The organism is Pseudomonadota bacterium (genome assembly GCA_040752895.1).
Taxonomy (GTDB): domain Bacteria; phylum Pseudomonadota; class Alphaproteobacteria.
In genome coordinates, this window is the sequence record JBFMHN010000002.1 from 109,602 (window position 1) to 164,734 (window position 55,133).

The 55,133-nt window shown below is 64.8% G+C and carries 56 protein-coding genes and 4 tRNA genes (2 of these 60 cut by a window edge); 32 read left to right on the forward strand and 28 right to left on the reverse strand.

The window, feature by feature from the left end; translation table 11 throughout:
• The 9 genes from trpB to aroA all read right to left on the reverse strand — a co-directional run.
• Positions 1-874: the 5' portion of a tryptophan synthase subunit beta gene (trpB, locus tag AB1781_04310; protein ID MEW5703796.1), read on the reverse strand. The gene continues 353 nt to the left of window position 1, outside the view; the window shows 874 of its 1,227 coding nt (coding positions 1-874); it begins with the start codon at positions 872-874; the stop codon falls past the left edge of the window.
• Between the two features lie 25 nt (positions 875-899).
• On the reverse strand, positions 900-1,538 hold the full coding sequence (locus AB1781_04315; GenBank protein ID MEW5703797.1) for a phosphoribosylanthranilate isomerase: 639 nt from the start codon (positions 1,536-1,538) through the stop codon (positions 900-902).
• Positions 1,535-2,272 (reverse strand): orotidine-5'-phosphate decarboxylase, encoded by a 738-nt coding sequence (gene pyrF, locus AB1781_04320; protein ID MEW5703798.1) that lies wholly within the window; start codon positions 2,270-2,272, stop codon positions 1,535-1,537. The genes AB1781_04315 and pyrF overlap by 4 nt, the downstream gene beginning before the upstream one ends.
• Before the next feature lie 117 nt (positions 2,273-2,389).
• A complete protein-coding gene (locus AB1781_04325; GenBank protein ID MEW5703799.1) occupies positions 2,390-2,734 on the reverse strand; it encodes a LapA family protein in 345 nt (114 codons plus the stop codon).
• 53 nt (positions 2,735-2,787) lie between these two features.
• On the reverse strand, positions 2,788-3,072 hold the full coding sequence (locus AB1781_04330; GenBank protein ID MEW5703800.1) for an integration host factor subunit beta: 285 nt from the start codon (positions 3,070-3,072) through the stop codon (positions 2,788-2,790).
• Between the two features lie 61 nt (positions 3,073-3,133).
• The gene (gene sppA, locus AB1781_04335; protein MEW5703801.1) at positions 3,134-4,042 is read right to left on the reverse strand and encodes a signal peptide peptidase SppA; all 909 of its coding nucleotides are present in this window, start codon (positions 4,040-4,042) and stop codon (positions 3,134-3,136) included.
• A gap of 52 nt (positions 4,043-4,094) precedes the next feature.
• On the reverse strand, positions 4,095-5,936 hold the full coding sequence (rpsA, locus tag AB1781_04340) for a 30S ribosomal protein S1 (protein ID MEW5703802.1): 1,842 nt from the start codon (positions 5,934-5,936) through the stop codon (positions 4,095-4,097).
• Between the two features lie 53 nt (positions 5,937-5,989).
• Positions 5,990-6,661, reverse strand: a complete 672-nt coding sequence (cmk, locus tag AB1781_04345; protein ID MEW5703803.1) for a (d)CMP kinase — start codon at positions 6,659-6,661, stop codon at positions 5,990-5,992.
• A complete protein-coding gene (aroA, locus tag AB1781_04350) occupies positions 6,662-8,002 on the reverse strand; it encodes a 3-phosphoshikimate 1-carboxyvinyltransferase (GenBank protein ID MEW5703804.1) in 1,341 nt (446 codons plus the stop codon). It abuts the gene before it with no gap.
• Positions 8,003-8,182: 180 nt separating this feature from the next.
• Between aroA and AB1781_04355 the strand changes: the two genes are divergently transcribed.
• The 4 genes from AB1781_04355 (at position 8,183) to AB1781_04370 (ending at position 9,592) form a co-directional block, all read left to right on the forward strand.
• Positions 8,183-8,521 carry a TIGR02300 family protein gene (locus AB1781_04355; GenBank protein ID MEW5703805.1) on the forward strand — a complete coding sequence of 113 codons (339 nt, stop codon included), beginning with the start codon at positions 8,183-8,185 and terminating at the stop codon, positions 8,519-8,521.
• A 126-nt stretch (positions 8,522-8,647) separates the two neighbouring features.
• Positions 8,648-8,723: transfer RNA gene (locus AB1781_04360), tRNA-Ala, on the forward strand.
• A 166-nt stretch (positions 8,724-8,889) separates the two neighbouring features.
• Positions 8,890-9,354, forward strand: a complete 465-nt coding sequence (locus AB1781_04365) for an Hsp20 family protein (protein MEW5703806.1) — start codon at positions 8,890-8,892, stop codon at positions 9,352-9,354.
• 13 nt (positions 9,355-9,367) lie between these two features.
• Positions 9,368-9,592: a DUF1150 family protein gene (locus tag AB1781_04370; GenBank protein ID MEW5703807.1), complete on the forward strand. Its 225-nt coding sequence runs from the start codon at positions 9,368-9,370 to the stop codon at positions 9,590-9,592.
• A gap of 20 nt (positions 9,593-9,612) precedes the next feature.
• On the opposite strand, the gene ptsN is transcribed toward AB1781_04370, so the two are convergent.
• The 8 genes from ptsN to AB1781_04410 form a co-directional block, all read right to left on the reverse strand.
• Positions 9,613-10,074 (reverse strand): PTS IIA-like nitrogen regulatory protein PtsN, encoded by a 462-nt coding sequence (gene ptsN / locus AB1781_04375; GenBank protein ID MEW5703808.1) that lies wholly within the window; start codon positions 10,072-10,074, stop codon positions 9,613-9,615.
• Between the two features lie 159 nt (positions 10,075-10,233).
• Complete coding sequence (gene rpoN, locus AB1781_04380; GenBank protein MEW5703809.1) at positions 10,234-11,688, reverse strand: RNA polymerase factor sigma-54; 1,455 nt, start codon at positions 11,686-11,688, stop codon at positions 10,234-10,236.
• Between the two features lie 16 nt (positions 11,689-11,704).
• Positions 11,705-12,475, reverse strand: a complete 771-nt coding sequence (gene lptB / locus AB1781_04385; protein MEW5703810.1) for an LPS export ABC transporter ATP-binding protein — start codon at positions 12,473-12,475, stop codon at positions 11,705-11,707.
• Positions 12,476-12,522: 47 nt separating this feature from the next.
• Entirely contained in the window at positions 12,523-13,344 is an 822-nt protein-coding gene (locus tag AB1781_04390; GenBank protein ID MEW5703811.1) for an LptA/OstA family protein, read from the reverse strand.
• On the reverse strand, positions 13,341-14,027 hold the full coding sequence (lptC, locus tag AB1781_04395; protein ID MEW5703812.1) for an LPS export ABC transporter periplasmic protein LptC: 687 nt from the start codon (positions 14,025-14,027) through the stop codon (positions 13,341-13,343). Before lptC ends, AB1781_04390 begins: the two co-directional genes overlap by 4 nt.
• A gap of 34 nt (positions 14,028-14,061) precedes the next feature.
• Positions 14,062-15,039, reverse strand: coding sequence for a KpsF/GutQ family sugar-phosphate isomerase (locus AB1781_04400; GenBank protein MEW5703813.1), 978 nt, complete (start codon positions 15,037-15,039; stop codon positions 14,062-14,064).
• A gap of 72 nt (positions 15,040-15,111) precedes the next feature.
• Positions 15,112-15,723, reverse strand: coding sequence for a ribonuclease D (locus AB1781_04405; protein ID MEW5703814.1), 612 nt, complete (start codon positions 15,721-15,723; stop codon positions 15,112-15,114).
• Positions 15,724-15,839: 116 nt separating this feature from the next.
• Positions 15,840-15,926: transfer RNA gene (locus AB1781_04410), tRNA-Leu, on the reverse strand.
• A gap of 117 nt (positions 15,927-16,043) precedes the next feature.
• Between AB1781_04410 and AB1781_04415 the strand changes: the two genes are divergently transcribed.
• Positions 16,044-17,006: a complex I NDUFA9 subunit family protein gene (locus tag AB1781_04415; GenBank protein ID MEW5703815.1), complete on the forward strand. Its 963-nt coding sequence runs from the start codon at positions 16,044-16,046 to the stop codon at positions 17,004-17,006.
• Here the strand turns inward: AB1781_04415 and AB1781_04420 are convergent.
• The gene (locus AB1781_04420) at positions 17,003-17,821 is read right to left on the reverse strand and encodes an undecaprenyl-diphosphate phosphatase (protein ID MEW5703816.1); all 819 of its coding nucleotides are present in this window, start codon (positions 17,819-17,821) and stop codon (positions 17,003-17,005) included. The genes AB1781_04415 and AB1781_04420 overlap by 4 nt on opposite strands.
• A 308-nt stretch (positions 17,822-18,129) precedes the next feature.
• Between AB1781_04420 and AB1781_04425 the strand changes: the two genes are divergently transcribed.
• Genes AB1781_04425 through AB1781_04440 form a run of 4 tightly spaced genes read left to right on the forward strand, consistent with a single transcriptional unit; the run spans position 18,130 to position 25,775 of the window.
• On the forward strand, positions 18,130-19,584 hold the full coding sequence (locus tag AB1781_04425) for an NAD(P)-dependent oxidoreductase (protein ID MEW5703817.1): 1,455 nt from the start codon (positions 18,130-18,132) through the stop codon (positions 19,582-19,584).
• A 24-nt stretch (positions 19,585-19,608) separates the two neighbouring features.
• Positions 19,609-24,141 (forward strand): glutamate synthase large subunit, encoded by a 4,533-nt coding sequence (gltB, locus tag AB1781_04430; GenBank protein ID MEW5703818.1) that lies wholly within the window; start codon positions 19,609-19,611, stop codon positions 24,139-24,141.
• Positions 24,142-24,193: 52 nt separating this feature from the next.
• A complete protein-coding gene (locus AB1781_04435) occupies positions 24,194-24,862 on the forward strand; it encodes a glutathione S-transferase family protein (GenBank protein ID MEW5703819.1) in 669 nt (222 codons plus the stop codon).
• Positions 24,863-24,869: 7 nt separating this feature from the next.
• Complete coding sequence (locus tag AB1781_04440; protein MEW5703820.1) at positions 24,870-25,775, forward strand: SDR family oxidoreductase; 906 nt, start codon at positions 24,870-24,872, stop codon at positions 25,773-25,775.
• Here AB1781_04440 and AB1781_04445 read toward each other — a convergent pair.
• Positions 25,761-26,528, reverse strand: coding sequence for an alpha/beta hydrolase (locus tag AB1781_04445; protein MEW5703821.1), 768 nt, complete (start codon positions 26,526-26,528; stop codon positions 25,761-25,763). The two genes, AB1781_04440 and AB1781_04445, sit on opposite strands and share 15 nt — an antisense overlap.
• A 79-nt stretch (positions 26,529-26,607) precedes the next feature.
• Here AB1781_04445 and AB1781_04450 point away from each other — a divergent pair, with 79 nt between their 5' ends.
• From AB1781_04450 to queF, 12 genes are all read left to right on the forward strand, one after another.
• Positions 26,608-27,783, forward strand: a complete 1,176-nt coding sequence (locus tag AB1781_04450; GenBank protein ID MEW5703822.1) for a glycosyltransferase family 4 protein — start codon at positions 26,608-26,610, stop codon at positions 27,781-27,783.
• Positions 27,780-28,724: a glycosyltransferase family 9 protein gene (locus AB1781_04455; protein ID MEW5703823.1), complete on the forward strand. Its 945-nt coding sequence runs from the start codon at positions 27,780-27,782 to the stop codon at positions 28,722-28,724. The genes AB1781_04450 and AB1781_04455 overlap by 4 nt, the downstream gene beginning before the upstream one ends.
• Positions 28,725-28,801: 77 nt before the next feature.
• The gene (thrS, locus tag AB1781_04460; protein ID MEW5703824.1) at positions 28,802-30,715 is read left to right on the forward strand and encodes a threonine--tRNA ligase; all 1,914 of its coding nucleotides are present in this window, start codon (positions 28,802-28,804) and stop codon (positions 30,713-30,715) included.
• A 61-nt stretch (positions 30,716-30,776) separates the two neighbouring features.
• On the forward strand, positions 30,777-31,313 hold the full coding sequence (infC, locus tag AB1781_04465; GenBank protein MEW5703825.1) for a translation initiation factor IF-3: 537 nt from the start codon (positions 30,777-30,779) through the stop codon (positions 31,311-31,313).
• A 167-nt stretch (positions 31,314-31,480) separates the two neighbouring features.
• Positions 31,481-31,681, forward strand: coding sequence for a 50S ribosomal protein L35 (gene rpmI, locus AB1781_04470; GenBank protein MEW5703826.1), 201 nt, complete (start codon positions 31,481-31,483; stop codon positions 31,679-31,681).
• A 10-nt stretch (positions 31,682-31,691) separates the two neighbouring features.
• Positions 31,692-32,057 (forward strand): 50S ribosomal protein L20, encoded by a 366-nt coding sequence (gene rplT, locus AB1781_04475; GenBank protein MEW5703827.1) that lies wholly within the window; start codon positions 31,692-31,694, stop codon positions 32,055-32,057.
• 93 nt (positions 32,058-32,150) lie between these two features.
• A complete protein-coding gene (gene pheS / locus AB1781_04480) occupies positions 32,151-33,227 on the forward strand; it encodes a phenylalanine--tRNA ligase subunit alpha (protein ID MEW5703828.1) in 1,077 nt (358 codons plus the stop codon).
• The gene (gene pheT, locus AB1781_04485) at positions 33,224-35,626 is read left to right on the forward strand and encodes a phenylalanine--tRNA ligase subunit beta (protein MEW5703829.1); all 2,403 of its coding nucleotides are present in this window, start codon (positions 33,224-33,226) and stop codon (positions 35,624-35,626) included. Before pheS ends, pheT begins: the two co-directional genes overlap by 4 nt.
• 8 nt (positions 35,627-35,634) lie before the next feature.
• Positions 35,635-36,753 carry a tRNA epoxyqueuosine(34) reductase QueG gene (queG, locus tag AB1781_04490; GenBank protein ID MEW5703830.1) on the forward strand — a complete coding sequence of 373 codons (1,119 nt, stop codon included), beginning with the start codon at positions 35,635-35,637 and terminating at the stop codon, positions 36,751-36,753.
• Positions 36,750-37,796 carry a tRNA preQ1(34) S-adenosylmethionine ribosyltransferase-isomerase QueA gene (gene queA / locus AB1781_04495; protein ID MEW5703831.1) on the forward strand — a complete coding sequence of 349 codons (1,047 nt, stop codon included), beginning with the start codon at positions 36,750-36,752 and terminating at the stop codon, positions 37,794-37,796. Before queG ends, queA begins: the two co-directional genes overlap by 4 nt.
• The gene (tgt, locus tag AB1781_04500) at positions 37,793-38,914 is read left to right on the forward strand and encodes a tRNA guanosine(34) transglycosylase Tgt (GenBank protein ID MEW5703832.1); all 1,122 of its coding nucleotides are present in this window, start codon (positions 37,793-37,795) and stop codon (positions 38,912-38,914) included. Before queA ends, tgt begins: the two co-directional genes overlap by 4 nt.
• A 228-nt stretch (positions 38,915-39,142) precedes the next feature.
• Positions 39,143-39,607, forward strand: coding sequence for a preQ(1) synthase (gene queF, locus AB1781_04505; GenBank protein MEW5703833.1), 465 nt, complete (start codon positions 39,143-39,145; stop codon positions 39,605-39,607).
• Here the strand turns inward: queF and queD are convergent.
• The 6 genes from queD to AB1781_04535 all read right to left on the reverse strand — a co-directional run bounded on the left by queD (position 39,604) and on the right by AB1781_04535 (position 43,379).
• Positions 39,604-39,969, reverse strand: coding sequence for a 6-carboxytetrahydropterin synthase QueD (gene queD / locus AB1781_04510; protein ID MEW5703834.1), 366 nt, complete (start codon positions 39,967-39,969; stop codon positions 39,604-39,606). The two genes, queF and queD, sit on opposite strands and share 4 nt — an antisense overlap.
• A 23-nt stretch (positions 39,970-39,992) precedes the next feature.
• On the reverse strand, positions 39,993-40,631 hold the full coding sequence (queE, locus tag AB1781_04515; GenBank protein MEW5703835.1) for a 7-carboxy-7-deazaguanine synthase: 639 nt from the start codon (positions 40,629-40,631) through the stop codon (positions 39,993-39,995).
• Complete coding sequence (gene queC / locus AB1781_04520; GenBank protein ID MEW5703836.1) at positions 40,628-41,335, reverse strand: 7-cyano-7-deazaguanine synthase QueC; 708 nt, start codon at positions 41,333-41,335, stop codon at positions 40,628-40,630. The genes queE and queC overlap by 4 nt, the downstream gene beginning before the upstream one ends.
• A 137-nt stretch (positions 41,336-41,472) precedes the next feature.
• On the reverse strand, positions 41,473-42,186 hold the full coding sequence (locus AB1781_04525) for a Bax inhibitor-1/YccA family protein (GenBank protein ID MEW5703837.1): 714 nt from the start codon (positions 42,184-42,186) through the stop codon (positions 41,473-41,475).
• A 159-nt stretch (positions 42,187-42,345) separates the two neighbouring features.
• Positions 42,346-43,116, reverse strand: a complete 771-nt coding sequence (locus AB1781_04530) for a glucose 1-dehydrogenase (GenBank protein MEW5703838.1) — start codon at positions 43,114-43,116, stop codon at positions 42,346-42,348.
• Between the two features lie 186 nt (positions 43,117-43,302).
• Positions 43,303-43,379 (reverse strand) — tRNA-Arg (locus AB1781_04535).
• A gap of 264 nt (positions 43,380-43,643) precedes the next feature.
• Between AB1781_04535 and AB1781_04540 the strand changes: the two genes are divergently transcribed.
• Together AB1781_04540 and gpt are read left to right on the forward strand one after the other, a co-directional pair.
• Positions 43,644-44,885, forward strand: a complete 1,242-nt coding sequence (locus AB1781_04540; protein ID MEW5703839.1) for a hypothetical protein — start codon at positions 43,644-43,646, stop codon at positions 44,883-44,885.
• 119 nt (positions 44,886-45,004) lie between these two features.
• Positions 45,005-45,460, forward strand: coding sequence for a xanthine phosphoribosyltransferase (gpt, locus tag AB1781_04545; GenBank protein MEW5703840.1), 456 nt, complete (start codon positions 45,005-45,007; stop codon positions 45,458-45,460).
• Between the two features lie 5 nt (positions 45,461-45,465).
• On the opposite strand, the gene panC is transcribed toward gpt, so the two are convergent.
• Together panC and panB are read right to left on the reverse strand one after the other, a co-directional pair.
• Complete coding sequence (gene panC, locus AB1781_04550; protein ID MEW5703841.1) at positions 45,466-46,350, reverse strand: pantoate--beta-alanine ligase; 885 nt, start codon at positions 46,348-46,350, stop codon at positions 45,466-45,468.
• 18 nt (positions 46,351-46,368) lie between these two features.
• The gene (gene panB, locus AB1781_04555) at positions 46,369-47,193 is read right to left on the reverse strand and encodes a 3-methyl-2-oxobutanoate hydroxymethyltransferase (GenBank protein MEW5703842.1); all 825 of its coding nucleotides are present in this window, start codon (positions 47,191-47,193) and stop codon (positions 46,369-46,371) included.
• Positions 47,194-47,520: 327 nt separating this feature from the next.
• Between panB and ggt the strand changes: the two genes are divergently transcribed.
• The 4 genes from ggt (at position 47,521) to AB1781_04575 (ending at position 51,179) form a co-directional block, all read left to right on the forward strand.
• On the forward strand, positions 47,521-49,308 hold the full coding sequence (ggt, locus tag AB1781_04560; protein MEW5703843.1) for a gamma-glutamyltransferase: 1,788 nt from the start codon (positions 47,521-47,523) through the stop codon (positions 49,306-49,308).
• A gap of 57 nt (positions 49,309-49,365) precedes the next feature.
• Positions 49,366-49,845 (forward strand): TerB family tellurite resistance protein, encoded by a 480-nt coding sequence (locus AB1781_04565; protein MEW5703844.1) that lies wholly within the window; start codon positions 49,366-49,368, stop codon positions 49,843-49,845.
• Between the two features lie 53 nt (positions 49,846-49,898).
• On the forward strand, positions 49,899-50,237 hold the full coding sequence (gene fdxA, locus AB1781_04570) for a ferredoxin FdxA (GenBank protein ID MEW5703845.1): 339 nt from the start codon (positions 49,899-49,901) through the stop codon (positions 50,235-50,237).
• Between the two features lie 369 nt (positions 50,238-50,606).
• Positions 50,607-51,179, forward strand: coding sequence for a CarD family transcriptional regulator (locus AB1781_04575; protein MEW5703846.1), 573 nt, complete (start codon positions 50,607-50,609; stop codon positions 51,177-51,179).
• On the opposite strand, the gene AB1781_04580 is transcribed toward AB1781_04575, so the two are convergent.
• Positions 51,166-51,984, reverse strand: coding sequence for a thermonuclease family protein (locus tag AB1781_04580; GenBank protein ID MEW5703847.1), 819 nt, complete (start codon positions 51,982-51,984; stop codon positions 51,166-51,168). The two genes, AB1781_04575 and AB1781_04580, sit on opposite strands and share 14 nt — an antisense overlap.
• A 133-nt stretch (positions 51,985-52,117) precedes the next feature.
• On the opposite strand from AB1781_04580, the gene pip reads away from it, so the two are divergent.
• From pip to AB1781_04605, 5 genes are all read left to right on the forward strand, one after another.
• Complete coding sequence (gene pip, locus AB1781_04585) at positions 52,118-53,080, forward strand: prolyl aminopeptidase (GenBank protein ID MEW5703848.1); 963 nt, start codon at positions 52,118-52,120, stop codon at positions 53,078-53,080.
• A gap of 67 nt (positions 53,081-53,147) precedes the next feature.
• Entirely contained in the window at positions 53,148-53,696 is a 549-nt protein-coding gene (locus AB1781_04590; GenBank protein MEW5703849.1) for an acyloxyacyl hydrolase, read from the forward strand.
• 32 nt (positions 53,697-53,728) lie between these two features.
• Positions 53,729-53,805: transfer RNA gene (locus AB1781_04595), tRNA-Arg, on the forward strand.
• A gap of 40 nt (positions 53,806-53,845) precedes the next feature.
• Positions 53,846-54,841: a formate transporter FocA gene (locus AB1781_04600; GenBank protein ID MEW5703850.1), complete on the forward strand. Its 996-nt coding sequence runs from the start codon at positions 53,846-53,848 to the stop codon at positions 54,839-54,841.
• A gap of 202 nt (positions 54,842-55,043) precedes the next feature.
• Positions 55,044-55,133, forward strand: the 5' end (the start) of a protein-coding gene (locus AB1781_04605; protein MEW5703851.1) for a hypothetical protein. The gene runs 222 nt beyond the window's last position; the window shows 90 of its 312 coding nt (coding positions 1-90); the start codon lies at positions 55,044-55,046; the stop codon falls past the right edge of the window.

Here is a 55,133-nt window from a genome sequence, read left to right on the forward strand (position 1 = left end):
CGCCGGGCGAGCCGGCCGAGATGGAGGCGGCGTGGGCGCCGCTCTCCAGACCCTTGCCGGCCGCCTCGACCCCGATCATCCGCACGTCGCGGTCATCGAGGAAAGGATGGAAAAGGCCGATTGCGTTCGAACCGCCGCCGATGCAGGCAACCAGCGTATCCGGGCCGCGGCCTTCGGCTTCCTGAAGTTGCTTCTTCGTCTCGCCGCCGATCACGGACTGGAAATCACGCACCATCTCCGGGTACGGGTGCGGTCCGGCCGCCGTGCCGATCAGGTAGTAGGTGTCCTCGACGTTCGCCACCCAGTCGCGCAGCGCCTCGTTCATCGCGTCCTTGAGTGTCGCCGAACCGGACGTAACCGGCACCACCTCCGCACCCAAAAGTTTCATGCGGAAGACGTTCGGCGATTGCCGCTCGATGTCCACCTTTCCCATGTAGATGCGGCAGCGGAGACCGAACAGCGCGCAGACGGTCGCCGTCGCCACCCCGTGCTGGCCGGCGCCGGTCTCGGCGATGATGCGCGTCCTACCCATCCGGCGCGCCAGCAACGCCTGGCCGATGCAGTTGTTGATCTTGTGGGCGCCGGTGTGGTTGAGCTCGTCCCGCTTGAAATAAATCTTGGCGCCGCCGAGGTGACGGGTAAAGCCTTCCGCAAAGTAAAGCGGGCTCGGCCGGCCGGCGTAGTATTTTAGATAGTAGGCAAGCTCGCGGGCGAAGGCCGGGTCCTTCTTTGCCGCCGCGTAGGCCTTCTCCACTTCGAGGACAAGCGGCATCAGCGTTTCCGCGACGAAACGCCCGCCGAAGATTCCAAAATGCCCCGCCGTGTCCGGCCCGCCGCGGAAGGTGTTGATCTTCCGCTCTGCCCTGCTTGTCATGCGCGCCCTTATCCCCACTCCGACGTTAAAGGCTGGTAAGCACCGAGAGGAACTCGGCGATAAGCGCCGGGTCCTTGTGACCCGGCGTGTCCTCGACGCCGGAGGAAACATCGACCGACCGCGCCCCGCTCCGGCGGACGGCTTTCGCCACATTAGAGGCGTTGAGCCCCCCCGACAACACCCATGGAAGCCGCCCTTGATAGCCGGAAAGCCATTCCCATTCAAACGCTTGCCCCGTACCGCCCGGAAGGCTGCCGGGCGTTCCCTTGGCGTCGAAGAGAAGCCGGTCGGCAACTTCCTCATAGGGCTTCGCTTCGCCGACGTCGGCGGCCGCGCCGAGCCGGATCGCCTTCATGACCGGCAGATGGAAGCGTTTGCGGATGGCGGCGACGCGGGCCGGGCTTTCCGACCCGTGAAGCTGCAAGAGATCGAGCGGCACCCGCGTCACCACCTTGGCGATCGCCTCGTCCGCCGCGTCCACGAAAAGCCCCACCTTCCCGACCGGCGGAAGGGCGGCCTCGGTCAAAGCCAGCGCCGCCTCCGGCGTCAGATGGCGAGGCGAAGGCGCATAAAAAACGAAGCCGACGAAGCGGGCGCCGCCCTTGGCCGCGGCACGGAGCGCCTCCGGCGTCGTAACGCCGCAGATTTTCGCCTCGACCGTCATCGGACGCCGCCAATCTCGCCGTCAATCTCTAGGGCGATCTTGCGGACGGCCTCCCATGGGTCGGCGGCTTCGGTGATCGGCCGCCCGATGACGAGGATGTCGGCACCGGCGGCGATCGCCTCGGCCGGGGTCGTGACGCGTTTCTGGTCGTCAGCACCGGCGAAGGCGGGCCGGATGCCTGGCACGACGAGCGTGAAATCCTTGCCAAGCGTTTCCCGGATCCGCCTCACCTCATGGGCCGAGGCGACAACGCCGTCGAGGCCGGCGCGTTTGGCAAGTTCGGCCAGGCGAAGCGCGCGTTCCTCCGGCGGTCCCTTGAGGCCGACCGCCTCAAGATCGCCGACGTCGAGACTGGTCAGCACCGTCACCCCGAGAAGGCGGGGTGGCGCGACCTTCGCCGCCGCCGCCGCCTGCGCCGCCGCCGCGGCCGCCGCCCGCAGCATGGCCTCCCCGCCCGTCGTGTGCAGGGTCAGGAAAGCCGGTTGCAAGCCGACGGCGGCGCCGACCGCACCCGCCACCGTGTTCGGGATATCGTGGTATTTGAGGTCTAGGAAAAGCGGCGCGGACGAAACCAAGGCGCGCACACCTTCCGGCCCGAACTTGGTGAAGAATTCGAGGCCGAGCTTGATGCCGCCAACATGGCCGGCAAGCGCAAGGGCAAGCGCCTTCGCCTTGGCCAGATCGGCCGTGTCGATCGCACAGAAAATTCGCCGGGCGGGATCACCACCGTTCATGGGTCGAGGCCCTCGTGCAAAGCGGCTTCCGGAAAGGCGCCCTTGGCGGGCGGGCCGGAGTTTGTAGCAGCCAGGCGGTTATAGCAGATCGGCGCAAACCCCGCCCGGCGGAAGGTTCTAAGGATCGCCGTCCCCCGACAGAAACCGCCGGAAGCCCGAACGCGGCGGCGCATCCGCTTCCCCGAAACGGGTCCGCAGCCGCGCCGCCTCCTCTTCGAGGCCGGCCAGCGCCCGGGCCTCCCGCCGAAAATCCCGCCGGGCGCGGTGGAGAGCAGGCCAGATGGCGAGGAGACCGACAAGGAACCCGAGGGCGGCAGAACCCAGCACCGCCGCGTAGACGGGCAGTGTCACGACATAAGGGAAAGGCCATAGCCGAAGCGTGAGTCCGCCGTGATTGGTAACCGCAAAGAGGACGGCAAAAAGGGCAAAGGCGAAGGCGAAAAACCGAGCCAAAAATCGCATGCTTTGGTCCCGTTCCGGCGGAAAATGTGAGATTCGGACGAAGCTGCCGCCGATCAGGCCTTGCCGTTCAGCCGTTCCCGAAGTTCTTTGCCGGTCTTGAAGAAGGGGATGTATTTTTCAGCCACTTTGACGGTCTCGCCGGTTCGCGGGTTCCGCCCTACCCGGGCGTCCCGGCGTTTCACGGAAAACGCCCCGAAGCCGCGCAACTCCACCCGCTCGCCGTTGGCGAGGGCGGACGTGATCTCGTCGAAGATGGTGGCCACCACGCGTTCGATATCGCGCTGGTAGAGATGGGGGCTTTGCTCAGCGAGGTGCTGAATCAATTCCGATTTTGTCATGGCTGATAGGCTCCTCGCTTCTTGAGTCCCTCTCCGCCTCCCGATCGGCACGGCCAGCGAGTTACGGCAATTGAGGGTGCCAGAGCGCAACTAGGCCGTCAAGGGTAAGCCGTTCAGAAAAAACCGTTTTTCCAAGGAATCCCTCAACCGCCCAGCGCCACAACGGCGACTCAGGGGGGGCGATGTCGCGGATGGGAAGGCCTGCATCGAGGCCGCGTTCCCGGCCGAGCCAGGCAAGACCCTCCTCTTCGCCGCCCAAGGCGTCAACCAGCCGGTTGGCAAGCGCCTGGCGGCCGGTGAACACCCGCCCATCGGCCAGCGCGCGGGCCTCCTCCCGGCCCATACCGCGGCGCTCGGCCACCATGTCGATGAAAAGCGCGAACATGTCATCGACCAGAACCTGGGTGGCTTCCCGCACCTCCGGAGTAAGTTTTTCAAGGGGCGAGGGGGCGGCTTTCAAGGGCGCGCTTTTGATCGCCGCCGTCTCGATGCCGAGCCTTTCCAGCAGCGTCGTGATCTCGGCGGTCTGGAAAATAACGCCGATCGAACCGGTAACCGTACCTTCGCGGGCAACGATATGGTCGGTGGCGATCGCCACCATGTAGCCGCCGGAAGCCGCGACCGTATCTAGGACGGCGACGACGGGCTTGCGCACAGCGACCCGGCGCAGGGCCCGATAGAGCGCCTCGCCGCCAACCATCGTGCCGCCGGGGCTGTCGATATGGACGAGGAGTGCGCGGATGCGATCGTCTTGCGCGATTTTCCGCAAGGTTTCCTCGCGGTCGCGGTCATTGACGATGACGCCGGAAATATCGAGTCTGGCGATGTAGGGGCCGCGCACCGGCGCCCACAGCCGGCCGGCCGCCCCAAGAAGGAGGAGGGCCAAGGCGAGCACGGCGAGAACCTGCCAGAAGGCAAGCCGCCGCTTCAGGCTTTGACGGTCAATCCGGGCATCCGAATCCAGGGACATGAGCCTCCCGCGAAACATGGGCCGCCCGGGCAGCGCGCCGCCGCGGCGGACGTCACCGAGTGGAGGTTTCTTCCTCCGTCTCCTCGGCGGAATCCAATTCTTCCAGGGCTTTCTTCGCGGCCTTTTTCTCGGTCTTCTCCGGCTTCTTTGCCGCCACCTTCTTTTCGGCCCCTTCCTTCGCCTTCTCGGCGGACCTCTTGTTGAAGGCGGCCCCCAGAATGTCGCCAAGGCTGGCGCCGCTGTCGGAGGAACCGTACTGGGCCATCGCGTGCTTTTCTTCCTGCACCTCGAGTGCCTTGATCGAGAGCGAGAGCTTGCGGCTATTCGCGTCGAAGGCCGTCACCAGCGCGTCCACCTTATCGCCAGCGGCAAAACGGTCCGGCCGTTGCTCGCTGCGATCCCGCGAAAGGTCGCCCTTGCGGATAAACGTCGTGATCTGGTCTCCGACCCGAACCTCGATTCCTTTGTCCTGAACGGCCGTCACCGTGCAGGTGACCCGGCTGCCCTTCTTCAGTTCCCCGGCATCGGCGCGGTAGGGGTCTTCGGTCAGCTGCTTGATACCGAGACTGACACGTTCCTTTTCGGCATCCACTTCCAGGATCTTCACCTTGACGCGATCCCCCTTCTTGTATTCGGCAAGCACCTCCTCGCCCGGCCGCGCCCAATCCAAATCGGAAAGATGCGCCATGCCGTCGATATCCTCGGTCAAGCCGATGAACATGCCGAACTCGGTGATGTTCTTGATCTCACCCTCGATGACCGAGCCTTGCGGACAGGCCTCGCGGAACGCCTCCCACGGATTCGGCATACACTGTTTGAGGCCGAGGCTGATGCGGCGGCGCTCGCGGTCAACGTCTAGCACCTTGACCTCGACTTCCTGGCTCGTGGAAACGATTTTGCCGGGGTGCACGTTTTTCTTCGTCCAGCTCATCTCCGAAACGTGGACGAGCCCTTCGACGCCCGGCTCCAATTCGACGAAGGCGCCGTAGTCGGTGATGTTCGTCACACGGCCCTTGAGGACGCTGCCGATCTGGTATTTCGACTCGACGCCCCCCCAGGGGTCCGCCTCCAGCTGTTTCATGCCGAGGCTGATACGCTGGGTTTCCGCGTTGAAGCGGATGACCTTCACCTTGATGGTTTCGCCGATACCCAACACCTCGGAGGGGTGATTAACCCGCCGCCAGGCGATGTCCGTCACGTGGAGAAGCCCGTCCACGCCGCCCAGATCGACGAAGGCGCCGTAGTCGGTGATGTTTTTCACGACGCCCTCGCGAACTTGCCCTTCTTGCAGGCTCGAGATGAGGTCGGAGCGCGCCTCGGCGCGGGATTCTTCGAGCACGGCCCGGCGCGAAACGACGATATTGCTGCGGCGGCGGTCCATCTTCAGAATCTGGAAGGTCTGCGAATTGCCCATCAGGTGGTTGACGTCGCGGATCGGACGTAGGTCCACCTGGCTGCCCGGCAGGAAGGCAACGGCCCCAGTCAGGTCCACCGTGAAGCCGCCTTTCACCCGACCGAAAATCGTGCCCGTCACGTGGCGGCCCTCCTTGAAGGCCTTCTCCAGGTGATTCCAGGCTTCCTCGCGGCGGGCTTTCTCGCGGCTTAAAATCGCCTCGCCGTTCTTGTTCTCCATACGAACAAGATAGACGTCGATGATGTCGCCGATCTTGACCTCCGGCGGCTGACCCGGCTCGGCGAATTCCCGGAGCGACACATAGCCTTCCGCCTTAAGCCCGACGTCGATGAGAACGAGGTCGTTTTCAATGCCCAGAATGGTACCCTGGACGACGCTGCCTTCGAGGCGTTCGTGAACGCCCAGAGACTCGTCCAGCAGGGCGGCAAAGCTTTCCTTGGTGGCCGGAGAATGCTCTCCGGATAGCAAATGTTCCGACACGTATTTTCTTCCTCTTCCCGTCGCAACGGCGGCTCCGATACTGTAGCCGCCCGTCAAGGCCTATCCTTGTCGGCACGCTGCCGCTGCGATCGAATGATTTTCATCGCGGCTTCGAAGGCGGCATCCGCATCAAGTTCGGTCGTATCGAGCGTTACCGCGTCCTCGGCGGGACGAAGGGGGGCGATGGCACGGGTTGCATCCCGCTGGTCGCGCTCCCGCATCTCCCGCAAAATCCGGCTACGTATACCCTTCACACCCCGTTCCCGCAACTCCTTAAGACGCCGTTCCGCCCGGATTTCCAAGCTTGCCGTCAGAAAAAGCTTGGCGTTCGCGGCGGGCAGGACGACGGTTCCGATGTCCCGCCCCTCGACGACGACCCCCTTTTTACCCACCGGCGGGCAGGCGGCAAAGGCCCGCTGCAAGGGCAAAAGACAGGCCCGGACCGCCGGAAGCGCGGCCACCTTGGTCGCCGCCTCGGCAACGTGGTCCTGGCGAAGTTCGGGGTCCTCGAGGGCTTCCGGCGCAAGCCCTTGGGCGGCGGCAACCGCCGCCGCCTCGTCGGAGGGCGCCTGGCCGGCGCGGAGGATGGCCAGGCCGATCGCCCGGTAAAAGAGGCCGGTGTCGAGATGGGCAAGATCGAGGGCGGCGGCAAGGCGGCGGGCAAGCGTTCCCTTGCCCGAGGCCGCCGGCCCGTCAATGGCGACCACGAAGGGGCGTTCCGTCACCTAAGCTTCCTTTCCGTCGTCCTCGGTGAGACGCCCACCGATCCGATTGATGAGCGCGACGAAGCCTGGAAAGCTCGTCTCGATGGGGCTGGCGTCGTCCACCCGCACGGGGCGCTCGGAAACCATGCCGAGGACGAGAAACGCCATCGCGATCCGGTGATCGAGGCGGGTGGAGACGGTACCGCCGCCGCGCGGCCTTCCCCCGCACCCGTGAACGACAAGCCGGTCCCGGCCCACCTCGACATCAACCCCGCAAAGACGCAAACCTTCGGCGATGGTGGTGAGCCGGTCGCTTTCCTTCACGCGCAGTTCGGCCAAGCCGTTCAGGACCGTCACCCCCTTCGCGGCGGCGGCGGCCACGGCCAGGATCGGGTATTCGTCGATCATGGAAGGCGCGCGCGCGGCCGGCACCTCGACGCCGACCAGCAAGGACGCCCGGATGAGAAGATCGGCGACGGGCTCGCCGCACGCTTCGCGAAGGTTCCGCCACTCGAGCGCGGCGCCCATCTCCTGAAGTGTCGTATAGAGACCGGTGCGCAAGGGGTTGGCGCCAATTCCTTCGAGGGTGACGTGCGAACCCGGGACGAGCAGCGCCGCCACGGCGAGAAAGGCGGCCGAGGACGGGTCCGCCGGCACCGTGACGTCGCGCGCCACCAGTTCCGGCTGGCCGTCGAGCTCGATCACCCGTCGGCCGTCCGGCATGTCCGAGACGCGAAGGGTGGCGCCGAAATGGCGCAGCAGGCGCTCGGTATGATCGCGGGTCGGTTGTGGCTCGACGACCGTCGTGCGGCCCGGCGCGTTGAGGCCGGCCAACAAAATGGCCGATTTCACCTGGGCCGAGGCGACGGGCAGGGTGTAGGCGATTGGCAGCGCCGCCCTTGCCCCCACCACCGCCATCGGCAGCCGCTCGCCGGAACGGCAGACGAAATTGGCCCCCATTTGCATGAGCGGCGCGACGACCCGGCCCATCGGCCGCCGGCAAAGCGACGCGTCCCCGGTGAGAAAACTCGCAAAAGGGTGGGTGGCGAGCACGCCCGCCAGCAACCGGACGCCGGTGCCGGAATTGCCGAGATCGAGAACGGCATCGGGTTCGGCGAGGCCGCCGATGCCAACCCCCTCCACGCGCCAAACGCCGGGAGCGCTTTCCACCACCCCGACGCCAAGCTGGCGGAGCGCCGCCGCCGTCCGCTGCACGTCTTCTCCGGCCAGCAAGCCCGCGATCGTGGTGTCGCCGACGGCGAGGGCGGCCAGCAGGAGCGCCCGGTGCGAAATGGATTTGTCTCCCGGCACGGGCACCACGCCCTGCAGCGGAGCGGCGGCCAGGGATTGAAGCGGACGCATGCAGAACTCCCGATCGAGAGAGGGCTCTCGCCCGTGTCTCTAACACAATCCCCGGCCACCGCGCCATGCGTCGCGAGATGTCGCAAGATAGAACGCCCAACCTTCAAATTCGTTTTGACAGACGCGGTTGATCATGGCAAAGGGCGTGGGCAATTGTACTTAATTTAGGATGAGCATCACGTGGGAAAGCCGGAGTGGGGCGCCAAGCATCTCTGCTTGAGCTGCGGAATACGATATTACGACATGAGCGCCGCGCCGGTCGTCTGCCCGAAGTGCGGGACGGAAGCGCCAAGCGAGACGGCCGCGAAGCCGCGTCGCAGCCGCAAGGCAAAGAAACCGGCGGCGGACCCGGTGCAGAAAGCCCCTCCCGCCAAGGCGGAGCTTGAAGAAGATGATCTCGAAAACGTCGAGACGGATGACGAAGAGGACGAGATCATCGAGGACGCTTCCGAGTTGGACGACGAATCGGAGGACGTGACAAAGGTCCTCGACACGGCCATCGAAATCGAAGAGGTCTGAAGGCCTTTTCCTTTTTCGCTTGCCCTGCCGCCTTGCGGCTCACTACTTTCCCTTAGTTCCGCCGCCACCCCCCCGGCCTTCGACCAAGGGTTCGAGGCTGGGACCGGAGAGGCGGCAACCGGACCTGGGGCCATAGCTCAGTTGGGAGAGCGCTACAATGGCATTGTAGAGGTCGGGGGTTCGACTCCCCCTGGCTCCACCACCCCGCCGCCGAGGCGCCAAAGCACCGAAACTACGATCCCGTCCCTTGAATTTCGGCTCTTCTTCCCTAAATCCTTAAGCGTGGCGGCGCCCCAAGGGGGCCGCCCGGCCGGGCGCCGGAAGACCGGGCCCATCCTGCAACTTGCTCACCCGTGAGGAGACTGCACATGCCGCGCATTTCCCTCTTCAACAGCCCTTTTCTGCTCGGCTTCGACGCCGTCGAGCGCACCCTCGACCGGGTGGCGAAGACGGCGCAGGACGGCTATCCGCCCTACAACATAGAACAGCGCGACGCGGACACGCTTCGCATCACGGTTGCCGTTGCCGGCTTTCGCCCGGATGAGCTCGACGTCACGATCGAAAACAACGAGATGGTCCTCCGGGGCAAGCACAAGGACGAAAACGAAGACCGCGTCTTCCTGCACCGGGGCATTGCGACCCGGAAGTTCCAGCGCCGCTTCGTGCTGGCCGATGGAATCGAGATACTCGATGCGGCTTACGACAACGGCCTTCTGCACATAGACCTGGCGCGACCGCAGGCCGAAAGCCGGGTCCGCAAGGTTGCCATTCGCGAGAATCGCGCCACCCCGTCGCAGACAGTCAACGTGAAGGCCGAGAAGACAGATGCCTAGCGAGAGCAACGCCATGACGAACACCAACGAAAGGTTGCGCCATCTTTCCGGCGAGGACTTCGCTTCGCTGGGGTTGCAGCATATCGCTTATGTGCGGCCGATCCCGATCGACGAGGTGGGGGCGCTGGGCTATGCGATCCACGCCGCCGACGGAACGCGGCTGGCCGTGCTGGAAGATCTCAAGGGCGCCTATGCCGCCATCCTTGAACACGACATGCGCCCGGTCGGCGTGCACTGATCGAAGAAAGCCTTGCCCGCCTAGCCGCCGCTCTCGTCGGTGCCGAGGAGGATGGCGTAGATGGCTTCGGCCGTATCGGAACCGCGGAGTTTTTCGCACGTCGCATCGTCCCGCAGCAGGCGTGAAATTCGCGCCAGCGCCTTCAGGTGATCAGCGCCGGCGGACGCCGGGGCCAGCAGCATGAAGATCAGGTCGACGGGACGCTCGTCGATCGCCTCGAAGTCGATCGGCTTTTCCAGCTTGGCGAAAACCCCGCACAGCTTGTCAAGTTCGGCGAGCTTGCCGTGGGGAATCGCGACGCCCGAACCGACGCCCGTCGTTCCCAGCTTTTCGCGCTCGAGCAGGACGTCGAAGATAGCCCGCTCATGCAGCCCGGTGACCCGTGCCGCCCTTTGCGCGAGCTCCTGAAGAGCCTGCTTCTTGCTGGTTGCCCGCAGATTCAAGATCACGCTTTCCGGCGTGATCAGATCCGTGATTTCCATGATCGGCACATAGTGTTTCGCGGCGTTTCGCGGCACCAGCCCCTGCGACGGTTTGATCGGATGACGAAGCCTGTGGTGCGATTGGACTTAAGGTGAGGCGATAAGGGGCCGGACGATAGGGCTAGCCGCCCCCTCAAGTCAACCGATCAATAGGCGCGGCTAGAGGACGGTGTTCTTCCACCGGCGGCGCTGGACGGAGGATGGAATCCCAAGGGCTTCGCGGTATTTCGCGACGGTCCGCCGGGCGATGGCGACGTGTTCGGCCTTCAAAAGCTCGACCAGCTTGTCATCGGACAGGATATGGCCCGGGTTTTCCTCCTCCACCAGCGCCTTGATTCGCTGGCGGACGGCCTCCGCGGAATGGGAGTCCCCTTCCCCGGTGCCGGCGATCGCGGCGGTGAAGAAATACTTCAATTCGTGAATGCCCCGCGGGGTGAGGATGAATTTGTTCGTCGTCACGCGGCTGACCGTGCTTTCGTGCATGTCGATGGCACTTGCGATGTCGCGCAGGACAAGGGGTTTCAGGTGCTGCACGCCGTTGCGGAAGAACGCGTCCTGCTGGCGAACGATCTCGCTCGCCACGCGGAGGATGGTCGTCGCCCGCTGGTGCAGCGACTTCACCAGCCAGTTGGCGGATTGGAACTGCTCGGAGATGTAACGCTTCTCGTCCTTTTTTCTCGCCTCGCGGTTGACCTGCTCGTAGTAGCTGTTGTTGACGAGAACCCGCGGCAGCGATTCCGCGTTTAATTCGACGATCCAGCCGCCGTTCCGCTGGGAACGCATGAGAACGTCCGGAATAATCGGCTGGGCGACCGCCGAATCGAAGGCGAGCCCCGGCTTCGGATCGAGCGAGCGGATTTCCGCGATCATGTCGGCGAGATCCTCCTTGCCGATCCCGCAACGCTTCAGCAGCAGCCCGGTTTCGTGCCGTGCCAGCAGATCGAGGTTGTCCAGCAGGGCCTGCATGGCCGGATCCAGCCGATTCCGCTCACCGAGTTGAAGGGCCAAGCACTCCTTCAAATCGCGCGCAAACACGCCCGGGGGGTCGAAGCGCTGCAGAAGCTTGAGCGTTTCCTCGACGCGCGAACACGCGCAACCCAAAAGTTCGGCGGCGCTTTCGAGGTCCCCGGTCAGGTAGCCGGCCTCGTCCAAAAGATTGATCAGATGCCGCCCGATCACCCGGTCGACGGGGTCGTGCACGTCCACGTTCAACTGACCAAGAAGATGCTCCCTTAAATTGATTTCTTTCGAGAGCGTCTGTTCCAGGTTCGGCGCTTCCCGGCTGGTGCCCGCGCCGGAGGCGGTGCCCCACGACCCGCCGAGATCGGGGCCATCCTCGTATGTCGTATCGGAACCGCCTTCGCCTTCCCAATGGTCGGCAAGCTCGCCGTCCAACGCCGCCGTCTCCGTCGGCGCCGCTTCATCGGGCGCCTCCAGACTCGGCTCCGGGCTGGCCTCGGCAAGTTCCAGCAGCGGGTTCTGTTCGATTTCCTGTTCGAGAAACGCCGTAAGCTCGAAGTTCGATAGCTGCAGCAGCTTGATCGCCTGCTGAAGCTGCGGCGTCATCACCAGGGACTGGGACTGTCGCAGGTCCAGACGTTGACCGAGTGCCATTACGTTTGCCTATGGGTTAAAGGCTGAATCGCTCTCCGAGATAGACGCGCCGGACATCCTCGTGGGCGACGATCTCGGAAGGCGAGCCTTCCATCAGAACCATCCCGTCGTGAAGAATGTAGGCTCGGTCGACGATTTCGAGCGTCTCGCGAACGTTGTGATCGGTGATAAAGACGCCGAGCCCGCGATCCTTCAAATGCGCAACCAGATTGCGAATGTCGCCGACCGCGATCGGGTCGATCCCGGCCAGCGGTTCATCGAGAAGAATGAAGTGCGGCTGGGAAGCGAGCGCGCGGGCGATCTCGACGCGGCGGCGTTCGCCCCCGGAAAGCGCCAGCGCCGGCGTGCGCCGCAAATGCGTAATCGAAAATTCCGCCAGCAGATCCTCGAGCAGGGTTTCGCGCGCCTCGTGGATCGGCTCCACGACCTCAAGGACGGCGCGGATGTTGTCCTCAACGGAAAGCCCCCGGAAGATCGACATCTCTTGCGGCAGGTAGCCGACCCCAAGCCGCGCCCGCCGGTACATCGGAAGTCCGCCGATGCTTTCGCCATCGAGCAGAATTTGCCCATAGTCCGGTGCGATGAGCCCGATGACCATGTGGAAACAGGTCGTCTTGCCGGCACCGTTCGGACCCAGAAGCCCAACCACCTCGCCGCGCTGAACGCCAAAACTGACCTCCCGCACGACCGGCCGCTTCTTGAAGCGCTTGCCAAGCTTGACCGCCTGCAGCCCGGCGTTGTCCGAAACCAGGCGCGGCGTGGAGGACGGTTCGATCGTCTGGCCCATAGGCTTGGTTTTCGTCATTTTGCCTTAAGAACTTCCTAACGCTGGGTTCACTTCGGGCTTTTTTCCTTTTCCTTCGAGGGTGTTATGATCGCCTTCACCCGGCCACCGCCGGCCGGGGCGGTGAGCAGCCGGCTGACGCCGCTTTTCATGTCAACCTCGGCGCGCTCGCCGTTCATCTGGTCCTTGCCGCGGGTGATTTTAACCGACCCCGTGACCGTAGCAATACCGCTTTCCACCTCATAAACGCCACGGTCCCCGCGCACGATCTCGGTCGGCGTCGAGACGTGAACGTCGGTATAGGCCTCGAGGCGGCGAAGCTTGCGCTTGCCTGCCGCGTCCGGCGCGTGGAAATAGGCCACCAAAACGTCCGCGCTCAACCGGCGGTCCTCGCGGATCGCGATGGCCTCGCCGCGCGCGACGGCCATGTTCTCGTTCGTCCAGTATTCGAGGCTGCGGTTTGCCGTGACACGCTCTTCGGGCGTGTCGAGCCGCACCTTCCCGGTCAGCACGAGAATGCCCCGGTCAACGTCGTAGGCGCCCACCTCGCCGGTCGCTTCTTCGCTGGGAGATTTGATGCGAACGTTGCCGACCGCGTCGAGCCGCCATATCTCCCGATCGCCGGCCTTGTCCGTCCGATAGTGCGCCGTCAGCTCATCTCCGAAAAGGTCAACCTCGCCGCGCGAAGCCTTCGCGTTGCCGCGGGCGATATAGAGCTGTTTCGGTTCCCACCATTCGATCCCGTTCTCGGCCGTGATCTCGATCGGGCCGTCTTCCGCGCCGCCACCTAGGTTCAAGCCCTGGGCGGCGACGGGCAATGCCAGCAAGAGGGCCGAAAGAAGCGCGGCCGAGAAGTGGAATGCGCGTGTCATCGGCTGGCCCTTCCCTTCCCGTCGTACAGAACGAGGCGGGCCTTGCCGGTGAAAAGAACCCGCTCGCCCCGATCGAACACGCGGAAGCCGTCCGATTGAATGTGGCCGATCGGCCCCTGCCCGGTGGTCGCCACGTCGCCGGCGGCGGTGCCTTTGCCGAGATCGATACTGGCCTGCTCGGTGGAAAATTCGTAACCGGCATCATGGTAGAGATTCACGTTGCCGGCCAGGTCGAGAATCCGGCGATCCCGGTAATAGGCGCCGGTGTTGGCCGAAAGCACAACCCACGATCCGTTCTCCAGCGCCATGTCACCCTTCGGGTTTTCGAGATTGATCCGCCCCTCTTCGACCTGCGTCGCCCGGCCGGCCGTAATCGTATAGCGCCGGTCGGCCACGTCTACGCCCAGGAAACGCGGGTTGATCATCTGGACAACATCGGCTTCCTGCGAACCCAGCGTTTCGAAGCGCAGGCGGAATTCGCCCGTACGTTCCTGCAATTGCGGCCAGAAGGCGATGAGCCCGACCAACACCGCCGCCAGCACCGGCAGCAAGAACTTAAGGACGCCCACGTAACGGCTCCGCCGCGCGTGGGGGTGGTCTGTCGGCGGCCTTCGGAAACGGCGAAAGACGCCTCGAAACCAGCCCAGGCTTGGGCGCAGCGCGGGCTTGCCCGAGGACGCCACGCCCTCACCCTCCATCGATGCCGGTGCCTCGCGTTTAGGCAATGCCTGCGCGAAGGCAGTCGTGAATGTGCAGGATGCCAACCGGCCGATTGTCCTCGACGACGAAAAGGCTCGTGATCTTGTTCGCGTTCATGCAACCGAGCGCTTCGGCGGCCAAGGCGTTCGGCCGGATCGTCTTCGGGTTTTTTGTCATCACGTCTTTGACCTTCTTCTCGAGAAGACCCTTCATGTGCCGGCGCAAATCCCCGTCGGTGACGATGCCAACCAGCTTGGTCTTGCCGCGCAGAACGCCGACGCAGCCGAAACTTTTCGTCGTCATGGCAAGGAGGACGTCCGACATCGAAGCGCCTTCGTCAGTCAGCGGGATTGCCTCGCCGGCGTGCATGATGTCGGAGACCCGGAGCAGCTTGCGCCCAAGTTGTCCCCCGGGGTGCAGGACTTGAAATTCGTCGGCCGTAAACCCTTTCCGCTGTAGCAACGCCACCGCCAGGGCATCGCCCAGCGCCAGCATCACCGTCGTCGACGTGGTCGGCGCCAACCCCAGCGGACACGCCTCCGGCGCCGCCGGCAACAGCAAGATCACGTCCGCCGCTTCGGCCAGGGCGCTTTTTAACCTGCCCGTCACCGCGATCAACGGAATCTTGTGCCGGCGCGTATAGGCGACGAGGGAATCAAGCTCAGGCGTTTCGCCGGAATTCGACAGCGCGAGCACGGCATCCCCGCGCGTGATCATGCCAAGGTCGCCGTGGCTGGCTTCCGCCGGATGGACGAAGAAGGCGGGCGTGCCGGTCGAGGCGAAGGTGGCGGCGATCTTGCGGGCGACGTGGCCGCTTTTTCCCATCCCGGTGACGATGACGCGCCCGGTCACCGACTCGAGATGGGTCAGCGCGGCCGTGAATTCCTCGCCGAGGGAGGCTGCGAACCGCGCAATGCCCTCGGCTTCCATCTCAAACACCCGGCGCGCGGCCTCAAGGTCGTCCGGGACACCGGCCGGTTTCGTCCTGGTTTTCATGGGCCCCTCTAGGCGCGAAGACCCCTTGAGTATGGGGCTCAGCCTACGAAAAATCAACGCCGCGCAGTCTTGCTAGTGGTGGAAGATGTCCTCGTCCGCCCAGCCGATGAGGTCGAGCGCCGCCTGGTGGGGCAGAAAACGGAAGCAGGCCTCGGCCAGATCCAGCCGGCCTTCGCGGGTCAGCATGGCGAGCAGTTTTTCCCGAAGCCGATGCAGGTAGAGCACGTCGGCGGCCGCGTATTCGCGCTGCGCCTCGGTCAGTTCCGCCGCCCCCCAGTCGGAAGACTGTTGCTGTTTCGATATCTCCACGTTCAAAAGTTCGCGGCAGAGGTCCTTCAAGCCGTGACGATCCGTATAGGTGCGGGCAAGGCGGGAGGCGATCTTCGTGCAAAAAACCGGCTCTGCGAAAACATCGAGATAACGCAGCAGCATGGCCAGGTCGAATCGGCCGAAATGAAAAATCTTCGTCACTTTCTTGTTCGTCAGAACGGCTTTCAGATTGGGCGCCTTGTACAAACCCTTCTCAAACTGGACGAGATGGGCGTTGCCGTCCCCGGCGGAAAGCTGGACCAGGCAAAGCCGATCCCGATGGGGGTTGAGGCCGAGCGTTTCCGTGTCCACGGCGAGGAAATCACCGAAGTCGAGTCCGGCCGGCAGGTCGCCCTTATGCAGTTCGACGCTCATTTCATCATCTTTCAGGCCCCTGTCTTTCGGGTCTTGCGGCCGGTTGCCTTGCCGCTCGCGGCGCTACGCCGGGGCACGCATAAAAACAGAGAACACAAGTCGGAAACGTTTAAGGCTGGTGCCCAGGAGAAGACTCGAACTTCCACGACCTTGCGGCCACTAGCACCTGAAGCTAGCGCGTCTACCAATTCCGCCACCTGGGCAGCGCTTGGCGCTTGCTGCCGTTGCCTTGGGTGTTCCTATATACTAGGTACGTAGCCGAAAAGAAACGCCGAGGCAAGAATCGCACCGCGGCCTTTCCCAAGCTAGAATGCGGACTTATGACCAATCGTATCGTAACTATTTTTGGCGGATCGGGCTTTGTGGGGCGTCACCTCGTCCGGCGGCTGGCAAGCGAAGGCGCGCGCCTGCGCATCGCCGTTCGTGACCCGGAGGCGGCGGCGTTCTTGAGGCCACTCGGCGACGTCGGCCAAATCCTGCCGTGGCCGGCGAACGTCCGGGACGACGCCTCGGTCGCCGCGGCGGTGCGGGACACCGACGCCGTCATCAACCTCGCCGGCATCCTTTACGAGCGCGGCCGGCAAACGTTCCGCGCCGTTCACGTGGATGGGGCGCAGCGGATCGCCCGCGCGGCGAAGGAAGCCGGCGTCGGCACGCTCATCCACGTCTCGGCGATCGGGGCGGACCTCGCATCGCCTTCCGCCTACGCCCGCACCAAGGCGGCCGGCGAGGCGGCCGTGCGCGAGGCGTTTCCCGAGGCCGTTTGTGTTCGGCCCAGCGTCGTCTTCGGGCCCGAGGATAATTTCTTCAATCTGTTCGCAAACCTTGCCCGGTTCGCGCCGGCGCTGCCCCTGATCGGCGGCGGCAAGACCCGCTTGCAGCCGGTCTATGTCTGCGACGTCGCCCTGGCGATCTGCCGCGCGCTTTCGGGCCACGCCGGCGAGACCTTCGAGTTGGGCGGGCCTGTCGTCTATACCTTCCGCGAGCTGCTCGAACGCACCCTGGCGGAGACCGGTCGCCGTCGACTGCTCGTGCCGGTGCCTTTCCGGGTGGCGCGCCTTGAAGCTTTTTTCCTTGAGCTCTTGCCGAAACCGTTGCTCACCCGCGACCAAGTGCGCCTGCTCGAGCGCGACAACGTCGTTTCGCCCACCGCCAAGACGCTGGCGGATTTGGGCATCGCGCCGACGCCGGTCGAGGTGGTCCTGCCAAGCTACCTCGCCCGCTTCCGCCCCGGTGGGCAGAAGCGGGAACGGTGGTCGCCCGACGGCGACAGCCCGGCTTAAAACCACCCGCTCGGCAGCACGCCGAAATAAACGAAGGCCACCAGGCCCGCCCCCAGAACGACGCGGTACAGCACGAAAGGGGTGAAGGTGGCGTGGCGCAACCACGCCATCATCAAGGCGATGGCGGCGAGGGCCGAAAAGAAGGCAAGACCGGCGGCAAGAAACGCATCCCGGGTAAGCTCGGCGTTCCCCATTTCATAAAGACGGATGCCCTCGAGCGTGCCGGCAGCAAGGATCGCCGGAATGGCGAGCAAGAGCGAAAACCGCGCCGCCTCCTCTCGCTCGAAACCAAGCATGCGTCCCGCCGTCATCGTCACGCCGGAACGGCTTGTGCCGGGAATGAGCGCGCAAATTTGCGCCAGCCCAATGACCAGCGCGCCGCCGAAGGTCATGTGTTCGACGCGGCGAACGCGCAGGCCGAAGCGGTCGGCCAAGTAAAGCAGCACACCGAAGCCGAGCGTCGCCCAGCCGATGACCAGCGGATCGCGCAGACGCTCGGCGTGATCGATCAGGAAATATCCCGTCGCCATCACCGGCAAGGTGGCGAGCACGATCTGGAGGCCGAGTCTCGCACCGGCGTTGACCGCGCCGCCGAGGGCGCTGCCCAAGCCCTTTGCCATGCGCCAAACGTCCCGCCAGAAATAGACGAGCACGGCGGCCAGGGTGCCGACATGCAGGGCGACGTCCATCAGGAGGCCCTGGTCCTGCCAGTGGAGTCCCATCGAGGTCAGGATCAGATGCGCCTGCGAACTGATGGGAAGGAATTCGGTGACGCCTTGGATGAGGGCAAGGACGGCGATGTGCAAGAGCGGCAAGCGGACAACTCCCGACGGTGAGGACATGCAGCATGCCGTATCTGCCCCCGTCAAGACACGTGAAAAATTTTGACAGTAAATTACATTTATTTCAATATGTTACAATAAATAGTACCGTTAGTTTACTAACATCCTCGGTTGCCGCTTTGATTTTCTAGAGGTTTGATGATTTAAAGATGGAATCCATTGCATTAGGTAAACCTTATTGACACAATTCGATGGTATTATATGGTATGCCAATAAAAATAGCCCCGCGGGAGACGCAAGGCGGGGCCATCAACATATCGGGACTAGGACCAAGTCGCATCATGGTAAACCGCATGCTGAAATTTCGGGACATCGCCCAGCGCATGCCCGTGAAGCGGGAAGCCGATGCCCGGCGCCAGGACTTCGATGAAATCTTCGGCGAATACGATCCCGCCGCCGCCGCCGAGCAAGCCGGTCGCTGCTCGCAATGCGGGATTCCGTTCTGCCAGATTCATTGCCCGGTCTCGAACAACATTCCGGACTGGTTGAGACTCACCGCCGAGGGCCGTATCGAGGAAGCCTACGAGGTTTCCGCCGCGACCAACAACCTGCCCGAAATCTGCGGCCGCATCTGCCCGCAGGACCGGCTGTGCGAAGGCAATTGCGTCATCGAGAAGGGGTTCGATTCGGTCACCATCGGCTCGGTCGAAAAATACATCACGGACACCGCCTTCGAGAGGGGCCTCGTCAAGCCGCCCGCCCCGCGACGGGAGCTTGAACAATCCGTCGGCGTCATTGGCGGCGGACCGGCCGGCCTTGCCGCCGCCGAGCAGCTCCGCCGCAAGGGCTACCAGGTGCACGTTTACGACCGCTACGATCGGATCGGCGGCTTGCTCGTCTACGGCATCCCGAACTTCAAGCTTGAGAAGTGGGTCGTCGAGCGGCGCGTCAAGCTGCTGACGGAAGGCAACGTGCGCTTCCATCCGAATTTCGAGGTCGGCCGCGACGCCAGCCTGCCCGAACTTCAGGAGCGGCACGACGCCGTCCTGATCGCGACCGGTGTTTACAAGGCGCGCGACATCAAGATTCCGGGCTCCGGCCTCGGCAACGTCATCCAGGCCCTCGACTATCTGATCGCCAGCAACCGCAAGGGGCTGGGAGACGACGTGCCGGAATTCGACAGCGGCGCGCTGGACGCCAGCGGCAAGAACATCGTCGTGGTCGGCGGCGGCGACACGGCGATGGACTGCGTGCGCACCGCCGTTCGCCAGGGCGCGAAGTCCGTCAAATGCCTTTACCGGCGCGACCGCGCGAACATGCCCGGTTCCCAGCGCGAGGTCCGCCACGCCGAGGAAGAAGGCGTCGAGTTCATCTGGCTTTCCGCGCCGGAGGCGTTTCTGGGCGACGGCGCCGTTTCCGGCGTACGAACGCTGCGGATGCATCTCGGCGATGCGGACGCGACCGGACGCCAGACCCCGCAGCCGATTTCCGGCTCCCACTTCACGCTGGAAGCCGACGTGGTCATCAAGGCGCTCGGCTTCGACCCGGAGGAAGTGCCAACGCTTTTCAGCGTGCCGGAACTGGAGGTCAGCCGCTGGGGAACGATCAAGATCGACTTCCGCACGATGATGACGAATCTCGACGGCGTCTTCGCCGCCGGCGACATTGTACGGGGTGCCTCGCTCGTCGTTTGGGGAATCCGGGATGGGCGTGACGCCGCCGAGAACATCGACGCCTACTTTCGGGCGAGGATGAAAAAAAAGCACCCGGCGAAAGAGCTCGCCGTCGCTTCGTAAAAAAAAGATAAAGGCAGGCAAGACATGAACAAGGGAGAAGCCTTCGTTGACGCCTGGCGGGTAAACGCCGCCCAGCTCGAGCGCGAGGGTCTTTATCGTCCGGAGCACGAGCACGACGCCTGCGGCGTCGGCCTCGTCGTCGCCATCGATGGCAAGCCAAGGCGCGCCGTCGTCGAGGCGGGGATCAACGCCCTCAAGGCCGTCTGGCACCGCGGCGCCGTGGACGCCGACGGCAAGACGGGCGACGGCGCCGGCATCCACGTCGAGATTTCGCAGGAATTCTTCAAGGAACACATCGCGCGCACCGGCCATCGGCCGGAATCGGGCCTGCTCGCCGTCGGCATGGTGTTCCTGCCGAAAACCAGCCTGAACGCGCAAGAAGTCTGCCGCACGATCGTCGAGGCGGAAATCCTTGCCTTCGGTTATCGCATCTATGGTTGGCGGCAGGTTCCGATCGACGCCTCCGTCATCGGGGAAAAGGCGAACGCCTCGCGCCCCGAGATCGAGCAGATCATGATCGCCAACGCCCGCGGCGTGGACGAAGAGCAATTCGAGCTCGACCTCTACATCATTCGCCGGAAGATCGAGAAGCGCGTGCTTGAAGAAGAGCACATCAACGATTTCTACATCTGCTCGCTTTCCTGCCGTTCGATCATCTACAAGGGCATGTTCCTGGCCGAGCAATTGACGAATTTCTACCCGGACCTGCTGGACGAACGCTTCGTCTCGCGCTTTGCAATCTATCATCAGCGCTATTCGACGAACACGTTCCCCACCTGGCTCCTCGCGCAACCTTTCCGCATGCTCGCCCACAACGGCGAGATCAATACGCTGCGCGGCAACGTCAACTGGATGCGGAGCCACGAAGCGCGGATGGAATCGAAGCGCTTCGGAGAGCATATCGAGACCCTGAAACCCGTCATCCCGCTGGGAAGTTCGGACTCGGCCGCCCTCGACGCCGCCTTCGAGCTCATGGTCCGCGCCGGGCGGACGGCGCCCCTTGTCAAGACGATGCTGATTCCCGCCGCCTGGTCGAACCAGGCGATCATGCCGCAAAAGCACCAGGACCTTTTCCATTACTGCAACTGCGTTTCCGAACCGTGGGATGGTCCGGCGGCGATCACCGCCTCCGACGGGCGCTGGGTCATCGCCGGCATGGACCGGAACGGGCTTCGCCCGATGCGCTACACAATCACCGGCGACGGCCTTCTCACCGTCGGTTCCGAGGCCGGCATGGTGTGGGCGGACGAATCCGCCGTCATCGAAAAGGGCCGCGTCGGCCCGGGCCAGACGATCGCCGTCAATCTGGACGAAGGCCGCCTCTATCACGACCATGAGCTCCGCGACATGCTGGCGGACGAGCTGCCTTACGGCAAATGGATCAAGCACCTGGTCGCGATGGACAGCCTGATCAAAGGCGCCCGTTCGGAAAAGGGCACCTGCTCGCGGGAAGACTTGCGGCGGCGCCAGGTTGCCTGCGGCTACACGATGGAGGAAATCGAGCTCCTGCTCCAGCCGATGGCCGAGGACGGAAAGGAAGCGATTGGCTCGATGGGGGACGACACGCCGCTGGCCGTGCTTTCCAACCACTACCGGGGCATGCATCACTATTTCCGGCAGCGGTTCAGCCAAGTCACGAACCCGCCGATCGACAGCTTGCGCGAGCGCCGCGTCATGGGCCTCAAGACGCGGCTTGGCAATCTCGGGAACATCCTCGAAGCCCATGAGCGGCAGACGCGGCGTCTCGAACTGGAATCGCCCGTCCTTTCAAACGCCGAGTTCGCGGCGATGCGCGCCCACATGGGAGAACAGGCGGCCGAGATCGACTGCACCTTTCCCACCGACGGCGGCGAGAACGCCCTGCAGGATGCCCTTACCCGCATCCGGACCGAGGCGGAAGATGCCGTGCGCGGCGGCATCGTGCACCTCGTCCTGAGCGACAAGGCCATTGGGCCGGAACTTGCGCCGATCCCGATGATCCTGGCGACGGGCGCCGTCCACACCCACCTCGTCCGCCAGCGGCTGCGCACCTTCACGTCGCTGAACGTACAGTCCGGCGAATGCCTCGACGTTCATTACTTCGCCGTGCTGATCGGCGTCGGCGCCACCACCGTCAACGCCTATCTCGCCCTTGAAACGATCGCCGACCGCCACCGGCGGGGCCTGTTGCCGGGGCTTTCGCTCGAGGAATGCGCCGTCCGCTACACAACGTCGGTCGACGACGGCCTGCTCAAGATCATGTCGAAGATGGGCATCTCGGTGATTGTCTCCTACCGGGGCGGGTACAACTTCGAGGCGCTTGGCCTGTCGCGCGCGCTGGTCGCCGAGTACTTCCCGGGCATGACGTCGCGCATTTCCGGCATCGGGCTTTCCGGCATCCAGGCAAAAGTGCTGGCGCTGCACGCCCGCGCCTTCAACGAAGACACCATCGCGCTTCCCATCGGCGGCTTCTATGCCGTCCGCCGGGGCAGCGAGGCGCACGCCGTGGATGGCAACCTCATCCATCTCCTGCAAACGGCCGTCGCCACGGATTCCTACAGCACATACAAAAAATACGGCGAGGGCCTGCGGCATTTGCCGCCGATCCAGCTGCGCGACCTTTTGGATTTCAAGCCTTCCGGCCAGTCGATCCCGACCGAGGAAGTCGAATCGATCACGGAAATCCGCAAGCGCTTCGGCACCGGCAGCATGTCGCACGGGGCACTTTCCCGCGAGGCGCACGAGACGCTCGCCATCGCCATGAACCGGATCGGCGGCGCCTCCTGCAGCGGCGAGGGCGGCGAGGACCCGGCGCGGGCCAACCCGCTGCCGAACGGCGACAACGCGAACTCCGTCATCAAGCAGATCGCCTCGGCCCGTTTCGGGGTGACGGCGGAATATCTGAACAACTGCGAGGAGATCGAGATCAAGATCGCCCAAGGCGCGAAACCGGGCGAAGGCGGCCAACTGCCCGGCTTCAAGGTGACCGAGGAGATCGCGCGGCTGCGCCACTCGACGCCGGGCGTAACCCTGATCTCGCCGCCGCCGCACCACGACATCTATTCGATCGAGGACCTGGCGCAGCTCATCTACGACCTGAAGCAGATCAACCCGGAAGCCCGGGTTTCCGTCAAGCTGGTGGCGGAGGAGGGCATCGGCACGATCGCCGCCGGCGTCGCCAAGGCAAAGGCGGACGTCATCCTCATTTCCGGCCATTCCGGCGGCACCGGCGCCAGCCCGCAAAGCAGCATCAAGTACGCCGGGGTTCCCTGGGAAATGGGCCTGAGCGAGGTAAACCAGGTGCTGACGCTGAACCGGCTTCGTCACCGGGTCCGGCTGCGCGTGGACGGGGGCATTCGCACCGGCCGCGACGTCGTCATCGCGGCGATGATGGGGGCAGAAGAGTTCGGCGTCGGCACCACGTCGCTCATCGCCATGGGTTGCATCATGGTTCGCCAGTGCCACAGCAACACCTGCCCGGTCGGCGTGTGCACGCAGGACCCGAAGCTTCGGAACAAATTCGAGGGCACGCCGGAGAAGATCGTCAACCTGTTCAGCTTCATCGCGGAAGAAGTGCGCGAGATTCTCGCCTCGCTCGGCATGCGTTCGCTGCGGGAAGTCGTCGGGCGCACGGACCTTCTGGCCCAGGTCAGCCGCGGCAGCCCCCACCTCGATGATCTCGACTTAAACCCCCTTCTCACCCAGCCGGACTCGGGCGAGTTCCCGCGCTATTGCTCGCTCGAAGGCCGGAATGAAGTGCCGGACACGCTGGACGCGCAAATGGTCGAGGACGCCTCCGCCGCGCTTCGGAAATCGGGCAAGGTGCAGCTCGCCTACAACGTCCGCAACACCCACCGTGCGGTCGGCACGCGGCTTTCCTCCATGATCACGCGCCGCTACGGCATGGCGGGTCTGGCCGAGGACCACATCACGGTGCGTCTGCGCGGTACGGCGGGCCAGTCGCTTGGCGCCTTCGCCGTCCAGGGATTGAAGATCGAGGTGTTCGGAGACGCCAACGATTATGTCGGCAAGGGGCTGTCCGGCGGCACTATCGTCGTCCGGCCGCTCACCGCCTCGCCTTTGGTCACCAACGAGAACACGATCATCGGCAACACGGTCCTTTACGGAGCAACCAGCGGCAAGCTGTTCGCCGCCGGCCAGGCCGGCGAACGGTTTGCCGTTCGCAATTCCGGCGCCGAGACGGTGATCGAGGGGTGCGGCTCGAACGGCTGCGAATACATGACGAACGGCACCGTTGTCGTCCTCGGCCCGGTCGGCGACAACTTCGCCGCCGGCATGACGGGCGGCATGGCCTTCGTCTATGACGAACGGGGCGATTTCCCCCACTACGTCAACCCCGACATGGCGACCTACCAGCGCGTGCAGACCGCCCATTGGGAAGGCGTGCTGAAGCGCCTCATCACCGAGCACGCCCACCAAACGCAGTCGCGCTTCGCCCAGCGGCTGCTCAACGATTGGGAACAGACCCTGCCGCATTTCTGGCAGGTCGTTCCGAAGGAAATGCTGAACCGTCTCGAATACCCGGCCACGATCGCCGAAGAGAAGGCCCGCGCCTGAGGCCTTCTTCCTTGGCTACCCATTGGTGGCCGGCTTGCGATAGAGTTTTGCCATGCGGACCCTCTACCACCTCTGGCTTTCGCCTTTTTCGCGGAAGGTACGGATCGCGCTGGCCGAAAAGCAACTCGCCTTCGGGATGCAGATCGAGCGGGTATGGGAGCGCCGCCGCGCCTTCCTCGCCATGAACCCGGCCGGCCAGGTCCCGGTTCTGGTCGAAGAGGACGGGACGGCACTCGCCGACAGCGACGCCATCTGCGAATATTTGGATGAAGCCTACCCCGAGCCGCCGCTGCTTGGCGAAACACCGCTGGGCCGCGCCGAGGTGCGAAGGTTGGCGGCCTGGTTCGATACGAAGTTCAACCGCGAGGTCACGGCGAACCTGGTCGGCGAGAAGGTGCTCAAGCGATTCCTGGGCTTGGGCGAGCCGGACTCGGGTGCGCTGCGCGCGGGGCACACGAACATCCACTACCACCTCGACTATATCGGCTATCTGACGGAACGGCGGGAATGGCTGGCCGGCGAACGTTTCTCGCTGGCCGACATGGCCGCCGCCGCCCATCTTTCGGTCGTCGACTACCTGGGCGACGTACCGTGGGGGGAACATGCGACGGCGAAGAATTGGTACGCGCGGGTAAAATCGCGACCTTCCTTCCGGCCCCTGCTCGCCGACCACATCCCCGGCATAACGCCGCCCAAGCACTACGCCGATCCGGATTTCTGACCCCGCCATGACGCAATCGGAAACCGCGCTCCCACCGGCCGGGCGGCTTTTCTGTTTCGGCCTCGGCGCCAGCGCAATGGCCTTGATCGAACGCCTGAAGGGAAAGGGCTGGCATTTCGGCGGCACCGTGCGGAAGGAAGCAAAACGCGCCGCACTTGCCGCCGCCGGCGTGGACGCCGCGCTCTTCGATTCCGAGCGTGCCGTCGAAGCGGCGGCGGAACGCCTTGCCGGAACGACGCATCTTCTTTCCTCCGTGCCACCGGATGCGGAGGGCGATCCCGTCCTGCGCCACCACCGGCACGCGGTACAAGCGATGCGAGGCCTGCGCTGGGTGGGCTACCTCTCGACGACCGGCGTCTATGGCGACCGCGGCGGCGGCTGGGTGGACGAGGGGTCCGAGCTTCGCCCGACGGGGCGGCGGGGCCGATTGCGGGTCGCGGCGGAACGGGCCTGGCTCGAACTCCAGGAAACGGCCGGGGTGCCGGTTCACATCTTTCGCCTGGCCGGCATCTACGGGCCTTCCCGCAACCCGTTGGCGGCCGTTCGCGAAGGCCGGGCACAGCGTGTCGGAAAGCCCGGCCAGGTCTTTTCGCGCATCCACGTCGAAGACATCGCGGAAACCCTTCTCCGTTCGATAGCCGCGCCGAAGCCCGGGCGTATATATAATGTCTGCGACGATCGGCCGGCCCCGCCGGAAGAGGTCATCGCCTTCGCGGCATCGCTGCTCGGCGTTCCCGCCCCGCCCCTTGTCACCTTCGAGGAGGCCCGGCTTTCCGACATGGCGCGCAGCTTCTACGCCGACAACAAACGCGTGCGTAACGACCGCATCAAGCGGGAGCTTGGCGTCACGCTTCGCTACCCGGACTATGAGGCGGGCCTGCGCGCCCTGTTCGCGGAACTACGCCTTAAGTGAATCCAGAAGGCCGGCAAGTGTACGCTCAAGCCTGCACAGATCCTTTGGTTCGGAGAGGCGGTGATCGCCCGTCTTTACAAGGGTAACCTCGGCGTCCTTCGATTCGAGGCAATCGAGCAGGCGGAGCGCGGTTTGCCACGGCACGTCGGCGTCCGCCATGCCGTGCACGAGCCGCACCGGACAGGCCAGCGGGATCCTATGCCGGAGCAGGAGATGCGCCCGTCCCTCCTCGATCAGCCGCCGCGTGATCCGCGTCACCGTCTCCGGGTAGTCGCCGGGCGGCGGCACGAAGCCGTCCCGCGCCATGGCCTCGCGCTCGGCCGCGGTCAGCCGTTGCCAGATAAGGTCTTCCGTGAAGTCGGGCGCCGCCGCGATCCCCAGAAGGCCCGCCACGCGTTGCGGCCGCGCCAGGGCAACCAGGAGCGCGATCCAGCCGCCCATGCTGGAACCGACCAGCACCTGCGGCCCTTCCGTGCAGGCGTCGAAAACGCCAAGCGCGTCTTCCGCCCAGCCGCCGATGGTGCCGTCCGCAAAGACGCCCGACGACCGCCCATGCCCTTGGTAGTCGAAGCGAAGGTAGGCTTGCCCGCGGGCTTCGCAGAAGGCTTCGAGCGCCGCCGCCTTGGTGCCCGACATGTCCGAACCGAAGCCGCCGCAAAAAACGACGCCGGGCGTTTTGCCCGGCGTGCGCCGATAGGCGATTGTCGCGCCGCCTTCGCGTGGTAAAGTCCCTGGCTCCGCCGTCGTCGGCATCGCTTCCTTCCCAACCGTTGCCCGAAACGTCCGGAGAGTAAGAAGCCGCTTCGCGGATTGTCCGTCAAGGAGATCGAACATGCCGGAAGCAAGAACCGGTGGCGTGAAAAGTCGCGCCCCGGTTATTTTGCAGGTGTTGCCCGCCATGGTGGCCGGCGGGGTCGAGCGCGGCACTATCGAGGTCGCCGCCGCATTGACGGCGGCCGGCTGGACGGCGCTTGTCGCCTCCGCCGGCGGGCCGATGCGGCATGAGCTTGAACGCGCCGGGGCCAGGCATTTCACCTTGCCGCTCGACAGCAAGAACCCGTTCGCCCTCTATCGGAACGTCCGACGCCTTGCCGACCTCATCGAGGCGGAAGGCGTCGATATCGTGCACGCGCGAAGCCGGGCCCCGGCGTGGAGCGTCTACTACGCCGCGCGCCGGACCCGTCGTCATTTCGTGACGACCTTTCACGGCACCTACGGGGCGCAAAACCGACTCAAGCGTCACTACAACGCCATCCTGACGAAAGGCGAGCGCGTCATCGCCATTTCCAAGTTCATCGCCGGCCACATGCGCCGTCTCTATGGCGTGGACCCAAACCGGCTGCGCGTCATTCCGCGCGGCGTGAAGCTGGACACTTTCGACCCCACCCGGGTCAGCGCCGAGCGTATCATCCAGCTTTCCCGCCAATGGCAGTTGCGGGACGACGCGCCTCTCGTCCTGCTGCCGGGGCGGCTTACGCGCTGGAAAGGGCAGGGCGTCCTCATCGCAGCGATTGCGGCGTTGGGAGAAAAGAACGTCCAATGCCGGCTGGTCGGCGCCGATCAGGGCCGCCTTGCCTACCGGAAGGAACTTGAAACCCGCATCGTTGACGCCGGGCTTTCCGACATCATCAAGATCGCCGACGACTGCAAGGACATGCCGGCCGCCTATATGCTGGCCGACGTCGTGGTTTCCGCCTCGACCGACCCGGAGGCCTTCGGCCGCGTCGCCGCCGAGGCGCAGGCCATGGGCCGGCCGGTCATCGCGACGGACCACGGCGCGGCGCGGGAGACGGTGCTGCCCGGCAAGACTGGCTGGCTGGTCCCGCCCGGCGACGCGAAGAAGCTGGCCGAGGCGCTGGCCTGGGCGATCGAGCTAAGCCCCATTGACCGGGATCGTCTCGCGGCCGAGGCGCGGGCGCATATCGTCCGCAATTTCTCGAGCCAGGCGATGTGCGCGGCAACCCTCGACGTCTACCGCGAAGTGCTGGCCGGGAACGGCCCCCCATGACCGCGGCCTTGCAGCGCATCCTCGTGATCAAGCTTGGCGCGCTTGGCGATTTCCTGCAGGCGCTCGGCCCCTTCGCGGCCATCCGCAACCACCACCGAGGCGCCCATGTCACGCTGCTGACGACGGCGCCTTACCGCGAGATGGCCGAGGCCTGCGGCTATTTCGATGATGTCCGGCTCGACAGCCGACCGAAATTCTTGAACCCCGGCGGTTGGCTCCGCCTGCGCCGGGGCCTGCGCGGGGGAAAATTCGACCGCGTCTACGATCTCCAGACCTCGGACCGCAGCGGTTTCTATTTTTATCTTTTTTTCCCCGGCCCTTTCCCGGAATGGTCGGGCATCGTGCGCGGCGCCTCGCACCCCCACGCCAACCCGAAGCGGGACTTCCTGCACACCCGCGACCGCCAGGCCGAACAGCTTCGCATGGCCGGCATCCCGGAAGTTCCCCGTCCCGCCCTCGACTGGATGCGGGCGGATATCTCGCGCTTTCCTCTATCGAAACCCTACGCGCTGCTGGTGCCGGGGGGCGCCCCCCACCGCCCGCGGAAGCGCTGGCCAGAGGCCCGTTACGCCGAGCTGGCCAATCGCCTCCTAGCGCAAGGCATCCAGCCCCTTCTCCTCGGCACGGCGGCGGAGGCGGCGACTCTCGGGACGATCGCCAAGGCCTGCGCCGGGGCCGTCAATCTGGGCGGCAAGACCAGTCTGTTCGAGATCGCCGAGTTGGCGCGCGGGGCCTGCGCCGCCATCGGCAACGACACCGGGCCCATGCACCTGATCGCGCAGACCGGAGCGCCGACCGTCGTTCTCTTCTCCGGCGCGTCGGATCCCGCCCTTTGCGCGCCAACCGGGACGCGCGTCGCCATCCTCAAGCGCGAGCCGCTGGACGGGCTCGCAACGGCCGAGGTCGAGGCCGCCCTGCATGCGCTGGGAGCGGCGGCTTGACACGGATTCGAAAGCTTCTACATTTCGCAAGACCTTAGGAAGAAAGCGATTTTCCCCATCTCCAGACTTAGCGCGCGATGATCACGATCACCCTTCCCGATGGTTCGACCCGGCCCTACGAAGGCCCGGTGACCGGCCTTGAGATCGCCGAGGCGATCGGCAAGGGCCTGGCCAGGGCGGCCGTCGCCATCCGCGTGAATGGCGCGCTTTGGGACCTCACCCGCCCCATCGCCCAAGACGCCGAAATCGCCGTCGTCACCCGCGGGACGGAGGAGGGCCGCGAGATCCTTCGCCACGACGCCGCCCATGTCATGGCCGAGGCCGTGAAGGAGCTTTACCCGGAAACCCAGGTCACGATCGGGCCGGCGATCGCGCACGGCTTCTATTACGACTTCGCGCGCAAGGAGCCCTTCGCCCCGGAAGACCTGGAAAAGATCGAAAAGCGGATGCACGCGATCGTCGCCCGCGACGAACAAATCGCGCGCGAGGTCTGGAACCGCGAGGAGGCGATCGCCTTCTTCAAGGACGCGGGCGAGCACTACAAGGCCGAGATCATCGAGGCGATCCCGGCGGGCGAGCCGATCACCCTCTACCGCCAGGGCAATTTCATCGACCTTTGCCGGGGGCCGCACCTGCCCTCGACCGGCAGGCTGGGCAAAGGCATCAAGCTGATGAAGCTGGCCGGCGCCTACTGGCGGGGCGATTCCAAGAACGCGATGCTGCAACGCATTTACGGCACCGCCTGGGCCGACGAGAAGGAACTCAAGGACCATCTCTTCCGGCTGGAGGAAGCCGCCCGCCGCGACCACCGCAAGCTCGGCAAGGAGATGGGGTTGTTCCATCTCCAAGAGGAAGCGGTCGGGTCCATCTTCTGGCACCCGAAAGGCTGGACGCTCTACCGTACCGTCCAGACCTATATCCGCCGCCGCCTGGACGCCGCCGGCTACGTCGAGGTGCAGACCCCCTCCCTGGTCGATCGCGCCCTCTGGGAGCAATCCGGCCATTGGGAGAAATTCCGCGAGCACATGTTCACGGCCGAATCGGAAGAACGCATGCTGGCGCTAAAGCCGATGAATTGCCCGGGCCACGTACAGATCTTCCGGCAAGGGCTGAAAAGCTACCGCGACCTGCCGCTGCGCATGGCTGAGTTCGGAAGCTGCCACCGCAACGAGCCGTCCGGCGCGCTGCACGGGCTCATGCGGGTCCGCGCCTTCACCCAGGACGACGCCCACATCTTCTGCACTGAAGACCAGATCACGGCGGAAACGAAGGCCTTCTGCGGCCTTCTGCTCAAGGTTTACGAGGATTTCGGCTTCGCGGACGTCGTCGTCAAGTTTGCCGACCGGCCACCGGTGCGGGCCGGAGCGGATGCCATCTGGGACCGGGCGGAAGCGGCGCTTCGCGGCGCCGCCGAGGCGAGCGGACTCAACGTCGCGCTCAACCCCGGCGAGGGCGCCTTCTATGGGCCGAAGCTTGAATTCGTGCTGAAGGACGCGATCGGCCGCGAGTGGCAATGCGGCACCCTGCAGGCGGACTTCGTGCTGCCCGAAAGGCTGAACGCAAGCTATGTCGCCGAAGACGGCGAGAAGCACCGGCCCGTCATGCTGCACCGGGCGATCTTGGGCTCCATCGAACGCTTCATCGGCGTCCTACTCGAACACTACGCCGGGCGGCTGCCGGTCTGGCTTGCCCCGGTGCAGGCCGTCGTCACACCCATCACCAACGAAACCGACGCCTACGCCGGCGAGGTCGCCGACCGGCTGCGGCAGGCCGGGCTGCGGGTCGAGCTCGACCTCCGCAACGAAAAGATCAACTACAAGGTGCGCGAGCACAGCCTGGCCAAGGTGCCGATTCTGCTTGCCGTCGGCGGCCGCGAGGCAAAGGAACGAACCGTTTCCATCCGGCAGCTTGGCGGGCAGGCGCAAGAAAGCCTTGCCCTTGAGGAAGCAGCCGCTAGACTTGCCCTCGAGGCCGCCCCGCCCGATGCCTGAAGCCGGGCCGGCGCGGGTTTGAAACCACCTGTTTTTCTGAAACCACCCGAGGAGGAAGTTCATAGCTAGGTTATCTGTACAATCGCGTCCGTCCCGCCAGGGACCGCGCATCAACGAACAAATCAACGTCTCAACCATTCGGCTGATCGGGGCAAACGCAGAACAAATCGGCATCGTTTCGCTGGAGGAAGGCCTGCGGGCCGCGGAAGAAGCCGGCCTTGACCTGGTGGAAATTTCACCAACCGCCGACCCCCCTGTCTGTAAGATTCTTGACTACGGCAAGCTCAAATACCAGGAGAGCAAGAAGCGCGCCGAGGCGAAGAAGAAACAGAAAGTGATCGAGGTCAAGGAGATCAAGCTCCGCCCCGGCATCGAGACCCACGACTACGAAGTCAAACTCCGTAAAATCATGGACTTCCTGCGCGAAGGCGACAAGGTCAAGGTGACGATGCGGTTCCGCGGCCGGGAAATGGCCCATCAGGACCTCGGACACAACGTCTTGATGCGGGTCCGCGACGACACCGAGACGGTCGGCAAGATCGAGCAGTTTCCTCATATGGAAGGCCGGCTCATGACCATGGTGCTGACCCCGAAATAGCCGGCGTTCCGCCGCTCCATCCGGCCGGCCCCCTTGACGGCGACTCATGGCTTTCGGGTCCTTGCCTTTCCTGGGCGGGGCCGTTATAACCTCGCTTCTTTCGAGCGGGCCGGCGAAGGGCATGCCTAGCCGCTCAGGAAACTTTCCTCCCTTTGAAGGAGAAGAAAATGCCCAAGCTCAAGACGAAAAGCAGCGTCAAACGCCGCTTCCGGACGACCGCCACAGGCAAGATTCGCATGAATCCGTCCGGCAAGCGCCACAATTTGCGCAAGCGCACCCGGAAAATGAAGCGTCAGGCCCGTCGCGCGACCTATCTCGCGAAGTCGGACGTCATCATTCTCAAAAAACACACCCCTTACGGTATCTGAGGCCTAGCCCATGGCACGCGTAAAACGAGGGGTCGTCGCCCACGCCCGTCACAAGAAGGTCCTCAAGCGGGCTGCCGGCTACCGCGGACGGTCGAGCACGGCTTTCCGGGTGGCGATCGAAAAGGTCGAGAAGGGCCTGCAATACGCCTACCGCGACCGCCGCAACCGCAAGCGGAACTTCCGCAGCCTGTGGATCCAGCGGATCAACGCCGGTGTGCGCGAACACGGGCTCAACTATTCGCAATTCATAAGCGGTATCCAGAAGGCGGGAATCACGATGGACCGGAAGGTGCTCTCGGATCTCGCGGTGAACGATCCGTCGGCCTTCAAGGAGATCGTCGAGCGCGCCCGGGCGGCGCTGGGCGCCACCGCCTGATTCCGCCCCCGAACCGGCGGCCGGAATTTTAAAGAAAGGGGCTTGCGACCGTAGGCCCCTTTCTTTTTTCTTGTTTCTTGGGACAGGGAAACGATGACGGATCTCGAACGCTTACGCGCCGAATGGCTGGGCGGGATCGCGGCGGCGGAGAATCTCGACGCGCTGGAACAGATTCGCGTCAAGACGCTCGGCAAGAAGGGCGCGGTTACCGAGCAAATGAAGGCGCTCGGCACCCTCCCGCCCGAGCAGCGTCGCGCGGAAGGGGCCGCCCTTAACGCCTTCAAGGAAGAAATCACGCAGGCGCTTGCCGCGCGCGGCCAGGCCTTCCGGGAAAAGGGGCTGAACGCACGCCTGCTCGAAGAGCGTTTCGACATGACGCTTCCTTCCCGGTTCGAAGAGGAAGGGCGCATTCACCCGGTCAGCCAGACGATGGCGGAGCTGCTGCAAATCTTCGGCGCCATGGGCTTCACGGTGGCCGAAGGCCCGGACGTCGAGGACGACTTCCACAACTTCGCGGCGCTCAACATCCCGCCCGAGCACCCGGCGCGCCAAATGCACGACACGTTCTATTTTCCGCCCGGACCGGACGGCGAACGAAGGCTTCTCCGCACCCACACCTCGCCCGTCCAGATCCGCACGATGCTGGCGACCCAGCCGCCGATCCGCATCATCGCGCCGGGCCGAACCTACCGTCGCGATTCGGACATGACCCACACGCCGATGTTTCACCAGATCGAAGGCCTTCTCATCGACCGCGAAACGCATATGGGACATCTCAAGGGCTGCCTGATCGATTTCTGCCGCACCTTCTTCGAGGTGGACGACGTGCCGGTGCGTTTTCGGCCAAGCTTCTTCCCGTTCACGGAACCTTCCGCCGAGGTGGACATCGGCTGCGTCCGCGAAGAAGGCGAATTCCGCGTCGGCAAGGGAACCGACTGGCTCGAAATCCTGGGCTGCGGCATGGTCCACCCGAAGGTGCTCGCCCATTGCGGGATCGATTCGAAGCGCTACCAGGGCTTCGCCTTCGGCCTCGGCGTCGAGCGCGTCGCCATGCTGAAATACGGCATTCCGGATCTTCGCACCTTCTTCGAGTGCGACCTTCGCTGGCTTCGCCATTACGGCTTCCTGCCGCTTGACGTGCCCACCCTGGCCGGGGGGCTCGGGTCATGAAATTCACCTTGGGTTGGCTCAAGGACCACCTCGAAACCACGGCCGACGCCGGAACGATCGCCCTGCGGTTGACCGCGCTCGGCCTCGAGGTCGAAGCGGTCCTCGACCGCGCGAAGACGCTTGGTGGCTTCGTCGTCGCCGAGGTGTTGAGTGCGAGACGGCACCCGAACGCCGATCGCCTGCAGCTTTGCACCGTCTCGACCGGCCGCAAGCAGGTCGAAGTCGTCTGCGGAGCGGCGAACGCGCGGGCCGGGTTGAAGGCCGTGCTGGCGCTGCCGGGAGCGGTCATTCCGGCAACCGGCGAGGTCTTGCGGGCGGGCACCATCCGCGGGGTCGAAAGCCACGGCATGCTGTGCGCAGCGGCCGAGCTGGGGCTTGGCGAAGCCGCCGAGGGCATCATCGAGCTGCCCAAAACCGCCCGCCCGGGTACGGCGGCGGCGGGTGCGCTTGGCCTTGACGACCCGGTCTTCGACCTCGCCCTGACGCCGAACCGCGGCGATTGCCTGGGCGTGCGCGGTATCGCCCGCGACCTCGCGGCGGCCGGTATCGGCCGCTTGAAGCCCTGGCAGGCCCGTCCCGTCCCCGGCCGCTTCGAAAGCCCCATCCGCCTTTCCTTCGATTTCCCGAAGCCGGCGGCGAACGCCGCCTCCCATTTCGTCGGCCGCCTGATTCGCGGCGTGCGGAACGGGCCAAGCCCGACCTGGCTCCGGCAACGGCTGACGGCGATCGGGCTGCGCCCGATTTCGGCGCTGGTCGACATCACGAACCTGATGGCAATCGACCTCGGCCGGCCCATGCACGTCTTCGACGCCGACCGCATCCGGGGCAACCTGGTCATCCGGTTGGCGAGGAAGGGCGAGCGCCTCCGCGCCCTCGACGGCAAGGACTACGCCCTCGACCCGGAGATGTGCGTGATTGCCGACGATCGGGAAGTCCTGAGCCTTGCCGGGGTGATCGGCGGCGAGGCCTCCGCCTGCACCGAGGCGACGGTGAACGTCTTCGTCGAATCCGCCATTTTCGATCCCGTCCGCACGGCGGCCGCGGGCCGCAGGCTCGGCATCGAAACCGACGCGCGGCATCGTTTCGAGCGCGGCGTGGACCCCCTGCTCGTCCGGCCCGGCATGGAGGCGGCGACGCGGCGGATTCTCGAATGGTGCGGCGGCGAACCAAGCGCTTGCCGCGCCGCCGGCCGGGAGACGCGGCAAAAGCGAACGGTTCCCTTCCGCCCCGAGCGCGTGCAGAGCTTGGGCGGCGTCGAACTGCCGGCCGCGGAATCGCGGCGCATCCTGAAACGCTTAGGCTTCACGGAGGAAAAGAAGGGCAAGACCCTGCGCCTCCGCCCGCCCTCCTGGCGGAACGATATCGAAGGTGAAGCGGACATTGTCGAGGAAGTCCTGCGCATCCTGGGCTACGACGCCATCCCCGCGCAAGCGCTGCCGCCGGCGGAGACGACGGTAAAAGTGGCGGTGACGGCGGCCGACCGCCGCGCCGAGATGGTCCGTCGCGGCCTGGCCGCCCGCGGCCTGATCGAGGCGGTCACCTGGTCCTTTCTTTCCTCCCGCCTGGCCGCCGACTTCGGAGGCGACCCGGCGCTGCGTCTGGAAAACCCGATCAGCGCGGACCTTGACTGCCTGCGCCCCTCGGTCCTGCCGAACCTGATCGCGGCCGCCGGCCGCAACGCCGACCGCGGCTTCCCCGACCTCGCCTTTTTCGAAATCGGCCCGCAATACAAAGGCCTGCATGCGGACGCCCAGTCGCTGGTGGCCGGCGGCATCCGCGTCGGCCACCAGCGGCCCCGCCACTGGCTGGGAGAAGCGCGGGCAGTAGACGCCTTCGACGCCAAGGCCGACGCGCTTGCCGCGCTTGCCGCCGCCGGCCTTGCATCGACCAGTCTGGAGACGGTCTCGGAAGGGCCTGCCTGGTACCACCCGGGACGCGCCGGCACGCTTTGCTTGGGCCCCAAGAACCGCCTTGCCTATTTCGGCGAAATTCACCCCGCGCTTCTCGAGCGCATGGACATCCGGGGCCCGGTCGTCGGCTTCGAGGTCTTCCTCGACCGCACGCCGAAACCGAAACTGCGGGCAAGCCGCACGCGGGCGGCGCTGAAGGCCTCTCCCTTCCAGGCGGTCGAGCGCGACTTCGCCTTCGTCGTGGCCGACGCGGTGCCGGCCGGTGAAATTCTGAAGGCCGCGCGGCGCGTCGAGCCGAAATTGATCGAAAGCCTTTCCGTCTTCGACGTCTATCGGGGGGAGGGTGTCGCGCCCGGCAAGAAGTCGCTTGCCATTTCCGTGCGATTGCAGCCGCAGGAAAAAACCCTCACGGACGAGGAAATCGCCGCCGTCGCCGAACGAATCGTCGAAGCCGTGCGCAAGGCGACAGGGGCCGAGCTTCGCCAGTAGAGGCCGCCATGCAAACAAAGGAGTCGCGCGCCGAAGCCATCCGCGCGAAGGCGCTGGCCCTTGGCTTCGATGCGGTCGGTTTTCTGGAGGCGGCGGCGGATGCCCGCCGCGCGCACGACCTCGACCGCTTTCTAGCCGAAGGCCGTCACGGCGACATGGCGTGGCTTGAAAAACACGCCAGCCGGCGCGCCGATCCCAAGCGCCTTTGGCCCGATGCGGCAAGCGTCATCGTCCTGGGTATGAACTACGCGCCTCGCGAAGACCCGCTCTCCCTTCTTGAAAATCCCCGGGCCGGCGCTGTCAGCGTTTACGCCAGGGGGGCGGATTACCACGACGTGATCAAGAAGCGGCTCAAACAATTGGCTGGCTGGGTGGCGCAAAGCTTCGCCTGCGAGGTCAAGGTGTTCGTCGACACCGCGCCGGTGATGGAAAAGCCGCTGGCCCGGCAAGGCGGCCTCGGCTGGCAGGGCAAGCACACGAACCTGGTCTCCACCCGCTTCGGCTCCTGGCTATTTCTAGGCGAGATCCTGACCACGCTGCCGCTGCCCGCCGACCGGCCGGAAGCAGATCATTGCGGGACGTGCCGCGCTTGCCTCGACGTCTGCCCGACGCAGGCCTTCCCGCGACCCCACGAGATTGATGCCCGACGCTGCATCTCCTATCTCACGATCGAGCACAAGGGCGTCATCCCGGCCGAGTTCCGCCCCCGCATGGGGAACCGGATATACGGCTGCGACGACTGCCTCGCCGTCTGCCCCTGGAATAAATTCGCCCAACAGACGCAAGAGCTCGCCTTCCTTCCCCGAGCGGCGTTGACGGCACCCTTGCTGACCGAGTTGGCCGGGCTCGACGACGCCGCCTTCCGCCGGTTCTTCGTCAAAAGCCCGATCCGGCGCATCGGGCGCCACCGGTTCCTACGCAACGTCTTGATAGGGCTTGGAAATTCCGGCGATACGGGTGCTTTGCCTGCGGTCGAACGCCGCCTCTCCGATACCTCTGCCGTGGTCCGCGGCATGGCCGTCTGGGCGCTGAAACGGCTCGCCGAGGCGGGCCGCTTCGCGAAACTCCGCGAGCGCGACGCGGCTTCGGAAAAAGACCCCGCCGTGCGAGAGGAATGGGCGGCGTGAAAACGGAAGACCGTTTGAGCCTTTACGATTTTGACCTGCCGCGGGAACGGATCGCCGACCGCCCGATCGAGCCCCGCGACCAGGCGCGGCTTCTCGTCATCGGCAAGACGCTCCTCGACCGCGGAATGACGGACCTGCCGAACCTTCTGGCACCGGGCGATCTGCTGGTCTTCAACGACACGCGCGTGCTGCCCACCCGCCTGCCGGGCAGGAAGGAAACCGCGAAGGTCGAGGTGACGCTGCACAAGGCGCTGTCGCCCGACCGCTGGCTTGCCTTCGCCAAGCCCGCCCGCAAGCTCAAGCCGGGCGATCTTATCGGCTTCGAGGAAGGGCTTGAGGCGCGGGTGATCGAAAAGCGGGAAGGGGGTGAGGTGCTGCTCCGGCTCAACCGGGAAGGGGATGCCCTCTTTACGGCCTTGGGCCGCGTCGGAAAGATGCCGCTTCCCCCTTATATTCGCAGGGCAACGGGGCCGGACGCCCGCGACCAGGCGGACTACCAGACGATCTTCGCCGCGGTGCCCGGGGCGGTGGCCGCCCCCACCGCCGGCCTTCACTACACGCCCAAACTCCTCGCCATGCTTGCCGCCCGCGGCGTGCGGTGGACGACGGTGACCCTGCACGTCGGCGCCGGCACCTTCCTGCCCGTCGCCACCGAGAACCTGGCCGAGCACCGCCTGCACGCGGAATGGGGGAAGCTGGGCAAGGCGGCGGCGACGGCCATCGCGGAAACCCGCGCGCGCGCGGGTCGCGTCGTCGCGGTCGGCACGACCTCCTTGCGTCTCCTGGAAACGGCGGCGGACGCGCAAGGGCGCGTTTGCCCCTTCGAAGGCGAGACCGCCCTTTTCATCCGGCCCGGCCACGTCTTCCGCGCCGCCGATTTGCTGCTTACGAATTTTCATCTTCCGCGCTCGACCCTTTTCGTGCTGGTCTCCGCCTTCGCCGGCCGCGAGCGCATGCGCGCGGCTTACGCGCACGCGATCGCCGAAGGGTATCGCTTCTTCTCGTACGGGGATTGCTGTCTCTTGACGCCGGAAAAGGCATGACGAATTTCACGCGCGAAGCCGAAGCCGGCAAGGCACGGACCGGCCTTCTCGAAACCGCCCACGGCAAGGTGCAAACGCCCGCCTTCATGCCGGTCGGCACGGCCGCGACCGTCAAGGCGATGACGCCCGGCATGGTGCGGGAAAGCGGGGCGGAGATCCTGCTTTGCAACACCTACCACCTGATGCTGCGGCCCGGCGCCGAACGGATCGCAGCGCTTGGCGGGCTGCACCGCTTCATGGGCTGGAACGGCCCGATTCTCACCGATTCCGGAGGTTTCCAGGTGTGGTCCCTGGCCAAGCTCCGCGACGTCCGGGAGGAAGGGGTTACGTTTCGCTCCCACCTCGACGGGACACGGCAGGAGCTGACGCCGGAACGCGCGGTCGCCATCCAGCATCTTCTGGGTTCCGACATCACGATGGTGTTCGACGAATGCACGGCGTGGCCGGTGACCGAGGAAGCCGCCGCCGCCTCGATGCGGCTTTCGATGCGCTGGGCGGAACGCTCGAAGGCGGCTTACCAGGCACGCGAAGGCCACGGCCTTTTCGGCATCGTCCAGGGCAGCCTCTTTCCGGAACTGCGCGTCGAATCGGCGAAGCGCCTCGTCGAGATCGGCTTCGACGGCTACGCGGTGGGTGGACTTTCCGTGGGCGAGACGCGCGAGAAGATGTTCGCGACGCTTGAGGCGACGCTGCCGCATCTGCCGAAGGAAAAGCCCCGCTACCTGATGGGCGTCGGCACGCCGGCCGATATCGCCGGTGCCGTCCTGAGAGGGGTGGACCTTTTCGATTGCGTGCTGCCGACACGGTCGGGCCGCACCGGCCAGGCGTTCACGCGGGCGGGAAAGCTCAACCTGCGGAACGCCCGCCACGCCGAGGACGCCCGCCCGCTCGATGCCGCCTGCCGCTGCCCGGCCTGTCGGGATTTCTCGCGCGCCTACCTCCACCACCTCACCAAGGCCGGCGAGATTCTGGGCGCGATGCTGCTCACTACCCATAACCTTCATTACTACCAGGACGTTATGGCCGACCTTCGCGAAGCAATCCGAAGAAACAGCCTGCAAGCCATGGTCGAGGAAATCACCCGCCGGACGGCGCCCGAGGAACCCGACAAAACGTGAACAAATTCACCGGGTTAGCATACAGTGGTAGGCATGGGATGATTTTCCTATAATGCGATGGTTAAAATTTTCCTAACCCGGTCAAGAGAATGGCGGAAAAATTTAAGGCCCCCTCCAGAAATATGGTCTTTGGCCTTCTGGAAAAACCAAACCCGGGCGGCTTGGCGAAAGCCGGGGGAGAAGCTAGGCTCCAGATAACGGCGGCGCCCGGCGGCAAAAGGATAAAACATGGCGGCAGATTCCGATGATTCCCTGACCCAGCTCGGCCGGCAGGCGGCGATTCCGGCCTCGCCCGAGGAAGCGGTGCTGGAGGGCTTCGCCAACCCCGACACCAGCACCGACTACCTCGTCCGCTTCACCTGCCCGGAATTCACCACCCTCTGCCCGATCACCGGCCAGCCGGACTTCGCCCATTTCGTGATCGACTACGTGCCGGCCGCGCGCTGCCTCGAAAGCAAGTCGCTCAAGCTTTACCTGGCGGCGTTCCGGAACGCCGCCTGCTTCCACGAGCAAGGCACCCTCGCCATCGTCGGCAAGATAGAGGCGGCCATTCGCCCGCGCTGGCTGCGCGTCGCCGGCTATTGGTTTCCCCGCGGCGGCATTCCGATCGATATCTTCTACCAGTCCGGCCCGCCGCCGGCAGGCCTCTGGGTGCCGGAACCGGGCGTTGCCCCCTATCGCGGCCGCGGCTAGGGGCCGTCTTCTCCCCGGTAGACGGCACCCGCCGTGCAGGTTTCCCGCAGGATGACTTCCGCAAGACCGGAAAGCCTTGGCTTCAGCCGCGCCCAGATCCAGCGCGCCAGCACCTCGCTGGTCGGATTTTCGAGGCCTTCGACGTCGTTCAGGTAGCGGTGGTCGAGGGCGGCGAAGAGCGGGGCGAAGGCCGCCTCGACCTCGGCGAAATCCATGACCCAGCCGCTCTTTTCGCCGAGCGGGCCCCGAATGCGCAGCTCAATGACGAAGGAATGGCCGTGCAGGCGTTCGCATTTGTGGCCCGGCGGCACGTGGGGAAGCCGGTGGGCCGCTTCGATCCGGAAGGTCTTGTAGATTTCCATTATACGCCTCGCGGGTCGCGGTCTCAGGGTATGCCGATCAGCTTATGCGCCTGTAGGCTTAAACGCCATTTCGGGTGGCGCAGGCAATAGTCGAGTGCTGCAAGCGTCGCCTCGGCGCGCGCCGGCCCGTCCATCGGCTGCAGGAAAAAATGCGCGAAGTCGAGTTGCTCGAAGCGGTCCGGCGGCGCGCCTGCCTGCGGGTAGACGAGCTTCAACTCCTCCCCCTTCTTGACGGCAAGCGGCGCGCCGGCCTTCGGACTTACGCAAAGCCAGTCGAGGTTGGCGGGCGGGGGCAGCGTGCCGTTGGTCTCGACGGCAAGCGTAAAACCTTCCCCGTGGAGGGCGTCCACCAGCGCGGCGTCGAGCTGCAAAAGCGGCTCGCCCCCCGTGCAGACGACGAGCGGCTCGCCCCCTTCCCACGCCGCGTCCCAAATGGCGCGCACGGCAAGGCCAAGCTGTGCGGCGGACGCGAAGCGTCCCCCGCCCACGCCATCGGTGCCGACGAAATCGGTGTCGCAGAAGGTGCAGACGGCCGCCATTCGGTCCGCTGCCCGGCCCGACCACAGGTTGCATCCGGCAAAGCGCAGGAAGACGGCCGACCGCCCCGTATTGGCGCCTTCGCCCTGCAAGGTCGCGTAGATTTCCTTGACCGCGTAGCTCATCCCGCCGCGGCCCGGTTCGCGTAAACCGTGGGGTCCTTGATCCCCGCCGTCTCGAACCCCTGCCGCCGCAACCGGCAAGCGTCGCACCGCCCGCAGGCCTCGCCCGCCGGCCCCGGGTCGTAGCAGCTCAAGGTAAGGCCGTAATCCACGCCAAGGGCCGCGCCCTTCTTCAGGATGTCGGCCTTCGTGAGCGTGATCAGGGGCGCACGGATCGCAAGCGGCCTTCCCTCGACACCCGCCCGCGTCGCCAGCCCCGCCAGCCGTTCGAAGGCCGCGATGTAGTCGGGCCGGCAATCGGGGTAGCCGCTGTAGTCAACCGCGTTCACGCCGATGAAGATGTCGGAAGCGCCGAGGACTTCCGCGAAGGCCAGCGCGAAGGAAAGAAAGATCGTGTTGCGCGCCGGGACATAGGTGATCGGAATTTCCGCCGCCATGTTCTCGAACTTGCGATCCTTCGGCACCGCGATGTCGGCGGTGAGCGCCGAACCGCCGAACGGGCGCAGGTCGATCTCTTGAAGGATGTGGTCCGCCGCCCCCAACTGGGCCGCCACCTGCTGCGCCGCCGCGATCTCGCCGGCATGGCGCTGGCCATAGTGGAAGGTGAGCGCGTAAGCCGCGAACCCTTCGCGGATCGCCAACGCCAGGGTGGTCGCCGAATCGACGCCGCCGCTTAGGAGAACGACCGCTTTCCGTTTCGCTGCCATAGGCTTTCGACCGGAAATGCCAGGTTGGCCCGGTTTTTTTGGGATAGCACATTTCGCTGCCGGCCGCCTACGCCGAAGCCCTTAAACGAAGGGCCCGGTTTCCCGGGCCCTTTTCCTTGACTGCCGTCCGGCATCGCCTAGCGACGCTGACCGAACAGTTGCAGCAGCAGTATGAAAAGGTTGATGAAGTCGAGGTAGAGGCTGAGCGCCCCCATCAGCGCCTTCTTGCCGGCCACCTCGCCCGGATCCACTTCCGAATACAGCCACTTGATCCGCTGCGTGTCGTGGGCGGTAAGGCCGACGAAGACGAGGACGCCAATCACCGAGACGGCGAAGTGCAGCATCGTGCTCTGAAGGAAGAGATTGACGAGCGAAGCCAGAATGACGCCGATCAGCCCCATGAAGAGGAACGCGCCAAGCTGCGTCAGGTCGCGCTTCGTCGTGTAGCCGTAAAGGCTCATGGCGGCGAAGGTGCCGGCCGAAATGAAGAAGACCCGCGCGATGCTCTCGCCCGTGAAGACAACGAAGATCGACGCCAGGGAGAGGCCCATGACGGCCGCGAACGCCCAGAAAAGAATCTGCGCGGTGCTGTACTGGAAGCGGTGGATACCGAAACTCAGCGCGAACACGAAGCCCAACGGCGCCAGCATGACGACCCACATCAGCGGCGTTCCGAAAATCGCGTCGAAGAAGGCCGGCGTGTTGGCCACGGCGTAGGCGACGAGTCCGGTAAGCACCAGGCCCCCCGCCATGTAATTGTAAACGCGAAGCATATGGCGCCGAAGCCCCTCGTCGATCGCCCCGACGGCGCCGGCGGCGGCGTAGCCTTGTGGATTTTCCTGCCAAGCCATGTGCGAAATCCCCTGCCTTTCCCAACCTAAAGAAACCAAAATAAGCGACGTGGCCTTCATATTGGCATAGAAGGCCGCGAAATCAATCACCCCCTGACCCTCAAAGGGCCTGCGATCGTCCGGCCGAAAAAGGCGCCTTGCCCCCCTCCGGCGGCTGGCCTAGCGGGCCGTATAGCCCCCGTCGATGACGAGTTCGGCGCCGGTCATGAACTTCGATTCGTCCGAAGCCAGGTAAAGGACCCCGTAGGCGATATCGTACGGCTCGCCTATGTGGCCCATAGGGTGCAGCGATTCGATGTGACGGCGAATCTCCTTGGTGCCGCCGAGTTCGTCGATGGCCTGCGCCACCATCGGCGTTGCGATGTATCCGGGATGGACGGAATTCACGCGAATATTGTAGCCGGCCTTCGCGCAATGGAGGGCGGCCGACTTTGTCAAAAGCCGCACGCCGCCTTTCGACGAATTGTAGGCAAACAGGTTTTCATCCGCGATGATTCCCTCGATCGAGGAAAGGTTGACGATCGAACCGCCCCCGCCTTCTTTCATCGCGGCGATGCCGTATTTCGTCCCCAGGAACACGGCGTCCAGATTGATCGCGTGCAGCCACTTCCACTCGTCGAACGTGGTCTGCTCGACGTTCTTCATCAGGACGACGCCGGCGTTGTTGACGAGCACGTCCAGACGGCCGAAGCGCTTGATTGTTTCGGCCGTCACTTCCTTCCAGCGTTCTTCGGAGCGGACATCCTGGGCAAGAAAGAACGCCGTGCCGCCCGCCTTGGCGATCGCGGCGGCTGTTGCCTGGCCCTCGGCTTCCTTGATGTCCGTCAGAACGACCTTGGCACCTTCCTTGGCCAGCAGGCGACACATCGCTTCGCCAAGCCCCATGGCGCCGCCGGTCACCAGCGCCACTTTTTCCTTCATGCGGTCCATTCGTGCGCCCCTTTCCCTTTCGCGTATGGATTATTTTATGCCTCGCCACGAGGCGTCGCAAAGCCACAAAGGCTTCGCGCCCACAGCGCACATCATCGGCAAAAACGGGCGCCGAATGACGCGGGAATAGACTCCCTTACGCGCCTTGCGCGTTCGGGCCTTGCGCGTTCGGGGGTGGTTGGTGGGTGGCGCGCCCGGAGAGATTCGAACTCCCGACCCCCAGATTCGTAGTCTGGTGCTCTATCCAGCTGAGCTACGGGCGCCCAAAACGGGAACAAGGAACAAGGAAGTCGGAACCTACTTAAAGCCCAAGCGAATGGCAAGGAAGGGAAGCGAAGGCGCCCCCCAACCCTAGCCGCCCGCCGCCCGCGGCGGCAGGTCTATCCGGAAACCGAGGTTATTTCTGGAAAATTAAAGAGTTGGCAGAAGAAACCCCTTCCATAATAATGCCCGGTCATCCAAAATTGCCGAACGGACCGGCTTTGGTATAGTTTTGTTGCATTAGGGCAATATCGAGAACGATTCCCATGGCTTTTGCGAAGCGATATGTCGTCGCATTTGCGGCGGCAATTCTTCTAGGAGGATGCTCGTCCTTCGGGGAAGAGCTGTGGCCGTCTCTCACCGGCGATGAGCCGGCCGAGGGCGGCACCTTGATCGGAAAGACCGGAGAACCTTCGACGGAGCGCATCGTTATCGAACCGTCCGAAGCGGAGCAAGCGGCGGGTACGCCCGGTACTGGCGACGGCGCATACGCCGCCGCGCCGCAGATGGGCCCGCCCATCCTCGGCACCAGCAGTTTCGAGCCGACCGCCGTGACGCCGGGCCAGTCTACCGGCACCTATGTCGGCCAGAAGGTGACCCAGATCCGGTCGGAACTCAGTACGCTTCGCGCAAATCTTTCCCAGCGCAACGGCGGCCTGCAGCAAATCCGCAGCACGACGGTGAACAACGCCCAGCAGTATCACGGCGCCATCGCCGCCATTCAGGCCCGCCTCCAGGTCGGCACGACGCCCGGCAACCCGATCCTCGTCAGCCAGTGGCAGACGGGGCAGCAGTTGCTCGGCAACATCAGTACCGACGTCAGCAACATGAACGTCCTCGCCAACAACGTGGCGGGCGATTCGGCGATGGCGGCCTACATCCTTGAATCGACGCGCGCGGCCTACAGCCTTTCCGGCGCCATCGACGAGGACCACCGGCAGCTGGCCATTCTCGAGGACGAGGTAAACCGCACCGTCGTCATGGTCGACCGGCTTCTGAACGAGCTTAGCGAAGACATCAACCGCCAGACCGCCTACCTGAACAACGAACGCCGGAATCTCACAATGCTTTCCGTCGCCATCAAGAACGGCGAGCTTTACGGGCCGAGCCTGGCAAACCGGGCCTTTTCCGCGCCACCCATCCGCGCGCAACTTTCCAGCGGCGGAATAGAAACGGCCGAGCTTGCCACGCCTTCGCCAGAAGCCGGGCGGCGCCCGCTCGTCGTTATCCGCTTCGATCGCGAGAACGTCGAATACGAGCAGGCGCTTTACACCGCCATTCGCGATGCCCTTGACCGCCGCCCAAACGCGACCTTCGATCTCGTCGCCATTGCCTCGATGAAGGGGAATACGGCGGACGCGGCCCGCAACACGAACACCTCGAAGAAGAACGCGGAAGACGTGCTGCGCGCGCTCCGCGACATGGGATTGCCGGCGGATCGCCTTAACCTCAAGGCGATGCAAAGCATGGACGCCGAATCGAACGAGGTGCATATCTACGTCCGCTAAACCGGACAATCCGCCGCACCCCACCCGCAATCGAATCAAAACCGGCCAGTTGAAAGACTGGCCGGTTTTCGTTTGCGGCCACCTTGCGGAACGCAAGACCGGGTGGTAAGCCGACGGCGATGAAAGACCCACACGGCCGGGAAACGCGCATTTTGACTTGGCAGGACTTCCACCGGGACGCGCTTGCCCTTGCCCGTCTGGTGCGGGACGACGGCCCCTGGCACACGATTGCCGCCGTCACCAGAGGCGGCATGTTTCCCGCTGCCATTCTTGCCGTCGAGCTTGGAATCCGCCGCGTCGAGACGGTTTCGGTTGCAAGCTACGAGGGCCGGCGGCGCGGCGAGCCGGAAGTTCTGAAAGCCGGCCAAGGTTCCGGCGAAGGCTGGCTGGTCGTGGACGACATCGTGGACACCGGCGCCACCGCCGGCGTCGTTCGGAACCTGCTGCCGGAGGCTTGCTTCGTCGCCCTTTACGTGAAACCGGACGGAGAGCCTTTCGTCGACCGCTACGTGGTCGGGATGCCGCAGCAGAGCTGGGTGGTCTTCCCCTGGGACCCGCCAGCGGAAGACGCCTGACCAGGCTATTCCGACACGGCCAGGTTGTCGATCAGCCGCGCCCGGCCCAGATGAACGGCGGCGAACAGGCGGGCGGGACGGCCGGCTTCTTCGACGGGCTTGAGCGTTTCCGGGTCCCGCAATTCTAGGTAGTCGATCCTTTCGAACCCCCCCTCGCGAAGGTCGGCCGCGCCTCGCGCGAGCGTCTCCGCGATTCCTTGGCCCTCCCGGATCGCCGATGCCATCCGCGCCAGTGTTGCAAAAAGCTTGGGCGCTATTACGCGCTCCTTCGCCGTGAGGTAGGCGTTCCGCGACGACAGCGCCAGGCCGTCCGCCTCCCGCACGGTCGGTACGCCAAGGATGCGGATCGGCATGTCGAGATCCCGGGCGAGTTTTCGCACCACGAGCAATTGCTGATAGTCCTTCTCACCGAAGAAGGCGGCGTCCGGCAGGGCTTCGAGCAGAAGCTTCGTCACGACCGTCGCCACACCCGCGAAGTGGACCGGCCGGAAGGCGCCGCAGAGAACCTCGGTCAGGCCCGCCACCGTTACCTGCGTTGCAAACCCTTCCGGGTACACCTCTTCGACGGACGGTGCGAAGAGAAGATCCGCACCTTCCGCCGCAAGCTTCGCCGCGTCCTCGGCCTCGTTCCGCGGGTAGGCCGCCATATCCTCGTCGGGCCCGAATTGCAGCGGGTTGACGAGAATCGTCGCCACCGTGCGATCGGTTTGCGCGCGGGCGGCGCGGACCAGGGCGAGATGGCCTGCGTGCAGGGCGCCCATCGTCGGCACGAGACCAACGCTTGCACCCCCGCCGCGCCAAAGGGCAATCGCGGCGCGAAGATCCACGATCTTGCGGACGGTCGGCATGCCGTCCGCCTTGCCTTGCCTCGCGCGTGTTCGGGATTTCATGCGACCTTCCGGGATGAATCAGCGCTTTCGCTTCGCGGCCCCATAGCAGTGCGCCGCGCCGGGGAACCGACGCGCCCGCACGTCGGCGGCATAGTGCGCCGCCGCTTTCTCGATTTCGGACCCCAGCTCGGCATAGCGCTTGACGAATTTCGGAATGAAATCGGTGAAAAGACCAAACAGGTCTTCGGCCACCAGGATCTGCCCGTCGCACGAAGGCGAGGCGCCGATCCCGATCGTCGGAACGGGAAGGGCTTCCGTAAGCGCGCGCGCCACCGGCTCCACGGTCCCCTCGACGACGACGGCGAAGGCGCCGGCCAACGCGACCGCCCGACCATCGGCAAGAATTTTTTCCGCCTCGGCTTTCGTCCTGCCGTGCACGCCGAACCCGCCGTAACTGCGCACCGATTGCGGCATCATCCCGACATGGCCAAGAACGGGGATGCCGCGCTGGGTGAGAAAGGCAACCGTTTCCGCCATCTCCTCCCCGCCTTCGAGCTTGACGGCGGCGGCCCCGGTTTCCCGCAGCACACGGGCCGCTGTCCGGTAGGCCTTCGGCGGCGATTCCTGGTAGCTGCCGAACGGCAGGTCCACGACGACGCAGGCGCGCCTGGCGCCGCGGCGTACGGCTTGGGCGTGGTTGATCATCATGTCCAACGTCACGCCCAGCGTGCTTTCCATCCCATAAAGCACCATGCCGAGCGAATCCCCGACCAGCAGCAAATCGGCGTGCGCGTCCAGCCACTTCGCCATCGGCGTCGTGTAGGCGGTCAGGCAGACGATCGGCACGCCCCCCTTGCGCGCCCGCAGCTCCGGCACGGTTATGGCCTTTGCTTCTTTCGGCATCCTCTAAATTTTCCCTTTCCGGTCGTTGTCGGGCGCATTGTACCCCCGTCCGCGCTCGGCGAACCACGCGGTTTTTCGGCGCCGGCCCGGAGCCTTGGGGAACGGGCCTTACCGCTTGCCCCGCCTCACGTCGTGCAGCGGCCAAAATTGCCCATTCCGAGATAGGTGCGAGATAGGTGAAGGACGCCGGACCAGCATCCGCGACCGCGGCGGGACGAGAAAAACCGAAGCCGGGATGCCCGCCAGCAGGATTGACCTTGCCGCGCAAAAAGACCCGTGCAGGATGGCAACATACATGGAATGGATTCGACGCCGAAACGGGAGCCCATGACAGGCAGAAGGAACCCCGGGCCTTTCGCCCGGCTTCGAAAGGCCGCGCTGGCGCGCCCGCGTCTTGCCGGCACGTTTTCTCTTCTCGCCCTTCTCGCGGTGGCGACGGTCACGATCGACCTGCGCTTCGGGATCCCCTTTCCGATCCCCGCCGAAACGACGCCCCGCCATTCTATGGTGGTGGCGGCCCATCCCTTGGCCACCAAGGCGGGGCTTGCGATCCTCCGCGAGGGGGGCGGCGCCGTGGACGCCGCGATCGCCGCGGCGCTTGTCCTCAACTTGGTCGAGCCGCAGGCCTCCGGCATCGGCGGCGGCGGGTTTCTCGTCCACTACGCGAAGGAGACGGGGCGGGTCGAAACCTATGACGGGCGGGAAACGGCACCCGAAAGTGTTGGCGAAAATCTGTTTCTGGACGCGGACGGCAAGCCGCTTGCCTTCTACCGAGCCGCCGTCGGGGGGCGGTCGGTCGGCGTGCCGGGCCTCCTCCGGCTGTTCGAGCTTGCCCATCGGGAACACGGGAAGCTTCCCTGGGGGCGGTTGTTCGAACCGGCGATCGCGCTCGCCGAAGAAGGCTTCCCGATTTCGGAGCGGCTCAGCCGCCTCATCGCATCCGCAACACTTCTGGACGCCTTCGCGCCGACGAAAAGCTATTTTCTGAACGCCGACGGCAGCCCGAAGGCGGCGGGCCAGCGCCTTAAGAACCCGGCCTTCGCGGAGACCCTTCGCGCGCTCGCCGAAGGGGGCGCGGGCGCTTTCTACGAAGGGGAAATCGCAAAGGCCATCGCCGAGGCGGTGACGACCGCCGCCCATAACCCAAGCCTGCTCACGACGGCCGACATCGCCGCTTACCGGGCGAGGAAGCGCGAGCCGGTCTGTCGCCCCTACCGGCGCGCCCGCGTCTGCACGATAGGCCCGCCGAGTTCAGGCGGAGTGACGCTGCTGCAAGCCCTCGGCATCCTCGAAGCCTTCGACGTAGGGGCGCATGCGCCCGGCTCCCTCGAAGCGGTCCATTTGGTGGCCGAGGCAAGCCGGCTTGCCTTCGCCGATCGCGATCGCTATTTGGCTGACCCTGATTTTGTCCCGCAGCCCGTGAATGCGTTGCTCGACCCCGCCTACCTCGCCGAGCGCGCCGGTCAGATTTCCCTCGCGAAAAGCCTGGGAACGGCGAAGCCGGGCCTGATCACCGGCTGGCTGCCGCCGAGAAACGAGAAGACGGGGACCTTGCCGGAATCCCTATCCACCACGCATTTAAGCGTCGTCGACCAAGCGGGCAATGCCGTCGCCCTTACCGCCAGCATCGAAGCCCCCTTCGGCTCGCGGCTGATGGTGAAGGGATTTCTGCTCAACAACGAACTCACCGATTTCGACTTCCTGCCCAGGCAAGGCCCCCGCCTTCTCGCCAATCGGGTCGAGGCCGGCAAGCGGCCGCGAAGCTCGATGACGCCGGTTGTGGTGTTCGATGAAAACGGCCGCTTGCAGCTTGCGCTTGGCTCGCCGGGCGGGCCCTACATCATCGGTTTCGTGTTGAAAACCTTGGTCGCCGTCCTCGATTGGGGAATGGACATCCAGACGGCGATCGCGCTGCCGAATTTCACGAATCGCAACGGCAAGACCGAGCTCGAAAGCGGAACCGCCGTGGCCGGCTTGGCCCCCGCCCTCGAAAGGCTTGGCCATGCGGTAGAGGTGCGCGAGCTTACCAGCGGGCTTCATGGCATCGAACGACGAGGGAGAATGCTCGCCGGCGGGGCCGATCCAAGACGCGAGGGTGTCGCCCTTGGCGATTGAGGCGTGCTAGAAAGACCCCTTCCCTAACGCCACGCGCCTTAACATCACGCAGACGGCATGCTGAAACAGCTTCGAACACTCTTCGTGCCACCCAAGCAAAACAAAAGGGAACGGCAGCAAGCGGACGACCCGATCCGGACGGCGGTGGCGACGCTGCTCGTCGAGGCCGCCCTCTTTAACGGCGAGTTCGACGCGCGCGAGCGCGCGCAAATCCAGAAACTTCTCTGCCAGCGGTACGCACTTCCCGAGGCGGAGGCGGACGCACTCATCGCGCACGTCCGGGCCTGGGCGGAAAACCCCAACAACATCTACCGTCTCACGAAAACCTTGAAAGACGCGCTGCCGCAGGATGAGCGCATCGCGCTGATCGAGATGCTGTTCGAGGTCGTTTACGCGGACGGCACCTTCGATGATTTCGAGGCGAACCTGCTTCGCCGGATGGGGGGCCTCCTATACGTCACGGATCAGGAGAGAGGGGCGGCCCGCAAACGGGTGTGCACCCGGCTCGGTATTGACGAAACCGAACGCACAGGGTAAGCCCTTGAACGGTTTCACCAAGGCCGAATCCACAAGGGTAGTAGGAGATTGCGATGCCCTACGTCGTCACGGAAGCCTGCATCAAGTGCAAGTACACCGACTGCGTCGAGGTGTGCCCGGTGGACTGCTTCTACGAAGGCGAGAACATGCTCGTCATCCATCCCGACGAGTGTATTGACTGCGGGGTTTGCGAGCCGGAATGCCCGGCCGAGGCGATTGTGCCCGACAGCGAGGGGGACACTGCCAAGTGGCTTGAATTGAATACGGAATACGCGAAGACCTGGCCGAACATCACGAAGAAGAAAGATCCCGCGCCCGACGCCGATGACTGGAAGGGAGTTGCGGACAAGTTCGAGAAACATTTCAATCCCGAACCCGGCAAGGGGAACTAAAGAGACCTCCCCAGCGAGGCCCAAGCCGGGTGCCGCTCCCTGCCCCTGCCCCGAAGGCGATATACAACGCCTTGTTTTTGTTAGAGAAATTCTAGCAATAGCGAGGCGTCTGTCCTTTTGCCGAATTTTATGTTACTTTATTTCCTTCCAAGGCTTTTGGATTCGGAACCCGGCCCCGGCAGCGGTTCGAAAACCGCAGTTTCGGGGTTTCCTTCGTCCGACAGGATGACGATGGGGAAAGGGGAAGGCGGTAGCGGCATGGCAAAAGCAAAGAAAAAACCCGTCAACACGCGCGCGCCGAGCCGACGAGCGGCTCGCACGCGAACACTGAATAAAAAGACGGCGAAAAGGAAAGCGGTAAAAACCCAAGTGACAAAAACCAAATCCAAAAAAGCGGCCACCCCCAAGGCGGCCCCGGTGAAGGCGAAGCCCCAGGCGGCGACGAAAAAAACGCCGCCGGCCTACGGCAAGGGCGATTATGTCGTCTACCCCGCCCACGGGGTCGGCAAAATCACCGCCATCGAGAACCAGAAGATCGCCGGGCACGAGCTCAAGGTCTTCGTCATCAAGTTCCCGAAGGAAAAGATGACGTTGCGCGTACCCGTGGCGAAAGCGGAAAATTCCGGTCTGCGGAAGCTTTCCAGCCGGGAGGAAATCCGCGGCGCCTTGAAAATTCTGCGTGGCAAGGCGCGGATCCGTCGCACGATGTGGAGCCGACGGGCGCAGGAATACGAGATGAAGATCAACTCCGGCGACCCGCTGTCGATCGCCGAGGTTCTGCGCGACCTCCATCGCAACGTCGGCCAGCCGGACCAGTCCTACAGCGAGCGTCAGATCTACGAGCTCGCCTTCGAGCGGCTGTGCCGGGAAGTCGCCGCCGTCGAGGACCTCGACGAGACGGGCGCAACGCAGAAGATCGAAGACAGCCTCAAGGCCGCCTGAGGCTTTCCTCGCCTTCTTCTTCCGGAAGAATCTCGATCTGCTCGGGGTGGGTCGCCTCGATCATCGGACCGTTGAAGCTTTTCAGCCAGCCCCGCACGCGCACCCGCTTGCCCGCGTAAGAAGCGATCGCGATCGCCTGCCGCTCGAACAGGCGGCGGACGGATGGGTCTAGGACGATCGTGAAGTCGCTGCGCCAGTCCTCGCCGAAGTTGAGATAGCCTCTTCCCTTCACGGCCGCGGCCTTTTGCACCCGGCCCTCGACCAGTTCGAACCGGCCCAGCCGGGTGAGCGTCTCTTCCGGGGAAAGAACGCGGTAGAAGGGGTCCGCCCAGATGCCGCGCCTTGCATCCCGCGCTTCCCGTTCGAGCGCCAGCATCTCGGCCACGCGCTCGCGGTTGTCGGCGAAGCTGTAGACGCGGGCGAGGCCTTGCGAAAGCATCTCGCCTTGAATCCAGCCCCCTTCCGCATCGAAAAGATGGGCGAGCAGGCGGCCGTGGCGATCGGTTTTCCGCCCAGAAAGACGCCAGCTTACCGGTTTGCCGAGGGTGAGCTTGCCAAGCAGGAATTTGGCCTCCTCGGCCAGGGGCTGGGCCGGGAAATCCGGTCTACCGAGGGGCAGCTTCGGCGCCTGGATACCAACCAGCCGGATCGCCTCGCCGCTTTCCAGAACAAGCGTGTCGCCATCCACGACCTCGCGGACAATCCCTTCCGCTGGCGCTTCGGCGACAGGCGCCGCCAAAGCCCCCGCCGCCAAAGCCGCAGTCAGAAGAAAGCAAAGAAGCAAGACAAAGGGAAAACGCGGCATGACCGGCCGACTATACCCTGCCCGGGCTTTTCTTGCCGCCCCTGCCTGCCGCTTAAAGACCGCGGCCTTCTTCTCCTGCCTGCTTTCCGATAGGCTTGCCCCCTTCCGGAACGCAAAAGAAGACGAAGAAACCATGCCGCGAGGGCGTCTCTTTCCGCCGATACGGCCGCAGGCTGCGGGCATGCTCCCCCTCGACCACGGGCACCGGATGTATTGGGAAGTCTCCGGCTCCGAAGACGGCATCCCGGTGCTTTTCCTGCATGGAGGGCCGGGTTCTGGCGTGACACCGGCGCATCGGCGTTTCTTCCGGCCGAGCCGCTACCGCATCGTCCTCTTTGACCAGCGCGGGGCGGGGCGTTCCACCCCCAAGGCAAGCCTTGCCGCCAACACGACCCGCTATTTGATCCGCGACATCGAGCGCCTGCGGCGCCACCTCGGCGTCGAGAAATGGCTTCTGTTCGGCGGCTCGTGGGGCAGCACGCTTGCCCTTGCCTATGGCGAGGCCCATCCCGACCGCGTGCTTGGCTTCATCCTGCGCGGCGTTTTCCTCGGGCGGCGGCACGAGATCGACTGGTTCCTCCACGGCATGGGCGCCTTCCGGCCCGAAGCCGCAAAGGCCTTTCAGGAAGGCCTGCCCGAGGCGGAGCGGAAGACGCTTCTTCCATCCTACCTCCGGCGGCTCAACCACCCGAACCCGGAAACCCACCTGCCGGCGGCTTTGGCCTGGTGCGCCTATGAGCGCGCCTGCGTGACGCTGCAACCGCCAAGCCCAGCGACGCGCCGCCACGCCGCCTGGGGCGAGCTCGCGCTGGCCCGGATCGAGGCCCACTATATGGCGCACCGCATGTTCCTGAAGGAGGGCGAGCTGCTCGAACGGCTCCCCCGCATCCACGCGCTTCCCTGCACGATCGTCCAGGGGCGCTATGACCTGATCTGCCCGCCCCGGACGGCGTTCGAGCTTGCCGCCGCCTGGCCGAAGGCAAGCTATTGCGCGGTACCGGACGCCGGCCACGCCGCCTTCGAGCCCGGCATCCGGCAGGCCCTGGTCGCGGCGACCGAGGCCTTCGCGCGCGCCCTTGCCCACAAACATCGGTAAAAAGCTTGCGCGGCGAGCCGCTTCCCGAAACAATCCCGAAAACCGTTTCTTTGGGGAAGGAACCCGTATGTTCCCTCGCGCTTTTTTCCGCCGGCTGGGCCTCGTATGTTGCGTGGCCGGCCTTGTCTCGCTTGCCGCCGGCCGGGCGGAAGCCCAGCTTTTCGAGGTCGTCGACAACGAGCCCGACTTCATCGCCTTCGGCGCCGGCATCTTCGACGTCATCGACCGCGGCAACACGACGGCGCAATTCAACTTCGAATACCGCTCGAACCGCAGGCTTTGGATCTTCAAGCCCTATGGCGGACTGATGACGTCGATCAAGGGCGCCGTATACGGCTACGCGGGTCTCCGGCTCGATCTTTTCTTCGGGCGGCGCTGGGTGCTGACGCCGAGCACCGCGTTCGGCGCCTTCGAGAAAGGCAGCGGCAAGGACCTGGGCAGCGCGCTGGAATTCCGTTCCGGCATCGAGATTGCCTACCGGCTGGACGACCGTTCGCGGATCGGCGCCGGGCTGTTCCATCTTTCGAACGCCGGCGTCGGCAACCGTAACCCGGGCGAGGAAGCGGTCGTGCTGTATTACGCCATACCGGTCGACTGGTTCGCCCGGCACCGGTAGGAAGCCATGGCGGAGAGGCCGAGACGCCACAAGTCCCCGTAGCTCAGCAGGATAGAGCACGAGATTCCTAATCTCGGGGTCGTGGGTTCGAATCCCGCCGGGGACACCAGCTTTCCAAGCCGGCGTTTTTCTGCTTTAAGCATTTTGGTATGCGCGCATCCTCGAACAGCCCCGGCTCGCCGGACGACGGAAAGGCCGGCGGAAACCCCGCCTTCGACCTTCTGCTGCCGCAGGAAATGGCCGAAAAGGCCGAGCATGTGGGTGCAACGAAAGCGCGCCTCGACACCGTCCGGCTGTTCGTTCTCGCCGTGCTCGCCGGCGCCTTCATCGCGCTTGGCGCCATGTTCTCGACCGTCGTCGGCACCGATGCGGCGGCGCTGCCCTTCGGCGTCGAGCGGCTTCTGATGGGTGTCGTTTTCTGCCTCGGTCTTATTCTCGTCGTCGTCGGCGGGGCCGAGCTTTTTACCGGCAATAACCTGATGGTGATGGCCTGGGCGGGAAGGAAAATCTCGACGCTTGAACTCCTGCGCGCCTGGGGCATCGTTTACGCGGGCAATTTCGCGGGCGGCATCGGCACGGCCGTTCTCGTTTTCCTTTCCGGCCAGCACGCCTTGCACAACGGGGCGGTGGGCAGGACGGCCCTCAACCTTGCCGCGGCAAAGGTGGCGCTTTCGTTCGAGGAAGCGCTTTTCCTCGGCGTGCTCTGCAACGTGCTCGTCTGCCTGGCCATCTGGCTTACCTACGCCGCCCGCACGGCGTCCGGCAAGATATTGGCGATTCTCTTTCCGATCACCGCCTTCGTCGCGGCCGGCTTCGAGCATTCCGTCGCCAACATGTATGTCCTGCCTTATGCGCTGCTCGTGAAATGGGGGGCGGGCGAGGCGTTCTGGGCATTGCTTCCGGCGGGGTCCGCCCATTACCCAAGCCTCGGCATCGCGACGATGGCCGCAAACCTGGTGCCGGTCACGATCGGCAACGTGATCGGCGGCGGCCTTCTGGTCGGCCTGGTCTACTGGTTCGTCTACCTTCGGAAATCAACGGCCCCGCCGCGAAAAGACAAACGCCTTCTCGATGCGAAGCTCGACGAGGCGTTGCAGGAGACGTTTCCGGCGAGCGACGCTATCGAATTGTCGGAAAAGCCTTAAAGGCGAAACCGGCGTTTTTCCGCCTTACGCCGCCGAACGACCCCGCTTGCGAAAAGCAAGCCGTCGGGGATTGGGGTTTGCCCTCGGCGCGCGGGTTGACAGAAGCGGCCCAAAACCCTAATCCCGACCCGACAGGCGCGCGGCGGATCAGAAGAACAGGGGCCTCCGGCGCGCGGCGACCCATGGGAGGGGGTGCGCTACCATGACGGATCGTATGAAACGTTTATCCATTGCCGGAAAAATTTTTGGCGGCGGGAGCCTGCTGCTCGCGCTTTCCCTGCTTCTCGCCTGC

What these genes read in the sequence shown, in the direction of transcription:
- AB1781_04455 (MEW5703823.1), top strand. Translation starts at nt 27,780, where the DNA reads ATGACCGCGGCCTTGCAGCGCATCCTCGTGATCAAGCTTGGCGCGCTT.
- pip (MEW5703848.1), top strand. Translation starts at nt 52,118, where the DNA reads ATGCCGCGAGGGCGTCTCTTTCCGCCGATACGGCCGCAGGCTGCGGGC.
- pheT (MEW5703829.1), top strand. Translation starts at nt 33,224, where the DNA reads ATGAAATTCACCTTGGGTTGGCTCAAGGACCACCTCGAAACCACGGCC.
- AB1781_04400 (MEW5703813.1), bottom strand. Translation starts at nt 15,039, where the DNA reads ATGAAAACCAGGACGAAACCGGCCGGTGTCCCGGACGACCTTGAGGCC.
- AB1781_04525 (MEW5703837.1), bottom strand. Translation starts at nt 42,186, where the DNA reads ATGGCTTGGCAGGAAAATCCACAAGGCTACGCCGCCGCCGGCGCCGTC.
- queC (MEW5703836.1), bottom strand. Translation starts at nt 41,335, where the DNA reads ATGGCAGCGAAACGGAAAGCGGTCGTTCTCCTAAGCGGCGGCGTCGAT.
- rpoN (MEW5703809.1), bottom strand. Translation starts at nt 11,688, where the DNA reads ATGGCACTCGGTCAACGTCTGGACCTGCGACAGTCCCAGTCCCTGGTG.
- sppA (MEW5703801.1), bottom strand. Translation starts at nt 4,042, where the DNA reads ATGTCCCTGGATTCGGATGCCCGGATTGACCGTCAAAGCCTGAAGCGG.
- pheS (MEW5703828.1), top strand. Translation starts at nt 32,151, where the DNA reads ATGACGGATCTCGAACGCTTACGCGCCGAATGGCTGGGCGGGATCGCG.
- fdxA (MEW5703845.1), top strand. Translation starts at nt 49,899, where the DNA reads ATGCCCTACGTCGTCACGGAAGCCTGCATCAAGTGCAAGTACACCGAC.
- AB1781_04540 (MEW5703839.1), top strand. Translation starts at nt 43,644, where the DNA reads ATGGCTTTTGCGAAGCGATATGTCGTCGCATTTGCGGCGGCAATTCTT.
- ptsN (MEW5703808.1), bottom strand. Translation starts at nt 10,074, where the DNA reads ATGGAAATCACGGATCTGATCACGCCGGAAAGCGTGATCTTGAATCTG.
- ggt (MEW5703843.1), top strand. Translation starts at nt 47,521, where the DNA reads ATGACAGGCAGAAGGAACCCCGGGCCTTTCGCCCGGCTTCGAAAGGCC.
- AB1781_04415 (MEW5703815.1), top strand. Translation starts at nt 16,044, where the DNA reads ATGACCAATCGTATCGTAACTATTTTTGGCGGATCGGGCTTTGTGGGG.
- rpmI (MEW5703826.1), top strand. Translation starts at nt 31,481, where the DNA reads ATGCCCAAGCTCAAGACGAAAAGCAGCGTCAAACGCCGCTTCCGGACG.
- AB1781_04590 (MEW5703849.1), top strand. Translation starts at nt 53,148, where the DNA reads ATGTTCCCTCGCGCTTTTTTCCGCCGGCTGGGCCTCGTATGTTGCGTG.
- queF (MEW5703833.1), top strand. Translation starts at nt 39,143, where the DNA reads ATGGCGGCAGATTCCGATGATTCCCTGACCCAGCTCGGCCGGCAGGCG.
- AB1781_04580 (MEW5703847.1), bottom strand. Translation starts at nt 51,984, where the DNA reads ATGCCGCGTTTTCCCTTTGTCTTGCTTCTTTGCTTTCTTCTGACTGCG.
- queE (MEW5703835.1), bottom strand. Translation starts at nt 40,631, where the DNA reads ATGAGCTACGCGGTCAAGGAAATCTACGCGACCTTGCAGGGCGAAGGC.
- aroA (MEW5703804.1), bottom strand. Translation starts at nt 8,002, where the DNA reads ATGCGTCCGCTTCAATCCCTGGCCGCCGCTCCGCTGCAGGGCGTGGTG.
- AB1781_04390 (MEW5703811.1), bottom strand. Translation starts at nt 13,344, where the DNA reads ATGACACGCGCATTCCACTTCTCGGCCGCGCTTCTTTCGGCCCTCTTG.
- AB1781_04365 (MEW5703806.1), top strand. Translation starts at nt 8,890, where the DNA reads ATGCCGCGCATTTCCCTCTTCAACAGCCCTTTTCTGCTCGGCTTCGAC.
- thrS (MEW5703824.1), top strand. Translation starts at nt 28,802, where the DNA reads ATGATCACGATCACCCTTCCCGATGGTTCGACCCGGCCCTACGAAGGC.
- AB1781_04600 (MEW5703850.1), top strand. Translation starts at nt 53,846, where the DNA reads ATGCGCGCATCCTCGAACAGCCCCGGCTCGCCGGACGACGGAAAGGCC.
- AB1781_04445 (MEW5703821.1), bottom strand. Translation starts at nt 26,528, where the DNA reads ATGCCGACGACGGCGGAGCCAGGGACTTTACCACGCGAAGGCGGCGCG.
- pyrF (MEW5703798.1), bottom strand. Translation starts at nt 2,272, where the DNA reads ATGAACGGTGGTGATCCCGCCCGGCGAATTTTCTGTGCGATCGACACG.
- panB (MEW5703842.1), bottom strand. Translation starts at nt 47,193, where the DNA reads ATGCCGAAAGAAGCAAAGGCCATAACCGTGCCGGAGCTGCGGGCGCGC.
- queG (MEW5703830.1), top strand. Translation starts at nt 35,635, where the DNA reads ATGCAAACAAAGGAGTCGCGCGCCGAAGCCATCCGCGCGAAGGCGCTG.
- tgt (MEW5703832.1), top strand. Translation starts at nt 37,793, where the DNA reads ATGACGAATTTCACGCGCGAAGCCGAAGCCGGCAAGGCACGGACCGGC.
- gpt (MEW5703840.1), top strand. Translation starts at nt 45,005, where the DNA reads ATGAAAGACCCACACGGCCGGGAAACGCGCATTTTGACTTGGCAGGAC.
- AB1781_04405 (MEW5703814.1), bottom strand. Translation starts at nt 15,723, where the DNA reads ATGAGCGTCGAACTGCATAAGGGCGACCTGCCGGCCGGACTCGACTTC.
- panC (MEW5703841.1), bottom strand. Translation starts at nt 46,350, where the DNA reads ATGAAATCCCGAACACGCGCGAGGCAAGGCAAGGCGGACGGCATGCCG.
- AB1781_04325 (MEW5703799.1), bottom strand. Translation starts at nt 2,734, where the DNA reads ATGCGATTTTTGGCTCGGTTTTTCGCCTTCGCCTTTGCCCTTTTTGCC.
- queD (MEW5703834.1), bottom strand. Translation starts at nt 39,969, where the DNA reads ATGGAAATCTACAAGACCTTCCGGATCGAAGCGGCCCACCGGCTTCCC.
- AB1781_04370 (MEW5703807.1), top strand. Translation starts at nt 9,368, where the DNA reads ATGACGAACACCAACGAAAGGTTGCGCCATCTTTCCGGCGAGGACTTC.
- AB1781_04435 (MEW5703819.1), top strand. Translation starts at nt 24,194, where the DNA reads ATGCGGACCCTCTACCACCTCTGGCTTTCGCCTTTTTCGCGGAAGGTA.
- rplT (MEW5703827.1), top strand. Translation starts at nt 31,692, where the DNA reads ATGGCACGCGTAAAACGAGGGGTCGTCGCCCACGCCCGTCACAAGAAG.
- AB1781_04450 (MEW5703822.1), top strand. Translation starts at nt 26,608, where the DNA reads ATGCCGGAAGCAAGAACCGGTGGCGTGAAAAGTCGCGCCCCGGTTATT.
- gltB (MEW5703818.1), top strand. Translation starts at nt 19,609, where the DNA reads ATGAACAAGGGAGAAGCCTTCGTTGACGCCTGGCGGGTAAACGCCGCC.
- AB1781_04530 (MEW5703838.1), bottom strand. Translation starts at nt 43,116, where the DNA reads ATGGACCGCATGAAGGAAAAAGTGGCGCTGGTGACCGGCGGCGCCATG.
- AB1781_04330 (MEW5703800.1), bottom strand. Translation starts at nt 3,072, where the DNA reads ATGACAAAATCGGAATTGATTCAGCACCTCGCTGAGCAAAGCCCCCAT.
- lptB (MEW5703810.1), bottom strand. Translation starts at nt 12,475, where the DNA reads ATGGGCCAGACGATCGAACCGTCCTCCACGCCGCGCCTGGTTTCGGAC.
- AB1781_04315 (MEW5703797.1), bottom strand. Translation starts at nt 1,538, where the DNA reads ATGACGGTCGAGGCGAAAATCTGCGGCGTTACGACGCCGGAGGCGCTC.
- AB1781_04425 (MEW5703817.1), top strand. Translation starts at nt 18,130, where the DNA reads ATGGTAAACCGCATGCTGAAATTTCGGGACATCGCCCAGCGCATGCCC.
- AB1781_04440 (MEW5703820.1), top strand. Translation starts at nt 24,870, where the DNA reads ATGACGCAATCGGAAACCGCGCTCCCACCGGCCGGGCGGCTTTTCTGT.
- AB1781_04565 (MEW5703844.1), top strand. Translation starts at nt 49,366, where the DNA reads ATGCTGAAACAGCTTCGAACACTCTTCGTGCCACCCAAGCAAAACAAA.